The 57,671-nt window shown below is 39.3% G+C and carries 53 protein-coding genes (1 of these 53 only partly in view); 35 read left to right on the top strand and 18 right to left on the bottom strand.

Features of this window, described 5'->3' with window-relative positions; genetic code table 11:
• Nucleotides 1-232: the 5' end (the start) of an inositol-1-monophosphatase gene (gene suhB / locus BTO23_RS08930; RefSeq protein ID WP_105063385.1), read on the bottom strand. Its footprint begins 572 nt before the window's first position; 232 of the gene's 804 nt are visible here — the first part of the coding sequence; its start codon is at nt 230-232; the stop codon falls past the left edge of the window.
• A gap of 209 nt (nt 233-441) precedes the next feature.
• Here suhB and trmJ point away from each other — a divergent pair, with 209 nt between their 5' ends.
• The 21 genes from trmJ to BTO23_RS08825 all read left to right on the top strand — a co-directional run bounded on the left by trmJ (nt 442) and on the right by BTO23_RS08825 (nt 19,463).
• Nucleotides 442-1,164, top strand: coding sequence for a tRNA (cytosine(32)/uridine(32)-2'-O)-methyltransferase TrmJ (gene trmJ, locus BTO23_RS08925; protein ID WP_105063384.1), 723 nt, complete (start codon nt 442-444; stop codon nt 1,162-1,164).
• A gap of 110 nt (nt 1,165-1,274) precedes the next feature.
• Nucleotides 1,275-1,781: a Fe-S cluster assembly transcriptional regulator IscR gene (iscR, locus tag BTO23_RS08920; RefSeq protein WP_060993659.1), complete on the top strand. Its 507-nt coding sequence runs from the start codon at nt 1,275-1,277 to the stop codon at nt 1,779-1,781.
• Nucleotides 1,782-1,812: 31 nt separating this feature from the next.
• Nucleotides 1,813-3,027, top strand: a complete 1,215-nt coding sequence (locus BTO23_RS08915) for an IscS subfamily cysteine desulfurase (protein WP_060993658.1) — start codon at nt 1,813-1,815, stop codon at nt 3,025-3,027.
• 32 nt (nt 3,028-3,059) lie between these two features.
• On the top strand, nt 3,060-3,437 hold the full coding sequence (gene iscU, locus BTO23_RS08910; protein ID WP_045101377.1) for a Fe-S cluster assembly scaffold IscU: 378 nt from the start codon (nt 3,060-3,062) through the stop codon (nt 3,435-3,437).
• Between the two features lie 128 nt (nt 3,438-3,565).
• Entirely contained in the window at nt 3,566-3,889 is a 324-nt protein-coding gene (iscA, locus tag BTO23_RS08905; RefSeq protein WP_045101378.1) for an iron-sulfur cluster assembly protein IscA, read from the top strand.
• 15 nt (nt 3,890-3,904) lie between these two features.
• The gene (gene hscB / locus BTO23_RS08900; protein ID WP_105063383.1) at nt 3,905-4,420 is read left to right on the top strand and encodes a co-chaperone HscB; all 516 of its coding nucleotides are present in this window, start codon (nt 3,905-3,907) and stop codon (nt 4,418-4,420) included.
• Nucleotides 4,421-4,455: 35 nt separating this feature from the next.
• Entirely contained in the window at nt 4,456-6,309 is a 1,854-nt protein-coding gene (hscA, locus tag BTO23_RS08895) for a Fe-S protein assembly chaperone HscA (RefSeq protein WP_105063382.1), read from the top strand.
• Between the two features lie 2 nt (nt 6,310-6,311).
• A complete protein-coding gene (fdx, locus tag BTO23_RS08890) occupies nt 6,312-6,650 on the top strand; it encodes an ISC system 2Fe-2S type ferredoxin (protein ID WP_045101381.1) in 339 nt (112 codons plus the stop codon).
• Between the two features lie 125 nt (nt 6,651-6,775).
• Nucleotides 6,776-6,976, top strand: a complete 201-nt coding sequence (gene iscX / locus BTO23_RS08885) for a Fe-S cluster assembly protein IscX (RefSeq protein WP_060993655.1) — start codon at nt 6,776-6,778, stop codon at nt 6,974-6,976.
• Between the two features lie 223 nt (nt 6,977-7,199).
• Nucleotides 7,200-8,486, top strand: coding sequence for an aminopeptidase PepB (pepB, locus tag BTO23_RS08880; protein ID WP_060993654.1), 1,287 nt, complete (start codon nt 7,200-7,202; stop codon nt 8,484-8,486).
• 89 nt (nt 8,487-8,575) lie between these two features.
• Complete coding sequence (ndk, locus tag BTO23_RS08875; RefSeq protein ID WP_060993653.1) at nt 8,576-9,010, top strand: nucleoside-diphosphate kinase; 435 nt, start codon at nt 8,576-8,578, stop codon at nt 9,008-9,010.
• Between the two features lie 247 nt (nt 9,011-9,257).
• Nucleotides 9,258-10,376 (top strand): dual-specificity RNA methyltransferase RlmN, encoded by a 1,119-nt coding sequence (gene rlmN / locus BTO23_RS08870; RefSeq protein ID WP_060993652.1) that lies wholly within the window; start codon nt 9,258-9,260, stop codon nt 10,374-10,376.
• Between the two features lie 30 nt (nt 10,377-10,406).
• Nucleotides 10,407-11,168 (top strand): type IV pilus biogenesis/stability protein PilW, encoded by a 762-nt coding sequence (gene pilW / locus BTO23_RS08865; RefSeq protein WP_105063381.1) that lies wholly within the window; start codon nt 10,407-10,409, stop codon nt 11,166-11,168.
• Nucleotides 11,158-12,054, top strand: a complete 897-nt coding sequence (locus tag BTO23_RS08860; protein ID WP_060993650.1) for a RodZ domain-containing protein — start codon at nt 11,158-11,160, stop codon at nt 12,052-12,054. Before pilW ends, BTO23_RS08860 begins: the two co-directional genes overlap by 11 nt.
• Nucleotides 12,055-12,066: 12 nt before the next feature.
• Nucleotides 12,067-13,185, top strand: coding sequence for a flavodoxin-dependent (E)-4-hydroxy-3-methylbut-2-enyl-diphosphate synthase (gene ispG, locus BTO23_RS08855; protein WP_060993649.1), 1,119 nt, complete (start codon nt 12,067-12,069; stop codon nt 13,183-13,185).
• A 41-nt stretch (nt 13,186-13,226) separates the two neighbouring features.
• Nucleotides 13,227-14,495, top strand: a complete 1,269-nt coding sequence (hisS, locus tag BTO23_RS08850; RefSeq protein WP_105063380.1) for a histidine--tRNA ligase — start codon at nt 13,227-13,229, stop codon at nt 14,493-14,495.
• Nucleotides 14,496-14,506: 11 nt separating this feature from the next.
• Nucleotides 14,507-15,118, top strand: coding sequence for a YfgM family protein (locus BTO23_RS08845; RefSeq protein ID WP_061005240.1), 612 nt, complete (start codon nt 14,507-14,509; stop codon nt 15,116-15,118).
• A gap of 10 nt (nt 15,119-15,128) precedes the next feature.
• Nucleotides 15,129-16,286 carry an outer membrane protein assembly factor BamB gene (bamB, locus tag BTO23_RS08840; RefSeq protein WP_060993646.1) on the top strand — a complete coding sequence of 386 codons (1,158 nt, stop codon included), beginning with the start codon at nt 15,129-15,131 and terminating at the stop codon, nt 16,284-16,286.
• A gap of 179 nt (nt 16,287-16,465) precedes the next feature.
• On the top strand, nt 16,466-17,968 hold the full coding sequence (gene der / locus BTO23_RS08835; protein WP_060993645.1) for a ribosome biogenesis GTPase Der: 1,503 nt from the start codon (nt 16,466-16,468) through the stop codon (nt 17,966-17,968).
• 75 nt (nt 17,969-18,043) lie between these two features.
• Nucleotides 18,044-18,922 carry a hypothetical protein gene (locus tag BTO23_RS08830; protein ID WP_061005238.1) on the top strand — a complete coding sequence of 293 codons (879 nt, stop codon included), beginning with the start codon at nt 18,044-18,046 and terminating at the stop codon, nt 18,920-18,922.
• Between the two features lie 307 nt (nt 18,923-19,229).
• Nucleotides 19,230-19,463, top strand: coding sequence for a zinc ribbon domain-containing protein (locus BTO23_RS08825; protein ID WP_060993643.1), 234 nt, complete (start codon nt 19,230-19,232; stop codon nt 19,461-19,463).
• A gap of 34 nt (nt 19,464-19,497) precedes the next feature.
• Here BTO23_RS08825 and xseA read toward each other — a convergent pair whose 3' ends face one another.
• Nucleotides 19,498-20,835, bottom strand: coding sequence for an exodeoxyribonuclease VII large subunit (gene xseA, locus BTO23_RS08820; protein ID WP_105063379.1), 1,338 nt, complete (start codon nt 20,833-20,835; stop codon nt 19,498-19,500).
• Nucleotides 20,836-21,043: 208 nt separating this feature from the next.
• On the opposite strand from xseA, the gene guaB reads away from it, so the two are divergent.
• The 3 genes from guaB (at nt 21,044) to BTO23_RS08805 (ending at nt 26,098) form a co-directional block, all read left to right on the top strand.
• A complete protein-coding gene (gene guaB, locus BTO23_RS08815; protein ID WP_060993641.1) occupies nt 21,044-22,507 on the top strand; it encodes an IMP dehydrogenase in 1,464 nt (487 codons plus the stop codon).
• Between the two features lie 200 nt (nt 22,508-22,707).
• Complete coding sequence (guaA, locus tag BTO23_RS08810; RefSeq protein ID WP_060993640.1) at nt 22,708-24,261, top strand: glutamine-hydrolyzing GMP synthase; 1,554 nt, start codon at nt 22,708-22,710, stop codon at nt 24,259-24,261.
• Nucleotides 24,262-24,538: 277 nt separating this feature from the next.
• A complete protein-coding gene (locus BTO23_RS08805; protein ID WP_060993639.1) occupies nt 24,539-26,098 on the top strand; it encodes an AbgT family transporter in 1,560 nt (519 codons plus the stop codon).
• A gap of 93 nt (nt 26,099-26,191) precedes the next feature.
• On the opposite strand, the gene BTO23_RS08800 is transcribed toward BTO23_RS08805, so the two are convergent.
• Genes BTO23_RS08800 through BTO23_RS08790 form a run of 3 tightly spaced genes read right to left on the bottom strand, consistent with a single transcriptional unit; the run spans nt 26,192 to nt 28,573 of the window.
• Nucleotides 26,192-26,830 carry a helix-turn-helix transcriptional regulator gene (locus tag BTO23_RS08800; RefSeq protein WP_060993638.1) on the bottom strand — a complete coding sequence of 213 codons (639 nt, stop codon included), beginning with the start codon at nt 26,828-26,830 and terminating at the stop codon, nt 26,192-26,194.
• A gap of 58 nt (nt 26,831-26,888) precedes the next feature.
• Complete coding sequence (locus BTO23_RS08795; RefSeq protein ID WP_060993637.1) at nt 26,889-28,166, bottom strand: L-cysteine desulfidase family protein; 1,278 nt, start codon at nt 28,164-28,166, stop codon at nt 26,889-26,891.
• Between the two features lie 17 nt (nt 28,167-28,183).
• The gene (locus tag BTO23_RS08790; protein WP_105063378.1) at nt 28,184-28,573 is read right to left on the bottom strand and encodes a Rid family detoxifying hydrolase; all 390 of its coding nucleotides are present in this window, start codon (nt 28,571-28,573) and stop codon (nt 28,184-28,186) included.
• A gap of 291 nt (nt 28,574-28,864) precedes the next feature.
• Here BTO23_RS08790 and BTO23_RS08785 point away from each other — a divergent pair, with 291 nt between their 5' ends.
• A complete protein-coding gene (locus BTO23_RS08785; protein ID WP_060993635.1) occupies nt 28,865-30,169 on the top strand; it encodes an SLC5/6 family protein in 1,305 nt (434 codons plus the stop codon).
• A gap of 74 nt (nt 30,170-30,243) precedes the next feature.
• Here BTO23_RS08785 and fghA read toward each other — a convergent pair whose 3' ends face one another.
• Together fghA and BTO23_RS08775 are read right to left on the bottom strand one after the other, a co-directional pair.
• Entirely contained in the window at nt 30,244-31,086 is an 843-nt protein-coding gene (gene fghA / locus BTO23_RS08780) for an S-formylglutathione hydrolase (protein ID WP_060993634.1), read from the bottom strand.
• Between the two features lie 218 nt (nt 31,087-31,304).
• Nucleotides 31,305-32,453, bottom strand: a complete 1,149-nt coding sequence (locus tag BTO23_RS08775) for an S-(hydroxymethyl)glutathione dehydrogenase/class III alcohol dehydrogenase (protein ID WP_105063377.1) — start codon at nt 32,451-32,453, stop codon at nt 31,305-31,307.
• A 190-nt stretch (nt 32,454-32,643) separates the two neighbouring features.
• Here BTO23_RS08775 and BTO23_RS08770 point away from each other — a divergent pair, with 190 nt between their 5' ends.
• A complete protein-coding gene (locus BTO23_RS08770) occupies nt 32,644-33,516 on the top strand; it encodes a LysR substrate-binding domain-containing protein (protein ID WP_060993629.1) in 873 nt (290 codons plus the stop codon).
• The gene (tadA, locus tag BTO23_RS08765) at nt 33,517-34,026 is read left to right on the top strand and encodes a tRNA adenosine(34) deaminase TadA (protein ID WP_060993628.1); all 510 of its coding nucleotides are present in this window, start codon (nt 33,517-33,519) and stop codon (nt 34,024-34,026) included.
• 84 nt (nt 34,027-34,110) lie between these two features.
• Here tadA and BTO23_RS21320 read toward each other — a convergent pair whose 3' ends face one another.
• On the bottom strand, nt 34,111-34,269 hold the full coding sequence (locus BTO23_RS21320) for a hypothetical protein (RefSeq protein WP_155643332.1): 159 nt from the start codon (nt 34,267-34,269) through the stop codon (nt 34,111-34,113).
• Between the two features lie 140 nt (nt 34,270-34,409).
• Complete coding sequence (gene mltF, locus BTO23_RS08760; protein WP_060993627.1) at nt 34,410-35,894, bottom strand: membrane-bound lytic murein transglycosylase MltF; 1,485 nt, start codon at nt 35,892-35,894, stop codon at nt 34,410-34,412.
• 363 nt (nt 35,895-36,257) lie between these two features.
• Here mltF and purL point away from each other — a divergent pair, with 363 nt between their 5' ends.
• The 3 genes from purL (at nt 36,258) to BTO23_RS08745 (ending at nt 41,402) form a co-directional block, all read left to right on the top strand.
• The gene (purL, locus tag BTO23_RS08755) at nt 36,258-40,154 is read left to right on the top strand and encodes a phosphoribosylformylglycinamidine synthase (RefSeq protein ID WP_105063376.1); all 3,897 of its coding nucleotides are present in this window, start codon (nt 36,258-36,260) and stop codon (nt 40,152-40,154) included.
• A 242-nt stretch (nt 40,155-40,396) separates the two neighbouring features.
• Entirely contained in the window at nt 40,397-40,906 is a 510-nt protein-coding gene (locus tag BTO23_RS08750; protein ID WP_060993625.1) for an RNA methyltransferase, read from the top strand.
• A gap of 169 nt (nt 40,907-41,075) precedes the next feature.
• Nucleotides 41,076-41,402 carry a DUF3622 domain-containing protein gene (locus tag BTO23_RS08745; RefSeq protein ID WP_060993624.1) on the top strand — a complete coding sequence of 109 codons (327 nt, stop codon included), beginning with the start codon at nt 41,076-41,078 and terminating at the stop codon, nt 41,400-41,402.
• 62 nt (nt 41,403-41,464) lie between these two features.
• On the opposite strand, the gene BTO23_RS08740 is transcribed toward BTO23_RS08745, so the two are convergent.
• On the bottom strand, nt 41,465-44,005 hold the full coding sequence (locus BTO23_RS08740; RefSeq protein WP_105063375.1) for an Ig-like domain-containing protein: 2,541 nt from the start codon (nt 44,003-44,005) through the stop codon (nt 41,465-41,467).
• A gap of 230 nt (nt 44,006-44,235) precedes the next feature.
• Between BTO23_RS08740 and BTO23_RS08735 the strand changes: the two genes are divergently transcribed.
• Nucleotides 44,236-44,721: a GreA/GreB family elongation factor gene (locus tag BTO23_RS08735; RefSeq protein ID WP_060993622.1), complete on the top strand. Its 486-nt coding sequence runs from the start codon at nt 44,236-44,238 to the stop codon at nt 44,719-44,721.
• Nucleotides 44,722-44,790: 69 nt separating this feature from the next.
• Here the strand turns inward: BTO23_RS08735 and BTO23_RS08730 are convergent, their stop codons facing one another.
• Genes BTO23_RS08730 through BTO23_RS08720 form a run of 3 tightly spaced genes read right to left on the bottom strand, consistent with a single transcriptional unit; the run spans nt 44,791 to nt 47,190 of the window.
• Nucleotides 44,791-45,885: a succinylglutamate desuccinylase/aspartoacylase family protein gene (locus BTO23_RS08730; protein WP_081091971.1), complete on the bottom strand. Its 1,095-nt coding sequence runs from the start codon at nt 45,883-45,885 to the stop codon at nt 44,791-44,793.
• Complete coding sequence (gene rimK / locus BTO23_RS08725) at nt 45,845-46,750, bottom strand: 30S ribosomal protein S6--L-glutamate ligase (protein WP_060993620.1); 906 nt, start codon at nt 46,748-46,750, stop codon at nt 45,845-45,847. Before rimK ends, BTO23_RS08730 begins: the two co-directional genes overlap by 41 nt.
• Nucleotides 46,750-47,190 carry an ATP-dependent zinc protease family protein gene (locus BTO23_RS08720; RefSeq protein WP_060993619.1) on the bottom strand — a complete coding sequence of 147 codons (441 nt, stop codon included), beginning with the start codon at nt 47,188-47,190 and terminating at the stop codon, nt 46,750-46,752. Before BTO23_RS08720 ends, rimK begins: the two co-directional genes overlap by 1 nt.
• 492 nt (nt 47,191-47,682) lie before the next feature.
• Here BTO23_RS08720 and BTO23_RS08715 point away from each other — a divergent pair, with 492 nt between their 5' ends.
• Entirely contained in the window at nt 47,683-49,029 is a 1,347-nt protein-coding gene (locus BTO23_RS08715; RefSeq protein ID WP_105063374.1) for a sodium-dependent transporter, read from the top strand.
• A gap of 115 nt (nt 49,030-49,144) precedes the next feature.
• Here BTO23_RS08715 and BTO23_RS08710 read toward each other — a convergent pair whose 3' ends face one another.
• From BTO23_RS08710 to BTO23_RS08695, 4 genes are all read right to left on the bottom strand, one after another.
• Entirely contained in the window at nt 49,145-51,340 is a 2,196-nt protein-coding gene (locus BTO23_RS08710; RefSeq protein ID WP_105063373.1) for an immunoglobulin-like domain-containing protein, read from the bottom strand.
• A gap of 482 nt (nt 51,341-51,822) precedes the next feature.
• Nucleotides 51,823-52,011, bottom strand: a complete 189-nt coding sequence (locus tag BTO23_RS08705) for a DUF4250 domain-containing protein (RefSeq protein ID WP_060993616.1) — start codon at nt 52,009-52,011, stop codon at nt 51,823-51,825.
• A complete protein-coding gene (locus BTO23_RS08700; RefSeq protein WP_045101423.1) occupies nt 52,011-52,217 on the bottom strand; it encodes a YaeP family protein in 207 nt (68 codons plus the stop codon). Before BTO23_RS08700 ends, BTO23_RS08705 begins: the two co-directional genes overlap by 1 nt.
• A 142-nt stretch (nt 52,218-52,359) precedes the next feature.
• Nucleotides 52,360-53,253, bottom strand: coding sequence for a dihydrodipicolinate synthase family protein (locus BTO23_RS08695; RefSeq protein WP_105063372.1), 894 nt, complete (start codon nt 53,251-53,253; stop codon nt 52,360-52,362).
• Between the two features lie 291 nt (nt 53,254-53,544).
• Between BTO23_RS08695 and BTO23_RS08690 the strand changes: the two genes are divergently transcribed.
• Entirely contained in the window at nt 53,545-54,423 is an 879-nt protein-coding gene (locus BTO23_RS08690; RefSeq protein ID WP_105063371.1) for a MurR/RpiR family transcriptional regulator, read from the top strand.
• A gap of 64 nt (nt 54,424-54,487) precedes the next feature.
• Here BTO23_RS08690 and nagA read toward each other — a convergent pair whose 3' ends face one another.
• Nucleotides 54,488-55,648: an N-acetylglucosamine-6-phosphate deacetylase gene (nagA, locus tag BTO23_RS08685; protein ID WP_105063370.1), complete on the bottom strand. Its 1,161-nt coding sequence runs from the start codon at nt 55,646-55,648 to the stop codon at nt 54,488-54,490.
• Nucleotides 55,649-55,896: 248 nt separating this feature from the next.
• Between nagA and BTO23_RS08680 the strand changes: the two genes are divergently transcribed.
• Both BTO23_RS08680 and BTO23_RS08675 read left to right on the top strand, forming a co-directional pair.
• On the top strand, nt 55,897-56,604 hold the full coding sequence (locus BTO23_RS08680; protein ID WP_105063369.1) for an N-acetylmannosamine-6-phosphate 2-epimerase: 708 nt from the start codon (nt 55,897-55,899) through the stop codon (nt 56,602-56,604).
• Nucleotides 56,601-57,476: an N-acetylmannosamine kinase gene (locus BTO23_RS08675; RefSeq protein ID WP_105063368.1), complete on the top strand. Its 876-nt coding sequence runs from the start codon at nt 56,601-56,603 to the stop codon at nt 57,474-57,476. Before BTO23_RS08680 ends, BTO23_RS08675 begins: the two co-directional genes overlap by 4 nt.
• The last annotated feature ends 195 nt before the right edge of the window (nt 57,477-57,671 follow it).

The following is a 57,671-nucleotide window of genomic DNA, read 5'->3' as shown; positions in this document are numbered from 1 at the left end:
CAGCGTCTTTGCCTTCGATTAGGCCAGACTCTTCAGAAATGATGCTGTGATCAGGGTAAGATTTCTTGATCATGTCAACAAGCATGTATTGAGCATCGTTTTCGATGTTCGTAATAAACTCGTTATTGCCTTTTTTTGTTGTTTCAATTTTGTCAGTTTGCTCAAAAGATTTAGCAACAAAGTCACCGGCTTTACGCGCAGTACGTATAGCAATATTTAGCATTGGATGCATAGTTATATCCCAAAAGATGTTAAAGAACAGAAATCGGCCGCGAGTATACATAAACTAACGTTCAAAAGGAAGCGTTTATTTTTTGTTCAGTTGGTGCCTTTATTATAAAAAAAGCGATTGTGGGTTAAAATCTCTGGTATATAAAGAAGAAAGGGATATTGCTTTATGATAGTATCCGGCGGCTCTTTTCATCATATGGAAAAATTAACATGCTAGATAGAATTCGTATTGTCCTTGTTGGTACTAGCCATTCAGGAAACATTGGGTCAGCGGCTCGTGCAATGAAAGTAATGGGCTTAACTAATATGGTATTAGTTGCTCCAGAGTGTGAAGTTGATGGTCAAGCCATCGCATTAGCGGCAGGTGCAAGTGATATTGCGAATCGAGCGCGTATTGTTAATACCTTAGATGAAGCGATTTCTGATTGTGGTTTAGTGATTGGGTCAAGTGCTCGCTCGAGAACGCTTGAATGGCCAATGCTAGAGCCTCGCGAAGCAGGGGTTAAAGCAATAGAAGAAGCACTATCTCACCCAATTGCGTTTGTATTTGGTCGAGAAAGAGTTGGGTTAACAAATGACGAATTACAAAAATGTCATTTCCATGTATGTATCCCGGCGAATCCAGAATACAGCTCATTGAATCTAGCAATGGCAGTACAAACAATCAGTTATGAAGCTCGTGTTGCTTGGTTAGATAGCCAAGCATATAAAGGGGAGTCTAAAGAAGCGGAATACCCTTTAAATCACGAATTAGAATTATTTTATGAGCACCTTGAAAAAGTCATGACAGACACAGACTTTATTAATAAGGCTCATCCAGGACAAGTGATGAATAAAATGCGCCGCATGTTTAATCGCGCTCGTCCAGAAACGCATGAATTACGTACATTACGCGGTATTTTAACTGCGGTAGAAAGAAGCATAAAAGAATAATTATCATCAAGTTATAATACTTGACCAAAATAGTAGGATAAATACTTGACCAAAATAGTCAGGTATGGGAAACTTCATTCCATACGAATAGTGTGGATATGAGGTAACTTATGAAATTAACTTCGAAGGGAAGGTATGCAGTAACAGCAATGCTTGATGTTGCCTTGCATGCACAAGAAGGCCCTGTGCCACTTGCCGATATTTCGGAGAGACAAGGGATTTCATTATCTTATCTTGAACAATTATTCTCTAGATTACGTAAAGCCGGTTTAGTTGCTAGCGTTAGAGGTCCAGGTGGTGGTTACCGCTTAGGCTTAAAACCGAATGAAATTGCGGTTGGAATGGTTATTTCAGCGGTTGATGAATCAGTTGACGCAACTAAATGTCATGGTAAAGAAGGCTGCCAAGGTGGGACGCGTTGTTTAACGCACACCTTGTGGCGTGATTTAAGTTCACGAATTAGTAGCTTCTTAGATGGTATTACTCTTGGTGAGCTTATGATTGATAATGAAGTTCAACAAGTATCAGATAGACAAAATATCGATGCAGCCTTAAATAATGGGTTAGCAACGGGTTCTAAAATAACAAATTCTGTGGGTGTTAATGTCCGCCTTTGACGGTCAAACGTCTGTATTCTCGGAGATGAAAATGAAACTGCCAATTTACTTTGATTATTCGGCGACTTGTCCTGTTGATGAGCGTGTAGCGAATAAAATGGTTCAACATATGACAATGGACGGATGCTTTGGTAACCCTGCATCACGTTCACACCGCTACGGCTGGCAGGCTGAAGAAGCAGTAGATACTGCTCGTGACAATATTGCCGCTTTATTAAATGCTGACCCACGTGAGATCGTATTTACATCAGGCGCTACAGAATCAGATAACCTTGCAATTAAAGGTGCTGCACATTTCTACCATAAGAAAGGTAAGCACGTTATTACTTGTAAAACTGAGCATAAAGCAGTTCTGGATCCATGCCGTCAACTTGAGCGCGAAGGTTACGAAGTAACGTACCTAGAGCCTGAATCAAATGGTTTAGTTGATTTAGCGAAATTAGAAGCAGCAATGCGTGAAGATACCGTTCTTGTTTCTATTATGCATGTAAATAATGAAATTGGTGTGATTCAAGACATCGCAGCAATGGGCGAGCTTTGTCGCTCACGTAAAATTATTTTCCATGTTGATGCAGCACAATCTGCAGGTAAAATTCCTCTTGATGTACAAGAAATGAAAGTAGATTTAATTTCACTTTCTGCTCATAAAATGTATGGCCCTAAAGGCATTGGTGCATTGTACGTTCGCCGTAAACCTCGTATTCGTTTAGAAGCACAAATGCACGGCGGTGGTCATGAGCGTGGTTTCCGTTCTGGTACGTTAGCAACCCACCAAATCGTTGGTATGGGTGAAGCGTGTCGTATCGCAAAAGAAGAGATGCAAAAAGATTATGATCATTGTTTAGCAATGCGTGATCGTCTTCTTGATGGCGTTAAGGATATGGAAGCTGTACACATTAATGGTGATTTAGACCAGCGTGTACCGCATAACTTGAACATCAGCTTTGAGTTTGTTGAAGGTGAGTCATTATTAATGGCACTAAAAGATCTTGCGGTTTCTTCAGGTTCAGCATGTACTTCAGCAAGTCTTGAACCATCGTATGTATTGCGTGCGTTAGGTCTGAATGATGAGCTAGCACACAGTTCAATTCGTTTCTCATTTGGTCGTTATACGACGGAAGAAGAGATTGATCATGCAATCACACAAATTAGCCAAGCAGTAAATAAACTGCGTGATATGTCTCCATTATGGGATATGTATAAAGAAGGCATCGACTTAAACACGGTTGAGTGGGCACACCACTAACACGGACGTTCCAGAATTTAGAGGTATTTATCATGGCTTATAGCGAAAAAGTAATCGATCACTACGAAAACCCACGTAATGTTGGTTCATTTGAAAAAGATGATCCATCCGTTGGTAGCGGTATGGTTGGTGCACCAGCGTGTGGTGATGTAATGAAGTTGCAAATCAAAGTATCTCCAGAAGGTATTATTGAAGACGCAAAATTTAAAACATACGGTTGTGGTTCAGCAATCGCATCAAGCTCATTAGTTACTGAGTGGGTTAAAGGTAAAACTCTAGACGAAGCAGCAGCACTTAAAAATGCTGAAATCGCTGAAGAGCTAGAATTACCACCAGTGAAAGTTCACTGTTCAATCTTGGCGGAAGATGCGATTAAAGCAGCGGTATCTGACTACCGTAATAAACACTAAGATTAAGTAACGTTATAAAGCGTCTTGTTTACGTGATATCGTGTAAATAGGCGCTTTATTGTCTAATATAGGTCGTTATTGACTAACGACACCCATGACCACAAAACAAATATAGTAAAGGTTGTAGTATGGCCATTTCAGTAACTGAAGCAGCAGCAAGCCGTGTTCAAACATTTCTTGAAAACCGAGGAAAAGGCATTGGTCTACGTTTAGGCGTAAGAACCTCTGGTTGCTCTGGTATGGCGTATATTCTTGAATTTGTTGATGAGCTAAACGAAGAAGACCAAGTGTTTGAAGAATTTGGGGTTAAGATTATCATCGATCCAAAAAGCTTAGCTTACATGGATGGAACAGAATTAGATTTTGCCAAAGAAGGTCTAAATGAAGGTTTCCAATTCAACAATCCAAACGTAAAAAGTGAATGTGGGTGTGGTGAAAGCTTCAACGTATAGAGCATAACGTTAACTATGAATCATTTTGAATTATTTGGGCTACCAAACCAGTTTGAACTGGATGGTGGCCTTCTTTCTGCTCAATTCCGTGAATTGCAGAAACGATTCCACCCTGATAACTTCGCGACTTCGTCAGAACGTGACCGTTTACTTTCCGTTCAAAAAGCGGCACAAATTAACGACGCTTATCAAACGCTAAAAAATCCAGTCTCCCGTGCAGAATACCTACTTTCAGAACAAGGTCATGACATTCGTGGTGAACAAACGACGATGCAAGACCCGATGTTTTTAATGCAACAAATGGAACTGCGAGAAGAGCTAGAAGATATCTCATCAAGTTCTGATCCTGAAAGTGCATTATTTGATTTTTCTGAAAATGTTTCCACAATGCGTAAATCACAATTGGCTGAATTGAAACAGCAATTAGACGTGGATGCATGGCAAGAGGCGGCACAAAGCGTACGTAAACTAAAGTTTATTGATAAGCTCAATCAAGAAGTCGAAAAGTTAGAAGATAAATTATTAAATTAATCTTTGTTAGATTAATTAAGTGAAGGATATTACCCATGGCATTTCTACAAATTTCTGAGCCTGGACAAAGTGCTGCACCACATCAACATAAACTAGCAGTCGGCATCGATTTAGGCACAACTAACTCATTGGTCGCTTCGGTTCGAAGTGGTGAAGCAAATACATTACCTGATACAAAAGGTAACGTAATTCTTCCGTCCGTGGTGCAATATCAAAACGATAAAATTTGTGTGGGTGCCAACGCTTATCAATCAGCCGCTTCTGATCCTCAAAATACCATTATTTCTGTAAAACGCTTAATGGGACGTTCATTGAAAGACATTCAAGCGCGTTACCCTGATCTACCTTACCAATTTACAGAAAGTGATAATGGGTTACCTGTGATTAGTACACCTCAAGGTGATGTTAATCCAGTTCAAGTATCAGCAGAGATCCTTAAATCATTATCTAACCGTGCTCAAGCAACGTTAGGTGGTGATCTTGAAGGTGTTGTAATTACAGTACCGGCTTATTTTGATGATGCTCAGCGCGCAGGAACCAAAGATGCCGCGACACTTGCAGGCTTAAACGTTTTACGCTTGTTGAATGAACCAACAGCCGCAGCGATTGCTTATGGCTTAGATTCAGGTCAGGAAGGCGTTATTGCTGTCTATGATCTTGGTGGTGGTACATTTGATATTTCAATCTTACGTTTATCAAAAGGCGTATTTGAAGTATTAGCAACAGGTGGTGATTCAGCACTGGGTGGCGATGATTTTGACCATGCATTAGCGCAATGGATTAAAGATCAAGCAGGTATTACATCAGCACTTTCTAATCAAGAACAGCGTGAGCTTTTGACATTAGCAACAGAAACTAAAGTGGCATTGTCAGATGCAGATTCAGTTACTGTTTCTTTTAAAGAATGGTCAGGCAGTATTACGGTTGATGTTTTTAATCAATTAATTCAATCATTAGTGAAGAAAACACTAATGGCTTGTCGCCGTGCGCTAAAAGATGCAGATATTACCTCAGAAGAAGTAATGGAAGTTGTTATGGTTGGCGGTTCGACAAGAACGCCTATCGTGCGCAGCTCTGTTGGTGACTATTTTGGAAAAACGCCATTAACGAGTATCGATTCAGATCAAGTGGTTGCTATTGGTGCTGCCATTCAAGCGGATATTTTAGTGGGTAATAAACCTGATGCTGAAATGTTATTGCTTGATGTTATTCCGTTGTCTTTAGGGATTGAAACCATGGGTGGCTTGGTTGAAAAAATCATTCCACGCAATACCACTATCCCTGTTGCGAAAGCACAAGAATTCACCACTTTTAAAGATGGTCAAACAGGAATGATGGTTCACGTTGTTCAAGGTGAACGTGAGATGGTAGAAGACGGACGCTCACTTGCTCGCTTCTCATTAAAAGGTATTCCACCGATGACTGCGGGTGCCGCGCATATCCGAGTGACTTACCAAGTAGATGCTGATGGACTTTTATCAGTAACAGCAATGGAAAAAAGTACGGGTGTTCAGTCCCATATCCAAGTTAAGCCTTCCTATGGTTTAAGTGATAATGAAGTCGCGAACATGCTGAAAGATTCAATGACGTTTGCTAAAGAAGACATGCAAGCTCGTGCATTAGCAGAGCAGCAAGTTGAAGCCGATCGAGTTATTGAAGGTCTTGTTGTTGCATTAAATAATGATGGCGACACCTTGTTATCAAAAGAAGAACAAGCAGAAATTTTACAAGCAATTGAAGCGTTAATCACAGTACGTCAAGGTACAGATACGCAAGCAATTGAAGATGGAATTAAACACGCTGATGAAGCAAGCCAAGAGTTTGCTGCGCGTCGAATGGATGCTTCTATTCGTGCCGCATTAGCCGGTCAATCTATTGATGAGGTATAGAAATGCCAAAGATTATTGTTCTACCACATGATGAGTTATGCCCAGAAGGTGCAGTACTTGAAGCAAATGAAGGTGATACTGTTTTAGACGTTGCTTTAAAGAACGGTATCGCAATTGAACATGCTTGTGAAAAATCATGTGCGTGTACAACGTGTCATATTGTTATTCGTGAAGGGTTTGATTCTCTAGAAGAGAGTGATGAGCTTGAAGATGACATGCTGGATAAGGCGTGGGGGCTAGAGCCTGAGTCTCGTTTAGGTTGCCAAGCAAGAATGGCAAAACAAGATTTAGTCGTAGAGATTCCAAAATATACACTAAACTTAGCATCAGAAGACCATTAATCTTACCTGATTAATTGAACTACTTTTGATAAAGGTAAGAGATGGAAGACAAGTGATAAACTTGCGTTTCAGAACTTACCTTTTTTTATATCAGTACTATATACAACGTAATTAAGGATGAAATTATGAGCATTAAATGGATAGATTCACGTGACATTGCAATTGAGCTTTCTGAGCAATATCCAGAGATTGATCCTCAAACTGTTCGTTTTACCGATTTAAGAGAATGGGTTATGGCTTTAGAGGAATTTGATGATGACCCAAATCATTCTGGTGAGAAAATATTAGAAGCGATAGTTCTTTGTTGGATGGATGAGCGAGATTAATTTAATCGTATTAATGAATAGGCTTAATAACGTATAAAATCCCATCAACCGATTGGATCCACCTCTTACATTTTGTGTAAATGCCTTGTATCGCCAAGGTAAAATAGGCAAATTAGATAAAAAAGAACGTTCTGTTCGCTTATTCCCATTTGATAGTCGCGCAATATAAATAATCATCGGTGTGTGATTGTATGGAGTTATTGCGTATTTAAAGGAGATTCACATGTCACAAAAGATGACAGTACAACTTTCAACAGAAGCCGCAGCTGCTCATTGGGGCGATAATGCTCTTATTTCATTTGCCTCTGAAGGTGCAGTTATTCATTGTACAAATGTTGATGTGTACGGTGCAATCCAACAGGCTGCTAGAAAGTTAAACGGTCAAGGCATTGTAGAGGTTGAATTAAAAGGAGCTGAATGGGATCTTGAATCCATTTGGTCTTTTATTCAGGGTTTCCGCGATTCTAAAAAGAATAATGATGTTGTTTGGACAGCATTGGCTGACACCGATGAAAAAGAATTGAATGCTCGTATTTTGACAACCAATTGGACTCGCGACATCATCAATAAAACAGCCGAAGAAGTAGCGCCTCGTCAATTGGCTACAATGGCTTCTGAGTTTATTAAATCGGTGGCACCAGTAGGAACAGTGACAACTAAAATTGTAAAAGATAAAGATCTTTTAACTGAAGGTTGGACTGGTACTTATGCTGTTGGTCGTGGTTCTGAGCGTACATCTGCGATGCTGCAATTAGATTACAATCCAACAGGTGATGCTGACGCACCAGTTTTCGCTTGTCTTGTTGGTAAAGGCATTACGTTTGATTCAGGTGGTTACAGTATTAAACCGTCTGGTGGCATGGCATCAATGAAAGCAGATATGGGTGGGTCAGCGTTAGCGACTGCTGGGCTTGCAATGTCTATTCTTCGTGGTTTAGATAAGCGTGTTAAGTTGGTTCTATGTTGCGCTGAAAATATGATCTCAGGTCGAGCATTAAAGTTAGGTGATATTATTACCTACAAAAATGGTAAAACGGTTGAGATTTTAAATACAGATGCTGAGGGACGACTAGTATTAGCTGATGGTCTTCAATTTGCTTCAGCACAAAATCCTGAATTGATTATTGATTGTGCAACTTTAACGGGTTCTGCAAAAATGGCGGTAGGAAATGACTTCCATTCTTTATTAAGTTTTGATGATGAATTGAGCCAAAAAGCGTTAATGTCAGCTCAAGAAGAAAATGAAGGCTTATGGCGTTTACCGCTAATGGAATTTCACCGTAATATGCTACCATCGAACTTTGCTGATTTGGCAAATATTGGTTCGGGTCCATATTCGCCTGGTGCAAGTACAGCTGCTGGTTTTCTTTCTTATTTTGTTGATGATTATAAGAAAGGGTGGCTACATATGGATTGCTCTGCAACGTATCGTACCGCGCCATCAGATAAATGGTCTGCCGGAGCAACCGGTGTAGGCGTAAGAACGTTAGCGAACCTACTTACTAAATAACGAATAAGAGATCGGGCCATAAACTCGGTCTTTTTTCTTATAACTATAATAGCTTCAAGAGAAGTAAAAGAAACTTAAAGGAAAGTAAAATGACAATAGAACGTACTTTTTCAATTGTAAAACCAGATGCTGTTAAGCGTAATCTTATTGGTGCTATTTACCGTCGTATTGAAAAAACAGGTATGCAAGTTGTTGCGGCTAAAATGCTGCGTTTAACTAAAGAGCAAGCTGAAGGCTTTTATGCAGAGCATGAAGGCAAAGAGTTCTTTAATGATCTAGTTGCTTATATGATGTCTGGCCCAGTAATGGTACAGGTGTTGGAAGGTGAAAATGCCGTTGTTCGTTACCGTGAGCTGATGGGAAAAACTAACCCAGCAGAAGCTGCTTGTGGTTCATTACGTGCAGATTATGCAATCAGTATGCGTTATAACTCAGTTCACGGTGCTGATAGCCCAGAATCTGCGGCTCGTGAGATTGCTTATTTCTTTGCTGAAGATGAAATATGTCCGCGCCCTGCAGAATAAAGTCATGTTAAAAAGTAAGCGAACCTAAGTTTTCTATATTAACTAGAAACTAATCGCTTCGCTCCCTATAAGAGCAGTGTAGCTTATACTGTCTGCATATCTGCTCTTATCGTTTCTAGTCACTAAGTACATATCATCTCAATTCTTTGATCCCCAGCAATACCTCTAATTACTAGTAATATCCTCTCAAAACTTGTACAATTCTGCGCCCGATATTCGCGGTGATGTTATTTATCAGAGAGGCAACATGACTACAGCTAAAATCAATCTACTGGACTTTGATCGTAAAGGACTTCGAGCATTTTTTTCTGAGGAATTAGGAGAGAAAGCATTCAGAGCCGATCAAATCATGAAGTGGATGTATCACTTTGGTTGTGATGACTTCGATCAAATGAACAACATCAACAAAAAACTTCGTGAAAAGCTAAAGCACAAGTGTGAGATCCGAGCACCTTATGTATCAGAAGCTCAACATTCTGTTGATGGCACTATTAAATGGGCTATGAAAGTAGGCGATCAAGATGTTGAAACGGTTTATATCCCTGATGGTGACCGTGCAACATTATGTGTTTCTTCTCAAGTGGGCTGTGCTCTAGAATGTAAATTCTGTTCAACGGCTCAACAAGGCTTTAATCGTAACCTTAAAGTTTCTGAAATTGTAGGCCAAATTTGGCGTGCGGCTCGTGAAATCGGCTTAGAAAAAGAAACGGGCCGTCGTCCAATTACAAATATCGTAATGATGGGTATGGGTGAGCCGCTGCTTAATATGAAAAACCTAATCCCGTCATTAGAAATTATGCTTGATGATCTGGGTTTTGGTTTATCTAAGCGCCGCGTAACGGTATCTACTTCAGGCGTTGTTTCTGGTTTGGAGCAAATGATTGGTAAAATCGATGTAGCATTAGCGATTTCTCTTCATGCTCCAACAGATGAACTACGTAGTGAGATTATGCCAATTAATGATCGTTGGAACATTGATGCATTTTTATCGTGCGTTCGTGAATACATTGCATCATCAAATGCTAACCGTGGCCGTGTAACGGTCGAGTACGTACTTTTAGATCATGTTAATGATGATATGAATCATGCAAGACAACTCGCAGAATTACTAAAAGATACCCCTGCAAAGATTAATTTGATTCCATTTAACCCATATCCTGGGTCACCATACAAGAAGCCAAGTAATTCACGTATCGATCGATTCATGAAGACGCTAATGGAATACGATTTTACAGTAACTGTACGTAAAACTCGTGGCGATGATATTGATGCCGCTTGTGGTCAATTAGTGGGTGATGTAATCGATAGAACTAAACGTACTCAAGTTAAACAGCAAGGTGAGGCTATCCCTGTTAAAACTGTTTAACCTTGATGTATAACAGCAAGGGAAGGCAGTATGAGAAAATGGAGTGCGGCACTATTAACCGTTGGGTTATTAGTTAGTGCAGGTTGTGTCACGGTAAATGAAGCTGATGACATGACCAAAGAAGAGATAATTCGAGCTGCTGAAGCTCGAATTACCCTTGGATTAAGCTACTTAAATGCGGGTAACATGATAAAAGCCCGTGAAAATTTGGAACTGGCTGTACAATACGCTCCTGACTATTACCGCTCTCAAACTTCCCTCGCCTATTATTACCAACAAGTAGAAGAAAACGAATTAGCTGAAAAGGCTTATAAACGAGCATTACGTTCTTCGTCAAAAAATGGTAATGTATTAAATAACTACGGTGTTTTTCTTTGTAAGAACGGCCGATATGAGGAAGCTCAACAGAAGTTTGTTCAAGCAATAGACCAACCTTACTATTATCTTGTTTCGGCAAGTTATGAAAATGCTGCTATGTGTGCATTAAGTAGTGGGGATAAAGTGACAGCAAAAACGTATTTTGAGCGCTCACTGGCTCATGATCCGAATCGAGTTCGTTCTACCCTTCAATTGGCAAAATTGAATATTGATGAAGGCAACTATTCAGAACCGAGAATTGCGCTGTTTAAATTTACTAAGAAGTACGGATACAAACCCGTTAGCCTAAGCTTACTCATAGAATTAGAAAAAAAAGCAGGCAATGCACATTTAGTTAAAAAATATGCAGATTTACTTGGGAAGAAATATCCGGACTCCAGAGAATATCAGAATTATTTAAATTATGACTCCTGAAAACATTGAAGAAAAAGTAGAAACACTTGTCGCTCCAGGGCAATTATTAAAAGAAGCTCGTGAAGCGTTAAATTTAACGATAGAAGATATTTCTTCTCGTTTACGTTTACGAGTAGAAGTTTTAGAGCAGATTGAAGCTGACCAATTTGATATGGGAAAACTAGCCACGTTCACACGTGGTTATTATCGTTCTTATGCCAAAGTAGTAAATGTTCCTGAAACGAAAGTTCTGAACGCATTAGATCAATTAGGTAAAGCAAAAATCGAACAGCATGATATGCAAAGCTTTTCTCGTAAGACGAAAAGAGAGAAGCATGATAATCGTATCATGAAATTAACGTGGGTAATTTTTGCTATTATTCTTGGTATGTCAGTTCTATGGTGGTGGCAAGAACAAGCTCAATTAGAGAGTCGTAATGATGCTCAATTAATCAGTGATGTTGCTACTGCAGAATCGATGGATTCAGCAGATAAAAATACAGAAGTAGAAACGAAGCCAATGTTGGATGAAGCAGAAATGCTTGAAGTTGATACTAATGTATCTGAACTAGAAACGTCTCCAGAGGCGCTTGAAAAAGAAATCGAAAAAGAGCCAGAAGCGGCTGCGGTTTCTGAAGAAAAAATTGAAGAAAAAACAGCAATAATTAGTGATGATGTAGTAATGACATTCAACAGTGATTGCTGGTTACAAGTTCAAGACGCTTCAAACAATCGTTTGTATTCTGGCGTTAAAAAAACAAATCAAACATTAAAGTTAACAGGTAAAGCACCTTATAAATTAGTTATCGGTGCTCCAAGTGCTGTAACGCTAACTTATAAAGGTAAGCCTGTTGATTTATCAGCCTATCCAGCTGGTAAAGTTGCACGATTAACCTTACCTCAATAATGAGTTGATTCCATGCATATAGAGTCCCCAATTAAACGTCGCCAATCTACTCGCATTTATGTGGGTAATGTTCCTATTGGTGATGGAGCGCCTATCGCTGTTCAGTCAATGACAAATACATTAACGACTGATGTTGCTGCGACGGTAGCCCAAATTAAAGCACTTGAAAAAGTAGGCGCTGACATTGTTCGAGTTTCAGTTCCAACAATGGATGCAGCTGAAGCGTTTAAGTTAATTAAACAACAAGTCTCAGTACCATTAGTGGCTGATATTCATTTTGATTACCGTATCGCTCTAAAAGTAGCAGAATATGGTGTCGATTGTTTACGTATTAACCCCGGCAATATTGGTAATGAACAGCGCATTCGTTCTGTTGTTGATTGTGCAAAAGATAAAAATATTCCTATTCGCATTGGTGTGAATGGAGGTTCATTAGAAAAAGATATCCAAGTAAAATACAAAGAGCCAACAGCTCAAGCATTACTTGAGTCGGCAATGCGTCATGTTGATATCTTAGAAAGAATGAACTTTGACCAATTTAAAGTGAGTGTAAAAGCCTCTGATGTATTTTTAGCGGTTGATTCTTATCGTTTATTGGCAAAACAAATTGCTCAACCGTTGCATTTAGGTATTACTGAAGCGGGTGGCGCTCGTGCTGGTTCAGTGAAATCAGCTGTAGGCTTAGGTATGTTATTGTCTGAAGGTATTGGGGATACATTACGCATTTCATTAGCCGCAGATCCTATTGAAGAGATCAAAGTTGGCTTTGATATTTTAAAATCATTACGTATTCGTTCTCGTGGTATTAATTTCATTGCTTGTCCAACGTGTTCTCGTCAAGAGTTCGATGTTATTGCTACGGTGAATGAGCTAGAGCAACGATTAGAAGATTTAATCACACCAATGGATGTTTCTCTTATTGGTTGTGTCGTAAATGGTCCAGGTGAGGCTGAAGTGTCTCATATGGGGATTGCGGGAAGTAATCGTAAAAGTGCGTTCTATGAAGACGGTATTCGTCAGAAAGAACGTTTTGATAACGACAATATCGTAGATAAGCTAGAAGCGAAGATTCGTGCGAAAGCAGCGATGTTATCAAAAGAAAACCAAATTGATATTAATCAGATTGACTGATTAATAAACCAGATATAAATAAAACCCATTGGGAAGTGAACGTGGCTAAAGCAATCCAAGCAATTCGAGGCATGAATGACTGCCTTCCAACACAATCGCCATTGTGGCACAAAGTAGAAGATGGCGTTAAACGCGTTATTAGTGCATATGGCTACAATGAAGTTCGTATGCCTATTGTTGAACAAACACATCTATTTAAGCGTGCTATCGGTGAAGTAACTGATGTTGTTGAAAAAGAGATGTACACGTTTGAAGACCGTAATGGCGATAGCTTAACGCTTCGTCCAGAAGGTACAGCGGGTTGTGTACGTGCAGGGATTGAAAATGGTTTACTTTATAACCAAGAACAACGCTTATGGTACATGGGTCCAATGTTCCGTCATGAGCGTCCTCAGAAAGGTCGTTACCGCCAATTCCACCAAGTAGGTGTTGAAGTCTTTGGCCTAAATGGTCCAGATGTTGATGCTGAACTTATCATGATGACTGCTCGTTTATGGCGTGAGCTAGGTATTGATAAACATGTACGTTTAGAACTTAATTCTATTGGTTCATTAGAGTCACGTGCTAACTACCGTGTCGCATTAGTGGCATTTTTAGAACAATACTTAGATGTGTTAGATGAAGATTGTAAACGTCGCATGCATACTAATCCAATGCGTGTTCTTGATACAAAGAATCCTGATGTACAAGCGATTTTAGGTGATGCACCTAAACTATCAGAGTACTTAGATGATGATTCAAAAGCACATTTTTCTGGATTATGTGAACTACTTGACGCTGCTGGCATCCAATATCAAGTTAATGAACGTTTAGTTCGTGGATTAGATTATTATAACCGTACTGTTTTTGAGTGGATTACAGAAAGCTTAGGCGCTCAAGGTACAGTGTGTGGTGGTGGTCGTTACGATGGTCTAGTTGAGCAATTAGGCGGAAAAACAACCCCTGCAGTTGGTTTCGCTATGGGTTTAGAGCGTTTGGTATTACTGATGGAAACATTAGAATTAACAGACGTACGTCGTTCAGTGGATGTTTACATGGTAACGTCTGGTGAAGGCACTCTAATGGCTGGAATGAAACTGGCTGAATCATTACGTGAACAAGTTCCTGGCTTACGAGTCATGTGTCACTTCGGTGGTGGTAACTTTAAAAAGCAATTTAAACGTGCTGATAACGCTGGTGCTGCAGTTGCTCTTATTTTAGGTGAGAGTGAAGTTGCTGATCAGACAGTGAACGTAAAAGATTTATGTACTGGCGAACAAGAAATGTTCGCTCAAGCCGATGTATTCGCAAAATTAGCTGAATTGATTTAAGAGGATAGGACGTGGAAGCCTACGAAACTGAAGAACAACAAGTTGAAGCCATTAAAAGTTGGTGGAAAGAAAACGGCAAGGCTGTCGTAGTTGGTGGCGTTGTTGGTATTGGTGCAATTCTAGGTTGGAAATATTACCAATCGACAAAAATTGAAGCAAAAGAAACTACTTCAATTTCTTATGAAAAAACACTAACTGCATTGCAAAACTCTGGTGCAGAAGCTGCTGAGTCTACACAAGCATTTATTACTGCTCATGCTAAAAGTGAGTACGCAGTATTAGCGGCACTTCAGTTAGCTAAAGTTCAGGTAGACGCTGGTCAGCTTGATGCTGCATTAGAGCAATTGAATTGGGTTGCAAGTAACAGTAAAGACGAATCATTGATTGCTACTGCTCAAGTTCGTTCTGCTCGTATTCAAGCTGAACAAACACAATTTAATGCTGCTTTAGCGACACTCGCTAATGTAAAACCAACAAGCTGGGCTGCACGCGTTGCTGAGCTAAAAGGTGATATTGCTCTTAGTCAAGGCGACGTAGCTACCGCTCGTACTGCTTATACTGAAGCATTACAAGCTGGGATGAATCAAGCGGTTCAAATGAAACTGGATGACTTAGCAGAGTAAGGACAACTGAATGCGTAAGGTGTTAAAAAAAGCGGCATTATGTACCTTTGGTTTCTCCATGCTTTTTGGCTGTGCGAGTGAAGAAGATACAATCGTAATGGCACCGGTTCCTGTTGTTCAGAATCAATTTGAACCAACAACGGAATGGACAAGTTCAATTGGTGATGGTGTTGGACATTATTTTTCACGTTTAACACCAGTTTATGCTTATCAAAAAGTTTATGTTGCAAGCCGTGATGGTCTTGTTAAAGCTCTTGATCCTGAAAATGGAAAAACCATTTGGGAACGAGATTTAGAACAAGATGTATCTGCTCGATTATCTGGTGGTTTAACCTTAACATACGGTAAGGTGTTCATCGGCTCTGAGAACGGAGAAATCATAACTCTTGATGCTGAAACGGGTGAAGAGCTATGGCGTAAAACGGTTGATGGTGAAGTTCTTGCGAAGCCATTAGCAGATGAAGGCTATGTTATTGTTCATAGCAGTCGTGGTGCTCTTGTGGCTTTTGATGCTGAAACCGGTGATGAGAAATGGCAAATCAATAGTGAAGTGCCTAACTTAACGCTTCGTGGTGATAGTGCTCCAGTCAGTATTTCTGGTGGTGTTTTTTGGGGAATGTCTAATGGTCGTTTAGCGGCAGCATTGATCTCTAAAGGTCAGTTACTGTGGCAACAACCAGTAGGAACACCAAAAGGTGCGACAGAGATTGATCGTTTAGTCGATGTTGATGCGTCTCCACTTATTTTAGGTGGTCGTTTATACACAATAGGCTATAACGGACAATTAATTGCACTAGATCTTCGTACTGGGCAACCTGCTTGGAAACGTAACTATTCATCAGCAATGAATATGTCATCTGATGGTAAACGTCTTTTCTTAGTAACAGAGAAAGATCATGTAGTAGCAGTTGATGCACGAAGTGGCACTGAACTTTGGAATAATGAAGAGCTAGAGTATCGTCAATTAACACCGCCAATGATTATTGATAATTATGTCGTTTTAGCTGATAGTGAAGGATATTTACATTGGTTAGATAGAGATACTGGGTTATTTGTTTCTCAACAAGAAATAGACAGCGATGGTATTGCGGTTTCGCCAATTTTAGTCGAAGACAGTTTTTTAATTGTTACTCGCGAAGGCGATATCAAAAAAATGCGAATTAAATAAGTTTTATTTGCTATAATTGTGAATTGGCTCCAAGTCCTTTTGACTTTGGGGCCTTTTATTGTTTTTAGATAGTGAAAGATAATCCAATTTGGTGATGGTTTTTATCCGTTCATATTAAAAAACTATCATCAAATTGGTATTAGCTCGCGCTATGCCTATGATTAAATTAAGAGGTATATATGATTCCTGTTGTTGCTCTGGTAGGGCGTCCAAATGTTGGTAAATCGACGCTGTTTAACCGTGTTACACGCACAAGGGATGCATTAGTTGCTGACTTTCCAGGCTTAACTCGTGACCGTAAATACGGCCGTGCTAAATTAGAAGAGCTTGAATTCATTCTTATTGATACCGGTGGTATTGATGGGACGGAAGAAGGTGTAGAAACTAAAATGGCAGAACAATCATTAGCTGCGATCGAAGAAGCTGATGTTGTGCTATTTATGGTTGATGGCCGTGCAGGTTTAACATCATCTGATGAAGCGATTGCAAAACACTTACGTTCACGTGAAAAACCAACGTTCTTAGTAGTAAATAAGATCGATGGTATTGATGCTGATGCAGCAAGTGCAGAATTCTGGCAATTAGGGATGAACAAGGTTTATCAAATTGCTGCTTCGCATGGTCGTGGTGTGACGTCTTTACTTGAATTGGCTTTAGCTCCTTTCATGGAAGAGTTAATTGAAGAATCTTTGAAAGATGAAAATGGTGAGATTATGGATCTTACTGAATTTGAAGATTTCGAAGAAGAAGAAAAAGATCGAACAGAAGAAGATGCAGAAAAAGATTTTTCACGCCTTCAAGATCAACCAATCAAATTAGCGATTATCGGCCGTCCTAACGTAGGTAAATCAACGCTAATTAACCGTATTTTAGGTGAAGAGCGTGTGGTTGTTTACGATATGCCTGGTACAACTCGTGACTCTATTTACATTCCAATGGAACGTGAAGGTCAAGAGTACGTACTTATTGATACCGCAGGTGTTCGTCGCCGTGGTCGTATCAATGAAACGGTTGAGAAATTCTCTGTAATCAAAACATTGAAAGCGGTTGAAGATGCTAACGTAGTATTGCTTGTTATCGATGCTCGTGAAAATATCTCAGATCAAGATCTAAGTTTGCTGGGCTTTGCATTGAACGCAGGTCGTTCATTAGTTATTGCTGTAAATAAGTGGGATGGTCTTGATAACGAAGTTAAAGAGAAAGTAAAGTCTGAGTTAGACCGTCGTCTAGGCTTTGTTGATTTTGCTCGTCTTCACTTTATTTCAGCTCTACATGGTACTGGTGTTGGTCATTTATATGAATCAGTACAAGAAGCGTATGTTTCTGCAACTAAGCGTGTAGGTACATCTGTTCTTACTCGTATCATGAAGATGGCTCAAGACGATCACCAACCACCAATGGTTCGTGGCCGTCGTGTGAAACTGAAATATGCACACGCAGGTGGTTACAACCCACCACTTATCGTTATTCACGGTAACCAAGTAAAAGAATTACCTTCTTCTTACAAACGTTTCTTAATGAACTACTTCCGTAAATCATTAGAAATTATGGGCACACCTATTCGTATTCAATTCCAGAATAGTGAAAACCCATTTGAAGATCGTGGTGGTAAGTTGACTCTATCTCAAGAGCGTCAACGTAAGCGTCTAGTTGGTGCAGTGAAAAGCCGTAATAAAAAATAATCTGTAATTACTTTATTTATACATATTGAATAATAAAACGCCCATCTTGTTGGGCGTTTTTTTTAGGTGAAAATCATGACTCAGTTATCAGCAACAGAGATTCTTTTTTGTCATAACACATGGCAACACACGTCAGTTGTTCAATTAATTAAAGAAACAGACCAAGGTAAATGGTTTGTGACTAAAGAAACGCCTTTTCACCCTGTAAGCCATATTTGGCCTGATCATCCAGAAGATAAAGGAACGATTCACATAAATGGCAATGACTATCCAATACTCGCTTGTCAAACAGGTGCGATTGAATTAGCTACGAGTGAATTATATATAGATAAAAAAATCCCAGTAAAACGTGGTGAAGATGGCTGGGTATTTGTCGTGACGCACTTAATATCTAAGGATGCGGATATTGCAGTAGAAAATACTGTAGAGCTAAAAGTTGATAAAGAATATCAAGACTCACTGAGTCGTGGGCATAGTGCTGGTCATATTGCTTACTTAGCCTTAAATAAAGTACTTCATGCAAGTTATTGGCGTAAAGATGCAGATCGAAAAGATGAACTGGGACATTACAATTTCAACAGTTATGCTCAAGAAACCAGTTTTGTCACAGAAGATCATTGTGAAGATGTGTATCGTTTAGGGAAAACATTACGTAAACGCGGTCTTAATAGTGCTGAAATGATGGAAAACCTTAACTCTATCGCAGAGCAAGTCAATAAGCAGATAACTGCGTGGTTGGCCTTAGAACATAAAGTTTCTATTGAGTGTGAAGGTAAAGCGTTAACCGATTCACGTTACTGGATAGCAGATTTTGGTATAGATGGTGTAGTAAAGCTTCCTTGTGGCGGTACTCATGTCTCTTCGTTTAAAGATTATCAAGAGATTCGAGTTGAACTAAAAGCAAAGGGCGAACAAGAGTTATTGATGGTTACCCATTCGAAAAAACGTATTTAAAGTTGAAATTACATGAGATGTATATCTTATTCTACATTTTGTGTAATTTCCGTTTTTTCTACTGAAATTAGTAAGCCTAATGCTGATTGATGTTCTGGATCTACTGTTTTAAAGTGACTGTTGTGAAGTTTTATATCGTTTAAAATTGAAAAACAGGATATGTAACTAATGCTTTCGGGGTGTGGTTATATAAATGTTCTTAAAGGGCATGATCGCTGATCAGATCCCTATAAGCACAAAGATCTATATTTTTTGAGATATGCAGCGTATCAGTATTTGGTCGAAATAAATTAATAAGGAATGAGTAATGCAAACAAACGAATGCCCTAAATGTCAGTCTGAATTACGTTGGAGTAGAGAAGGGTATCACTGCGATTTTTGTCAGGTAGATTTTAAAAAAGTAGCTTATTGCCCAGATTGTAACAAAGAGATGGAAAAGCTTAATGCGTGTGGGGCACCAAGCTATTTTTGTCATGATTGTAATGAATTAAAATCTAAGTCTCGAGCTAAAACTGAATTTGTTGAAGTCGAGCAGAGTTAGCAATATCTGTCTATGTAACTTGTTATTGTGTTAGCTAGTTTACAGTAACTGTCGATTTAATTTCACCATCAACAAAGCGAGTAGTAATACTATCCCCAATATTAATTTGCTTTGTTGAAGTGATTACCGATCCTTTATCATTTCGAGTAATCGAATAACCACGTTGTAAGGTGGCTAATGGGCTAACGGTATCTAGTTTTTCTGCCGCTAGAGCCAATTGATGACGTTGCATTAGCAAGTTTCTATCCATTGAATCTAATAAACGACGTTTTAGCTCTTCAATACGTAACTTATCTTGAGATATTTTTTTGCTCGGAGATAGATTATTTAAACGTAAGGTTAGGTTTTCAACGTTATATTGATTACGTTGCAATCGTTGTTGCATATGATTCATTAATCGTTGATTTAAGTCATCCAGTTTTTGACTTTGATTGTTTAACTGCATTTGTGGATGCTGTTTTTCAAGGCGGTGTTGAAGTGCTAATAATTGACGTTGCTGTCCTGCTAAATAGCGCTCCATGGCACTATTTAAACGACGTTTTTGGTGAGTAACAGTCTGTAGCTGAGAAGAGAGATCTCGGCTCACTAATTCGGCTGCTGCAGAAGGGGTTGGTGCTCGTACATCTGCAACAAAGTCAGTAATAGTTACATCAATCTCATGACCGACAGCACTGACGATAGGGATCTTACTTGCAGCAATCGTTCTTGCGACAATCTCTTCATTAAAACACCAAAGATCCTCTAATGAGCCACCGCCACGTCCAACGATCAATATATCACATTCATTACGACTGTTTGCTCGTCCAATCGCTTGTGCTATTTGTATTGCGGCACCAGAGCCTTGAACCATCGTTGGGTAAATAACGACAGGTAGGTTAGGATCTCGTCGTTTTAATACATTTAGAATATCAAAAAGTGCAGCGCCTGTTTTAGAGGTTATAACACCAATACGTTTAGGTTGTTCAGGTAAGGGCTGTTTTGCAGTTTGAGCAAAAAGACCTTCAGCAGCGAGTGACATTTTTAATTGGTCAAACTCTTGTTGAAGACGACCATCTCCTTCTGGTTGCATACTTTCAATGATTATTTGATAGTCACCACGAGGTTCATAAAGAGAGAGGCGGGCTTTAACAAGAACTTGTTTTCCGTTTTGAGGCTTAAAGGTAACTCGGCGATTATTGCCTTTAAACATGGCACACTTTACTTGGGCTTGGCTGTCTTTAAGGGTGAGATACCAGTGACCAGAAACAGGCACAGTAAGGTTAGATATTTCACCAACAAGCCAAACAATACCCATTTCATTTTCTAATAATAGGCGGACTTCAGAGTTGAGACGCGAGACTGTAAAGATGCGAGGATTAGAATCGAGAGACATCAGAATGCCTTAGACATGAGTATAGGAATTAGCGGCAATATAATACATATCAAGGGGGTAAATGCAAATTAAAAATAAATAAATGTGTAGCCAAGCGATTGCGCAGTGCGTATAATCCGTCTGCAATATCAAATCCAAAACACTTTATTATGCGAAACGATAAAGTGGGATTTATTCCTTTAAACACTTATGTTGTGAGATATTGCAAATGCTACGAATCGCAAAAGAAGCTTTAACCTTCGATGACGTTTTACTCGTCCCAGCACACTCCACAGTTCTTCCTAACACCGCTGATCTTCGCACTCAGTTAACGAAGACGATCTCTCTAAATATCCCAATGATTTCAGCATCAATGGATACAGTGACAGAAGCGCGCCTTGCTATCGCATTAGCGCAAGAGGGTGGCATCGGTTTTATCCACAAAAACATGTCTATTGAACAGCAAGCTGAACAAGTTCGCTTAGTAAAAATCTTTGAGGCAGGCGTTGTATCTGCTCCAGTAACCGTTCGTCCTGACGCAACTATCCAAGATGTGAAAGAATTGACTGAAAAACACGGTTTTGCTGGCTTCCCTGTAGTAACTGAAACTAACGAACTTGTTGGTATCATTACTGGTCGTGATGTTCGCTTCGTAACAGACTTATCTAAGAAAGTTGACGTTGTAATGACGCCGAAAGCACGCTTAGCTTCTGTAGAAGAAGGAGCAACTCGCGAAGAAGTTCAAGAGAAAATGCATGAAGCCCGTGTTGAGAAAGTGTTGGTTGTGAATGATGAGTTCCAACTAACCGGTATGATCACAGCAAAAGATTTCCATAAAGCAGAACGTAAACCAAATGCATGTAAAGACGAACGTGGTCGTCTACGTGTAGGTGCTGCTGTTGGTGCAGGCGCTGGTAATGAAGAACGTGTTGCTGCACTTGTTGAAGCGGGCGTTGATGTTTTACTTATCGATTCATCTCACGGTCATTCAGAAGGCGTTTTACAACGTATTCGTGAAACTCGTGCTTCTTTCCCAGACCTACAAATTATCGGCGGCAACGTAGCAACAGGTGCTGGTGCTAAAGCATTAATTGATGCTGGTGTAAGTGCTGTTAAGGTTGGTATCGGCCCAGGTTCAATTTGTACAACTCGTATCGTTACGGGTGTGGGTGTTCCTCAAATTACAGCTATTTCAGATGCAGCAGAAGTTGCAACAGCTCATGGTATTCCAGTTATCGCTGATGGCGGTATTCGTTACTCTGGCGATATTTGTAAAGCAATTGCAGCAGGCGCATCGTGTGTGATGGTTGGTTCAATGTTTGCTGGTACAGAAGAAGCTCCAGGTGAAGTAATCCTTTATCAAGGCCGTTCATACAAATCTTACCGTGGTATGGGGTCTCTTGGGGCAATGTCTCAAGGTTCTTCTGATCGTTACTTCCAATCAGATAATGCAGCAGATAAGCTTGTTCCTGAAGGTATTGAAGGTCGTATCGCTTATAAAGGACGCCTAAAAGAAATCGTTCATCAACAAATGGGTGGCTTGCGTTCAAGCATGGGCCTAACAGGTTCAGCTACGATTGAAGATATGCGAACTAAAGCAGAATTTGTACGAATTTCAGGTGCGGGTATGAAAGAATCACACGTGCATGATGTTCAGATCACGAAAGAAGCACCAAACTATCGCCTAGGCTAATTTTTCTTAATTTTCTTTGCAGAATCTTCCGATTTCGTTGTCAAAGGTACTCATTTACACTTGTAAACTCCGTGCCTTTTCCTAGAACTCGAATGATTCTGCTGTGAAATATAAAGAAAAAACTTTGTACCAAATTCAATTTTAAGCGTGTGGTTTTATAGTGAAGCCACACTAAATAAATGACTTTTTGAGAAAGACTAATGACGACTAATATCCACGATCAACGCATTCTTATTTTAGATTTTGGTTCTCAATACACGCAGCTTGTTGCGCGTCGTATCCGTGAGATTGGTGTTTACTGTGAGCTTTGGAGTTGGGATGTAGAAGAATCGGACATCCGTGATTTTAATCCAGATGGCATCATCTTATCTGGTGGTCCAGAAAGTGTTACTGAAGCAAATTCACCACGAGCACCTCAATATGTTTTTGATTCTGGTGTTCCTGTATTTGGCGTATGTTACGGCATGCAAACAATGGCAGAGCAACTTGGTGGTAAAGTAGCAACATCTACTGAGCGTGAATTTGGTTATGCTGCAGTTCAAGTTACTGGCGAATCGGCGTTGTTTAAAGATCTTGAAGCAACTCAAGATGTTTGGATGAGCCACGGTGATAAAGTGGTAGAAATTCCATCTGATTTTGTAAAAATTGCAGAGACAGAAACCTGTCCTTACGCTGCTATGGCAAATGAAGAGAAGAAATATTACGGTGTTCAATTCCACCCAGAAGTAACTCATACTAAAAACGGTCTAAAAATGCTTGAGAACTTTGTTCTTAATGTATGTGGTTGTGAAGGTCTGTGGACGTCAGCATCAATCATCGAAGATGCCGTTGCTCGTATTAAAGAGCAAGTAGGTGATGATGAAGTGATTCTTGGTTTATCTGGTGGTGTTGATTCATCAGTTGTTGCTATGCTTGCACACCGTGCAATTGGTGACAAACTAACGTGTGTATTTGTCGATAATGGTTTACTTCGCTTAAATGAAGCAGACCAAGTAATGGAAATGTTTGGCGATAAGTTTGGTCTTAAGATCATTCATGTTGAAGCTGAAAAACGTTTCTTAGAAGCTCTTGAAGGTGAATCAGATCCTGAAGCTAAACGTAAAATCATCGGTCATGTATTTGTAGATATCTTTGATGAAGAATCAAAGAAACTATCAAATGCAAAATGGTTAGCTCAAGGTACTATCTACCCTGATGTTATCGAATCAGCTGCATCTAAAACTGGTAAAGCACACGTTATTAAATCTCACCACAATGTTGGTGGTCTTCCTGATGACATGGAGATGGGTCTTGTTGAGCCATTACGTGAACTGTTTAAAGATGAAGTTCGTAAGATTGGTTTAGAATTAGGTCTTCCATACAACATGCTTTATCGCCACCCGTTCCCTGGACCAGGTCTAGGTGTACGTGTTCTTGGTGAGATTAAGAAAGAGTACTGTGATCTACTTCGTCGTGCAGATGCTATTTTCATTGAAGAATTACACAATGCTGATCTTTACAACAAAGTATCTCAAGCATTTACTGTATTCTTACCAGTACGTTCTGTTGGCGTAATGGGCGATGGTCGTAAATATGATTGGGTTGTTTCTTTACGTGCAGTAGAAACGATTGATTTCATGACGGCGCATTGGGCACATTTACCATACGACTTCTTAGGTAAAGTATCTAATCGTATTATTAATGAAGTAAGTGGCATTTCTCGTGTTGTTTACGATATTTCTGGTAAGCCACCAGCGACGATTGAATGGGAGTAATTTTCACTTAGTGAGTTAGTTTGTATTAGATAAATAGAAAGCGCCGAAAGGCGCTTTTTTTGTTTCTATTGTAATGTAAATATTAATATTGTTAGTCGTATGTTTCATTGAAACATTGGTTTACAAATTAAACATTTGCATAGCGCTGAAAATGCAATGTATTAAGCTTTTCTTGGCAATATCTGGTTTACACTGATTTAGCAAGGGAATAGATAAAGAATAAAAAAAATCAAATCTCTTTATCTTTAAATACAACATTAAATAAATGGAGTTACGAATGAGTAACCAAGTAGTAGAGAAAGCATCTAAGCCTAGCGGCATGGATCGTTTTCTAAATACAATCGAACGAGTAGGTAACAAGATCCCAGATCCTGCACTACTGTTTTTCTGGGGCCTATTAATTGTTTGGGGTCTTTCAGCGCTATTATCACAAGTACAATTTGACTTGATTCATCCTGTTACTCAAGATGCAGTTCAAGTGAAAAACCTTTTAACGGGTGATTCTTTAGCAAACTTTTTAGCAACTATGGTAACTAATTTTACCAGTTTTGCTCCACTAGGCATCGTATTAGTTGCAATGCTAGGTGTTGGTGTTGCGGATTCTTCAGGTTTCATTCAAACTGGCCTTAAGAAAATGCTGAACTTCACTCCAGCTAAATTACTAACGCCAATGCTTATTCTTGTTGCTATCGTGTCACACACAGCAGCAGATGCCGGTTATGTATTAGTTATCCCATTAGGTGGTATCATTTTCCACGCGGCGGGTCGTCATCCGTTAGCGGGTATTGCAGCAGCATTTGCCGGTGTATCTGGTGGTTTCTCTGCTAACTTTATCCCATCAGGCATTGATCCATTACTTGCTGGCTTCACGCAAACAGCAGCACAAGTATTAGATACGTCTTATATCGTTAATCCACTAGCAAATATCTATTTTACTGGTCTTTCATCAGTACTTATTGTTGTTATTGGTTGGTATGTAACAGAGAAAATCATTGAACCGCGTTTAGCGAAAACACCAGTAGATAAAGATGCAGAAACGGCACCTGATCTAGGTTCATTTACTGAGATTGAGTCAAAAGCATTTAAATTTGCTGGTTGGGCAATGGTTGCGGGTATCGCATTACTTATCGCGCTTATTTACCCTGAAGATTCAGCTCTGCGTTCACCTGACGGTGAAATTACCTCGTTCTCTGCGCCTTTGATGAAGTCTATCGTTCCACTTATCTTCATTTTATTTATTATACCAGGTATCGTTTTTGGACGAGTTTCTGGTACGTTTAAAAGCAGTAATGATGTAATCAAAGCAATGTCAGAGACGATGGGTACAATGGGTGCATACATGGTTATGTCATTCTTCTGTGCACAGTTCTTAGTTGCGTTCAGCCAATCGAATATCGGTACAATCTTAGCGATGTACGGTGCTGATGTGCTTAAAGCTATGGAGCTTCCTGGCCAGCTAACCATTATTGGTATGATTTTGCTGACGGCATTTGTAAACCTACTAATTGGTTCTGCATCTGCTAAATGGGCATTAATTGGTCCTGTATTAGTTCCAATGCTTATGGGTGTAGGTATTTCTCCTGAGCTATCTCAAGCTGCATACCGTGTAGGTGATTCAGTATCTAATATCATCTCTCCTCTAATGGTATTCTTCCCGCTGGTTGTGGTTTATTGCCAACGTTATGTTAAGTCTACTGGTATCGGTACTTTAGCCTCTCTAATGATGCCATTCTCTATCGCAATGCTAATTGGTTGGACTATTTTCTTACTAGCGTATTGGGCTCTAGGTATTCCTTTGGGTATCCAAGCGCCATATACATACCAATTACCTGGTTAATATAAGCACTTCGTTTTATTAAATAGCTTATAAAATAAAAGCCCTGAGAATGATAAGTTCTCAGGGCTTTTTTGTATTAAGTTATTTTCTTTTTTATAACTTAAATTTTCTTAAATAACGATAAACTGAGTCTTTAGATACATTGAGAATATTGGCGGTGATCTGAGTCGCATCCTTTATATTAAATGCGCCTTGATGATGTAAACGTTCAACAATGGTTCTTACTCTTCGAGAAACAGCAATGCTTTCATCTTCTAACACTTCGCTTTGTATTCTAGCTATCGAGTCTGTCAGCATTTCAATACTGTCTTTTGCAAAAGTTTCTGGTGATGCTGCTAACTGGTTAGCTTGTGGGAATAGGTCCATAAAGAAGCTATTCATTGGTACATCAAGATTAGAGTTAATGCAAAGTAAAGCGATAGGCACTCCTGCCTCGTTTCGAATCATTGAAGTTACAGAGCGCATTAACTCACCTTTATCTGTTCGTGTGAAATAAGGAGTTGATACATCTGAACCTGCTTTTAGCTTTTCTAACGCTAAGTTGGTTATTGGAGCACCAATTCCACGGCCAGTAACATGCCCATTTGCGATTTTAATAATAGATGGGTTATCGGAATCTAAAGAGTGCAATACGACTTCGACATGTTTCCCAAACATAGCAGCAATACCATCAACGATACTAAAGGTTGATTGAAGAATTAGCTTATCGGCTGTAGATAGTTTATGTAGCATACGTACTCTATATGTTAGTGGAAAAGTGATGTCACTAGCGAATAGTGACATCTTTTCATTATGACGCCATTATTTCAATGATTTCATGGTCAATATTCGGCATGCCTGTTGTTATCATTCTTCCGATGTTTTTAATCGTTTTCTCTACATCTTCGGCAATAACACCTTGTTTTGTTACGCAGTGATCATTTAAAGCAAGTAAAGAAGACTTCATTGCAGATTGAGCACTACTTCCTACTTTCATTGCACAAGTCGATTTAGCCCCATCGCAGATCATACCGCTGGTATCACTGATGGTATTTTGTATTGCTGAACAAGATTGCTCGAACGTCCCACCCGCTAAATATACCATTGCCATTGCCGCCGCCGCAGAGGTTACTGCATTTCCACAAAAAGCAGATAGTGGTGGATAATGAGATTTTATATAAATGGCACCAAGGTGACTCATGATGAATGCTCTTGCTAATGTTTCTTCATCGGCGTTATAAAAGTCAGCCATTTTAACCACGGGAATCGTTGCTGCAATTCCTTGGTTACCACTGCCATAATTAGACATCGCAGGTAAAGTTGCTCCACCCATTCGAGCATCAGATGCAGCTGAAGTATAAATTAAAATGTCGCTGTCTAAGCTTTTTGAAAGTAAACCCGTTTCTATATTTTTTTGGTAAGTTCGGCCCACTTCTAAGCCATATGGATTATTTAATCCTTCCTGAGCTAGGGCTATATTGAGTTCTTTAGCTTCTAGAATAAATTTAATATCGTCAAATTCAGCTTTAGTAGCAAAGTCATAAATGGATGAAATAGTGATATCTACGCCATCACAAATAGAAGCTGTAGAGGCTTTTGGTAATGAAGAATCAAGGGAAAAAATGACATTACCATCAAGTCGTTTTTCAACGATTAATGTATGACCTCCACTGATAGTGACTTCTGCGTGATGTTGCGAGCTTTTAAGGACAACGCGGCAATAAATGAACTCTTCTGTAGTTTCTCGTTTTACTTGAATTCGACCAGCGTCAATAAGCTGTTGAGCTTCACTTACTTGAGATTCTGTCAATTTTGCAAGAACTTCTAATCCTGCGTCAGGGTTTCCACCTGTAGCCCCAGTTGCTGCGGCAATAGCAAGTCCAACTCTACCTGTTCTTGGAACAAAAACACCCATACTATTTTTATACAAATTATCAGAGACGAAAACATCAATAGTCTCTGGTTTTTCTCCTAGCATTTGCGTTGCCACACTTGTTGCATAGGCAGCACAAATAGGTTCAGTACAGCCAAGGGCTGGCTTCACGACATTTTTTAAAATAGTGATGTATTGCTTCCAGGTAGAGTTCATTTTTTTCACCTTTTTAGTTATACCGTTGTTTTCTTGTGAGCAATAGCTTCGACTTCAACTAATACGCCAAGTGGAAGATCTTTTACCGCAAAGCAAGATCGTGCAGGGCAGTCGGTATGGAAAACAGTTTTATATACTTCGTTAAATGTAGAAAAATCAGTGATATTTGCAAGGTAACATGTCGTTTTTAGTACCGTATTTACATCGCCGTCAGCAGCTTCGATAACAGATATTAGGTTTTTAAGAGACATTTCAGATTGAGCAGTGATACCACCTTCAACAACTGAGCCTGTTGAACCATCAACCGGTAATTGACCAGATGTAAAAATAAGGCCACCAAAAGCGGTACCATGAGAGTAAGGGCCAATCGCTTCAGGCGCTGATTTTGCTACAATGATTTGTTTCATATAGGCATCCTTTATTTTGCAACTATTGTTGATTTTATTTTAAGTTTGTATTTTATGCAAAAAAAATTGCATTTATTTGATTGAGTTGAATTTATGCTCATTTATAAGCTAATGCAAGTACTTTGTTGCTCTGTATTGTTTATTTTACGAACTGAGATCTTGTTATCATTTCAAATAAAATTGCATTGTTATTTTTAAATTAGAGAGTAAATTCTTCAAAAGTTGCAATGTGTGGCGTTTAGGCGCTTTAAAATTATAAAAATAATGTTCCCTACAAAGATGGAGTTTTATATGAACACAGCTACATTGGCGAATTCTGGTCATGGTAAAAGTGATATGACTGATTCTGAATGGAAAAAAGCCACTAAATTCGATAGTGTTGATATTGGGTGGATTGTTATCAGCATTGGTATGGCTATAGGGGCAGGGATCGTATTTTTACCTGTTCAAGTCGGTATCATGGGGATCTGGGTTTTTCTTCTTTCTTCAATTATTGGTTACCCAGCCATGTATTTGTTTCAAAAACTTTTCATCAATACTCTTGCCGAAGCAAAAACATGCACAGATTACCCAGGCGTGATTACTGGTTACTTAGGTAAAAACTGGGGCGTAGCTTTAGGGGCTCTTTATTTCATCATGCTTGTTATTTGGGTATTGGTATATTCACTTGCTGTAACCAATGACAGCTCTTCATATTTACATTCATTTGGCGTTACTGAAGGGCATTTAAATGATAATGTTTTTTATGGCTTAGGCTTAATTTGTATTCTTGCTTTTATTGGGTCTAAAGGTGAGAAGTTACTATTTAAACTGTCTGGATTTATGGCGGTGACGGTGCTTTCATTAGTTGCTGTTATGGGGTTATTATTAGTTTCTCGTTGGGATTTTGCTAATGTACCTGCTATTGGTTCTTTTGGCCCAATGCTAAAAGATGCAATTATCACGCTTCCATTTACATTAACCTCAATTCTTTTTATTCAATCTCTTAGCCCTATGGTTATTTCATATCGTTCACGTGAAAAATCAATTGAAGTCGCACGCTATAAATCACTAAGAGCAATGAACATTGCTTTTTCTATCCTATTTGTGGTTGTTTTCTTCTTTGCTGTGTCATTTACCTTTGCGATAAGCCAAGAGCAAGCTGCAGAAGCGATGAATAAAAATATTTCAGCATTAGCGATCATTGCCCATTACTTCCCTGGTAGTTGGGCGACTATTACTGGCATCGTGATTAATATTTTTGCTGTAGTAACCTCATTTTTTGGTGTGTTTATGGCATTCCAAGAGGCGTGTCGTGGTTTAGCAATGAATGTGTTATTAAGACGTATGGATGAGTCGGCAATTAATAAAGAGTTAGTTAATAAACTAATTACGGTATTTATTGTTTTACTGGCTTGGTCTGCAGTTGCATTAAATGCACCTATCTTATCTTTCACATCAATTTGTAGCCCTGTATTTGGTTTGGTTGGGTGTTTAATCCCTGCTTACCTTGTTCATAAGGTGCCAACACTTCATAAGTATAAGGGTTTATCAACTAACCTAATTATTGTAACGGGTATACTTCTTTGTATCTCTCCAGTGTTAGCGTTCATCTAATAATATTGAATTAGTCGACATAAAAAAGCCCAGAGAAGGAGAACCTTTTCTGGGCTTTTGTTCTTTGTATACTTTTATTTATTTAAATGAATGGCATGAAACTCTAAATGCTCATCAATAAATGTTGAAATAAAGAAGTAGCTATGGTCATAACCCGGTTGCATCCTTACTTCCAAATTAGCGCCAGATTGTTCTGCTGAAGAAAGAAGATATTCAGGTTTTAATTGTTCCTCTAAGAAGCCATCAGCTTCACCTTGGTCAACTAAAATTGGTAACTTAGAGCCTTTTTTCAGAAGCTCAGAGCTATCGTATTCTTTCCAAGTCTCTTTATTATCACCAAGATATAGGCCTAATGCTTTTTGACCCCAAGGACAATTGATTGGGCTAGAAATAGGGCTAAATGCAGAGATTGACTGATATGCATCTTGATTTTTTAATCCAATAGTAATTGCACCGTGACCACCCATACTATGACCAGAAATTGATTTTTTATCTGATACAGGGAAGTGTTCTTCAATAAGAGATGGCAGCTCTTTTGTTACGTAGTCATACATATGGTAATGACGATTCCATGGTGCTTGAGTTGCGTTTAAATAGAACCCTGCACCTAGACCAAAATCGTAAGCAGCTTCTGCATCATCAGCAACGTCTTCGCCGCGAGGGCTCGTATCCATGGCAACAATGGCAATGCCTAATTCAGCCGCTTTTTTGAATGCGCCTGCTTTTTGCATAAAATTTTCATCAGTACAAGTTAAGCCTGATAGCCAGTATAAAACAGGAACTGGATTACTTTCAGAAGCGTTCGCTGGTAGGAAGATAGCAAAGCGCATATCGCAATTTAGTGTAGATGATGTATGTATATATTGTTTGTGCCAACCACCGGCAACTTTTGCTTGGCTGATATTTTCGATTGTCATGATGAGCCCTTTTATATTTTGATTCATATCAGCAAGATCACTGTATTGAATAGAAATCTACTGGTTGATTTTGAAGTGCTTTAAAATAAAGAATGAAACACTCAGTAAGCTTATCTATAAATTACGCCACCCACGCAGATAAACCCGCAGTCTTGATATAAAGCACTTAGAGATCAAAAGTAGAATAGGGGCTAGAGTATCTAACCCCTTATTTTTACTTATTTATCCATATGTAGAACAGTACGGATAGATTTACCTTCGTGCATTAGATCGAACGCTGCATTTACATCTGCAAGACCCATAGTGTGAGTGATGAAGTCATCAAGAGCGAACTCACCTTGCATGTAACGGTCAACGATGCCTGGAAGTTCAGTACGACCTTTAACGCCACCGAATGCAGAGCCACGCCATACACGACCAGTCACAAGTTGGAACGGACGAGTTGAGATCTCTTGGCCAGCACCAGCAACACCAATGATAATTGATTCACCCCAACCTTTGTGACAACACTCAAGTGCCGCACGCATCACGTTCACGTTACCGATACACTCAAAAGAGTAATCCACGCCTCCATCAGTCATTTCAACAATCACTTCTTGAATTGGCTTGTCGAAATTTGTTGGGTTGATGCAATCAGTCGCACCTAATTTTTTAGCAAGTTCGTATTTGCTTTCGTTCAAGTCAACACCGATGATGCGGCTTGCCCCTGCCATTTTCGCGCCGATGATAGCTGAAAGACCAATACCGCCAAGACCGAATACAGCAACTGTATCGCCTTTTTCAACTTTAGCCGTGTTAAGAACCGCGCCCATACCCGTAGTTACACCACAACCTAGAAGACAAACTTCTTCAAGTGGTGCTTCTTTAGATACTTTCGCTAATGAAATCTCAGGAAGAACTGTGAATTCAGAGAACGTAGAGCAACCCATGTAATGGAAAATAGTTTCACCATTAATAGAGAAGCGGCTAGTGCCATCGGGCATAAGGCCTTGACCTTGAGTTTCACGAACCGCTTGGCAAAGGTTGGTTTTACCAGATTTACAGAACTTACATTCACCACATTCGGCAGTGTAAAGAGGAATAACGTGGTCGCCAACTTCAACACTTGTCACGCCTTCGCCGATCATCTCAACAATACCGCCACCTTCATGGCCTAAGATAGATGGGAAGATACCTTCTGGATCATCACCAGATAGAGTAAATAAGTCAGTGTGACAAACACCAGTTGCAACGATACGAACTAACACTTCGCCCGCTTTAGGAAGTTGAACGTCCACTTCTTCCATTTTAAGAGGTTCGCCAGCAGCCCAAGCTACCATTGCTTTAGATTTGATGTGAGTTTGACCAGTTTTAATATCAAGAGCCATTGGGTTTTCCTTATTGGGATAATTTAATTGACGACATTAATTAGCAGTTTCATTTTAAGCGTAGTGCTATTTTTTGTTTGTGCTCGTCGTCTTGTTGGTTGCCATTATAAGTATTTCTCATCAATTGATAATACGGTAGAATGGTAAATAATTTTTACGAATATGTAATAATACTAATGGGGAATTGCCAGTGATTGATTGGGAAGGAGTAACTGAATTTGTTGCCGTTGCTGAAGCGCAAAGCTTTACAGGAGCAGCCAGAGCTCTTGATACATCAGTGGCTCAAATTAGTCGTAAAGTCGCGGCGTTAGAAGATCGCCTTTCAATAAAGTTATTGATCAGAACAACGCGTAAGGTATCGGTAACTGAAGCAGGGCAAACCTATTATCAGCATTGTCGCCATTTAGTTGAAGGGTTAAAGCAAGCAGATAGAGCGATCACTGAGCTTAATGCAACACCTCAGGGCCGTTTAAAGATCACGTCATCAGTAACTTATGGTGAGCAGCTTATTGCGCCACTGCTTAGTGATTTTATGCTGATGTATCCACAACTTGAGCTTGAACTCGTTTTATCAAATCAAACTCTGGATCTTGTTGAGCAAGATTTCGATTTAGCGATTCGATTAGGTCGTCTGACTGACTCAACAATGATGGCAAAGCGCTTATCTAGCAGGCAAGTTCGAGTATGTGCATCACCCAGTTATATTGAAAAACACGGTGAACCTCATACCTTATCTGAGCTTTCTCAGCATAATTGCCTAATTGGTAGCTTGCCTATTTGGCGTTTCATCGAAAATAAAAAAGAAAAAAGCGTAAGAGTGAAAGGATCTGTTCACTGTAATAGCGGTGCTGCTTTAACGAATGCGGCATTAAAAGGGTTAGGCATCGTTCAACTGCCTGATTTTTACGTTCAAGAATCAATGGATAAAGGTGAGCTTGTTGAAATCTTAGTCCCGTATCGTGAGCCAAAAGAGGGGATCTGGGCGGTGTATCCAAATAATCGTCATCTTTCAACCAAGGTTCGTTTACTTGTTGAATTCCTAGCACAAGAGTTAGCTGAATAAATGATAAACCAAGATTCAAATATCTATATGAAACGAGCTATGGAGTTGGCAGCCACTGCTGAAAGTGAAGGAGAGGTTCCTGTTGGTGCGGTCATCGTTTTAAATGATGAGATTATTGGCGAAGGGTGGAATCGATCTATTGGCGCTCATGATGCAACTGCTCATGCTGAGATGATGGCAATTAAGCAAGCAGGACAGAAGGTAGAAAACTACCGACTTATTGATGCCACTTTATACGTTACTCTAGAACCTTGCCCTATGTGTGCAGGGGCTATTGTTCATAGCAGAATTAAAAAAGTTATTTTTGGTGCTTCTGACATGAAGACAGGAGCGTCAGGGAGTGTAATTAATTTATTTACCTCGGCCACCGCATTTCATTTTGTGGAGTGTGAATCAGGATTAATGGAAGAGGCGTGCAGAGAGCAGCTACAAGCTTTTTTTAAGCGCAGACGTAAAGAGAAAAAAGAAGAGCGGAAACTGCAGCGAGCAGAAGAATTTAAGAATGAATAGATAATCTATCTTAGATGAAAAAGGCAAATTGAACGTCAATTTGCCTTTTTTAATACGTGTTAATAAAAGTTTGGGGAAGGGATATTAACGACAAGAGAATGCTTCGCCTTCATCAAACAGTGATAATGAATAAAGACGTTGGCGATGAAGTACTTTTTTATGATTATTTAATAGCTTACGTCGGCGTTGAGTACTTCCTTTTAAAGACGTTTGTGTTTTAAGTTTTCTTCTATTAGAGAGCATAAACTCCCCCTTGTGATTTAATAAATAAAAAATAAGGCTAAGATATTTAGCCTTATTTCGAATAATACGATGAGCGAATTCATTTAGAATATGAGCTCATTGTTACGATTATATGAACTTACTTAATTGTAGTTTTCGTACTATTGGCTTGAAACTGCATTACTAGTGGTAGAAGCAGCAGATGATAAAGGAACATCAATCACCGTTAAACCATCTACCGTAATCTCTTCTTGGATCAACTTATTTGCTTGTTCTTGTTCATAGCCAATAATACTTTGGTAATAACGACGAATGTTCTCTACATAATTTTGAGCTTCATCGCCACGAGCAAAACCATAACGAAGATATTTGTAATAACGTTTTTGGCGTAATAACGGTAAATTATCTTTCACGTCAGTCCATGAATCAGGATCTCCACCTAGGCGTTGTGTTAAACGACGAGCGTCCATCATGTGACCAAAGCCAATATTGTAAGAGGCCAGTGCAAACCAAATTTTTTCATGTTCGGTGATTGAGTCAGGCACTCGTTTAACTATTCGACGTAAATACTCAGCACCACCACGGATGCTTTGTTCTGGACTAAGGCGATTTTTTACACCAACAGATTGAGCGGTTGGTAGTGTTAGCATCATCATTCCACGCACACCAGTCGGTGATTTAGCCAATGGGTTCCAATGAGATTCCTGATAAGAGAGTGCCGCTAAGAAGCGCCAATCGAAATCTCCTGCGTACTTTTTAAATAGAGGTTCCCACTTAGGCAATTTGCTTTCTAATGCACGAATAAAAGCACGAGTATCAACGTAATCAAAAGATTCAACATGACCAAAGTATTTCTCTTCTAAAAGAGCTAATTGGCCACTTTCTTTTAGCTCACCAAAAAACTCAATTAATAACGCTTGTAAGCTATCATCTTCTGTTTTTTGTAAGAACCAAGCGACAGGTTGATCTTCGGTTAATTCAAAGGCAACTGCCAAATCAGGATGAATACGTTGAGTTAATGACAATTCAACCGAATCAGCTAGTGTGTAATGTATTTCGCCGTTGGCTACTTTTTTTAATAATTCGCTAACGTCGGTATCTGGTTCTGTTTTCCAATCCAGATCCGAGTGTTTCTCTTTTAGCTTTATTAATGTTCCTTCAAAACTAGAATCTTTTACTATCGTTAAATTTTCATCAAGTTCAGTTAGATTTTGAATGTTCCGAGGACGCCAATTCCCTTTTTTATAGACAACTTGCTGGCTGACATAATAGTACACAGGTCCGGGGTTAAACTGCATTAAGCGTTCAGGTGTAATGGTCATATTAGCAGCTACAATATCGACTTCATTACGGTTAAGAGCCGGAAATAAGCCTGAATAAGTGTATGCCGGAGTGATTTCTAGCTTAACTTCTAGTTTTTCAGCAAAAGCTTTAGCTAGATCGTAATCTAATCCTGTTGGTCCATCTGAACCTATGTAATAAGAGAGTTGGTTGTTTAGCGTGCTGACTCGTAAAATACCGCGTTCTCTTACTTGCTCTAATTTGTTCTTTGGCTCTGATTCTACTTGGCAGCCAGTTAAGGTAAGAACAAAAGTAAAAACAACCAAACAAGATGGTAAAAAGCGATAATATCGGATGCGGCTCAAGTCAGAATGCTCTTTTAAATAAGTAAGGCGTAGTTATATCAAATGGGAGAATAAGAGGCAAAAGCACGGTAACAAATTAGAACAATTATTAGAGATTGAGACAGAATAAATGCTTCATTGTATATTTATCACGCAAAACAATGAAAATTTAAGTTCATTTACTCTTTTTTTTAAAAAAATACGCAAACGGTTGCTTTTGGTGTTACTTCACAAAACAAAATCCTTTATAATGCGCTCGCAATACCAGAGGTAACATCGGCATAGTCACTATGTGTTATGAATAATTAATAGAGTTAGCTATTTATAACAACATGAAACTATTCCAATATTACCTTTAATTCATTGCCGAAGAGACCTAAGTACATGAGAATTTTGCGTGGTTCACCTGCTTTATCTGAATTTCGTGTTAACAAGCTACTTGAGCTTTGTTGCGAGCTAAATTTACCTGTTACTGGTATTTATGCTGAGTTTGCTCACTTTGCTGACGTAATCTCAGATCTTGATGCATCTGAAATTGTAAAGTTAGAAAAGTTACTAACTTACGGCCCAACGATAGAAGAACATAAGCCTGAAGGTTTATTGCTTCTTTCTGCACCTCGTCCAGGTACTATCTCTCCTTGGTCTTCAAAATCTACTGATATTGCTCATAACTGTGGTTTAGCTAAAATCGCACGTTTAGAGCGTGGTACTGCGTATTATGTAGAAACATCTGAAACTCTTTCTGAACTTCAATTGGTTGAATTAAAAGCAATCCTTCATGATCGCATGATGGAAGTTGTTTTCACTGATTTTGAATCAGCAGCAGCATTATTTACTGTTGCTGAACCTGCACCATATGCAGAGGTCGATCTACTTGTTGGTGGTCGTAAAGCGTTAGAAAACGCAAACGTTACCCTAGGTCTTGCATTAGCAGAAGATGAGATTGATTACCTATTAGAAAGCTTTACTGAAAAGCTAGGTCGCAACCCTACTGATATTGAATTAATGATGTTTGCACAAGCGAACTCAGAGCATTGTCGTCACAAGATCTTCAATGCGGATTGGACTATCGATGGAGTTAAGCAAGATAAATCATTATTCAAAATGATCAAAAATACCTTCGAAGTAACCCCTGAAAACGTACTGTCTGCTTATAAAGATAATGCAGCCGTAATGACGGGTTCTACTGTCGGTCGCTTCTTCCCAGACCCTGAAACTCGTGGCTATGGTTACCATCAAGAGAAGACACACATCTTGATGAAAGTAGAAACGCATAACCACCCAACTGCTATCTCTCCTTGGCCGGGTGCATCAACAGGTTCTGGTGGTGAAATCCGTGATGAAGGCGCAACAGGTATCGGTGGTAAACCAAAAGCTGGTTTAGTTGGTTTCTCTGTATCTAACCTAAAAATTCCTAATTTTGTTCAACCGTGGGAAACGGATTTTGGTAAGCCAAGCCGTATCGTTACTGCGCTTGATATTATGCTTGAAGGCCCTCTAGGTGGCGCGGCATTTAACAATGAATTTGGCCGTCCAAACCTGTTAGGTTACTTCCGTACTTACGAAGAAAAAGTAAACTCTCATAATGGTGAAGAAGTACGTGGTTATCACAAGCCAATTATGCTTGCTGGTGGTCTAGGAAATATTCGTGATGATCATGTTCAGAAAAAAGAGATCCCAGTAGGCGCAAGCTTAATCGTGCTTGGTGGTCCAGCGATGAACATCGGCCTTGGCGGCGGTGCAGCATCTTCAATGGACTCAGGTTCTTCTTCTGAAGATCTTGATTTTGCTTCAGTACAACGTGAAAACCCAGAAATGGAGCGTCGTTGTCAGGAAGTTATCGACCGTTGTTGGCAGCTTGGTGATGCAAACCCAATTGCATTTATCCATGATGTAGGCGCAGGCGGTATTTCAAACGCATTACCTGAGCTTGTTGATGATGGTGAGCGTGGTGGTATCTTCAATTTACGTGATGTTCCAAATGATGAGCCGGGCATGAGTCCACTTGAGATCTGGTGTAACGAATCTCAAGAGCGCTATGTAATGGCGGTTGCGGATAAAGATTTAGCAACATTTGAGGCAATTTGTAAGCGTGAGCGTGCACCATATGCTGTCGTTGGTAAAGCAACTGAAGAGCGTAACCTTAAACTAGAAGATTCTCATTTCGACAATACGCCAATTGACATGCCAATGAACATCCTTTTAGGTAAAACGCCTAAGATGCACCGTGATGCGAAAACACTAAAAGCGAATAACCCAGCAATTGATCGTTCAGGCATTGAAATGAATGATGCTATTGAGCGTGTTCTTCGTCTACCAACAGTAGCTGAGAAAACATTCTTAATCACGATAGGTGACCGTTCGGTGACAGGTCTTGTGGCTCGTGATCAAATGGTTGGTCCTTGGCAAGTACCAGTAGCGAACTGCGCGGTAACTGCAGCAAGTTACGACACTTACCACGGTGAAGCTATGTCTCTTGGTGAGCGTACACCAGTAGCTCTATTGGATTTTGGTGCATCTGCTCGTCTAGCCGTTGGTGAAGCAATTACCAACATTGCCGCGACAAATATTGGCGATATTAAGAATATTAAATTATCAGCAAACTGGATGTCTCCTGCGGGTCACCCTGGTGAAGATGCGGGTCTTTATGAAGCAGTTAAAGCTGTAGGTGAAGAACTTTGTCCTGCACTTGGTCTAACTATCCCTGTGGGCAAAGATTCAATGTCTATGAAGACTAAGTGGGAAGAGAACGGCGAACAAAAAGAAGTAACGTCTCCGTTGTCTCTTGTTATTACAGCATTTGCCCGTATTGAAGATGTTCGTAAAACAATTACTCCTCAACTCCGCACAGATAAAGGCAATACAAGCTTAGTTCTTATCGATTTAGGTAACGGTAAAAACCGTATGGGGGCGACAGCACTAGCACAAGTTTACAAGCAACTTGGTGACAAGCCAGCAGACGTAGATAACGCAGCGCAACTAAAAGGTTTCTATGAGGGGATTCAAACTCTTGTAGCTAACGACCAAGTTGTGGCTTACCACGATAAAGGCGATGGCGGTCTATTCGTAACGTTAGCTGAAATGGCATTCGCAGGTCACTGTGGTGTTAATGCTGATATTGCAGCGCTAGGCGAAGACACGCTAGCAGCACTATTTAATGAAGAGTTAGGTGCGGTAATCCAAGTTCGTAACGACGATTTAGATGCAGTGCTTTCTACTCTCGCAGCAAATAGCCTAGAAGCATGTTCACACGTAATCGGTTCTGTTGAAGATTCAAACGAACTAGTAATTAAGTCTGGAGAGCAAGTTATAGTAGAACGTAACCGTACTGAACTACGTACTATCTGGGCTGAAACTACGTATAAGATGCAAGGTTTACGTGATAACCCAGCATGTGCAGATCAAGAGCACGAAGCGAAGAAAGACAATTCAGACCCAGGTCTAAATGTAAGTCTAAGCTTTGATGTAAATGAAGATATTGCTGCACCATACATAAACAAAGGCGCTAAGCCTAAAATGGCAATTCTACGTGAGCAAGGTGTTAACTCTCATGTTGAAATGGCAGCAGCATTTGATCGCGCAGGGTTTGAAGCAACGGATATTCACATGAGTGACATTCTTACTGGTTCTGCTGTACTAGAAGAGTATAACGGTCTTGTTGCGTGTGGTGGTTTCTCTTACGGTGATGTATTGGGTGCTGGTGAAGGCTGGGCTAAATCAGTTCTATTTAACGAAGATGCTCGTAATCAATTTGAAGGCTTCTTTAAGCGTGAAGATACCTTCTCTCTAGGTGTATGTAATGGTTGTCAGATGCTGTCTAACTTACGTGAACTGATCCCTGGTGCAGAATACTGGCCTCGTTTTGTACGTAATGAATCGGAGCGTTTTGAAGCTCGTTTTAGCTTAGTAGAAGTTCAGAAATCAGATTCTGTATTCTTTAATGGCATGGAAGGTTCTCGTATGCCAATTGCTGTTTCACACGGTGAAGGTCGCGTAGAAGTACGTAATAATGAACACCTAAACGCGATTGAAAACTCAGGTACAGTAGCATTACGTTATGTTGATAATAACGGTAACCAAACGCAGCAATACCCGAACAACCCGAATGGTTCGCCAAACGCTATCACAGGTTTAACAACTACTGATGGCCGTGTGACTATCATGATGCCACACCCAGAGCGTGTGTTCCGTACGGTTGCAAACTCTTGGGCTCCAGAGACGTGGGGTGAAAATGGTGCTTGGATGCGTATGTTCCAAAACGCACGTAAGAACCTTGGTTAAATTAGGGCATACTTTGATTGATGCTTATTTAAGTATTAATCAATAGCTTTAATTTAATAATCAATTATTTATCATGATTTTTTGAAAGTGTGATAAAAATCTGAAAATTAAATTAACAGTCTGTTCTATAATAAATAAAAGGGTTGGGTAAAGACGGCTCTTTTAGATAAAACCGCTGAAGTTTAGGCTTCAGCGGTTTTTTTGTTAGAATAGCGCTTTAATTTTATCTGTTGGAAGAAACAATGAAAAATACGCACGTTACGATTGGTTTGAGTAATCCGAAAAGCCCAACCAATGTTGGTGCAGTCATGCGTGCTGCAGGGTGTTATCAGGTTGATGATGTTCGTTATACTGGTGAACGATATGATCGTGCTGCAAAGTTTCAAACGGATACAAAAAAAGTAGCCAATAAAATTCCACTAACTAGCGTCGATAATCTATTGGATGGTCTGCCCGAAGACATGAAAGTCGTGTGTGTTGAACTTGCCGAGGGTGCAACGTCGCTTCCTGAGTTTCAACATCCAGAAAAAGCAATTTATGTTTTTGGTCCTGAAGATGGTTCGATTACTCAACAAGTTGCTGATCGTGCGGACCATGTGGTGTATGTTCCAACCGTTGGCTGTATGAATTTGGCGGCGACAGTGAATGTTCTTTTATATGATCGATTAGCTAAATCTGTGGATATAGTGAAAGGTGATGAACTGATCCGCAGTAGCAGAGATAACCGCAATCATTTAGTGGTCAAAAAATAAGATTAACTTCTCCTTTAAAGCATGAGTTGATTGACATCTTTTTGGTGCATTTTTGGCTGAATGTGTTCTAATAGCGGGCATTAAAGGGAATGCAGTTATTATACTGCAGTTATAGATGGATTTTTTAGCAATGATCTATCCCTTAACTATCGAATTCTAGGAAATAAAAATGGCAAAATTTGATTACCGTATTGTAGAAAAACGTAACGCTTGGGCTGCTGAAATTACGCGCCAAGTAACTTCTCGCAGAACGGTTGTATCTAAGCGTCAACTTGGTTTTGAAAGCGAAGCTGAAGCAGTTGAATGGGCAGAGAAAGAGCTTGTTGAATTTGCAAAAACGCAAGCGGTTCGTAATGATCGTAAAGCGGAACAACGCACTGAAAAAGAAGAAATGATTGCTCGTAAAAAAGAGAAATCAGCAGCACAAAAAGCGGAATATGAAGCCGCTCGTGATGCAGAAAATGATGAAGACGACTACGATTACGACGAAGAGTAATCTTCTCGAATAATTCAAAATGAAAAAGGCGCTTATTTGAGCGCCTTTTTTGTACCTGCTATTTATTGATTGTTCATTTGCGTGAGTTTGTCACCAATAGGTTGTGAGAAATTAAATCCGTCATGTCTATCCCAGTTGATTGACCATGTCATGACTCCGCCAAAATTTGGATACAGTTTATTTGGTACAACAGTGCTACATGCCGATCCATAAGTGACACAATCTAAAGCATCAATAATATTTTGAGTTGGTGCTTGACCTGAGTTTGCAGAGCTTGGGCCAGATGGCAAGCCAATTGCGATTTGATCATCTCTAAGTGGGGCAAAGAATGACCCATCGGCTAACTCAAAACCCTCGACCAACATTTTTACAGAGGCAACCATCATATCAACAGAGCCTTCTGGTGCTGCTCCTGGCATGTATGGATTTGCTAATCCACCATTGTTATATAGCTGAACATGAAGAAGATCTAAGGTATCTCGAACTTGGTCGATGACTGGGATATAAGCACCCCAAATGCCACTGTAAGCAACCATTCCACCTTGCACATAAGGATGTTCAGGAGCCATAGTTAAATACATATCTCCTCCCATGTTTGCTTCGATTTTCTTTAACGCGGTAGGCAAACGAGCTTGGATTTGTGTACCGTGAAGCAAGTTAGACCCACTTTCTAAATCAATGTCTAATCCATCAAAGCCCCAATCAGCAATAATAGCGGTTAGGCTACTAATAAAGTTTGCTTCGTCTTCTGCTGTATTTAAGGTAATTGTACCTTCAGCACCACCGAGGGATAAGACGAATATTTTTCCTTTTGCTTGTAATGCTGCCATATCTTGTTTGAACTGTGTTGGATCTAGTGCGGCACAGCTACTGTGTATGTCGCCAGAATAAAGATTGAAGTGTACCGTTCCGTTACTGTTTCTATCATTATCAGCAAAGGCAATATCGATGACGTCCCAAGCATCTGACATTTCAGATAATCGAGTAGGGCAACCAGAACCATTAACAAAGTTATGCCAATAACCTATTAATTTATGTTTGGCTTGGCTTTGTTCTAACACCGTAACACTAGACGCTGTAGATAGGGCTGTATTACCTTGAGCGTCAGTTGCTTCTACAGAAATAGAATAAGCACCAATGGCGCTTGGCGTCCAGTTTGTATTATATGGTGTCGTAGTATCTGAACCAACAATAACGCCATTAACTAAGAAATCGACGTGGCTGATTGAACTCGTTAATGAGGTTGCTATTGCACTTAATTGAGTCTCTTTACCTAGAGCAAGGCTACTGCCTGATTGTGGTGATGTGAGGCTTGTTACTACGTTTTGATCGCTAACGGTAACAAGAATGCTACTGTCTGAATTATTACCCTCGTTGTCAGTTGCAACTGCTTTTAATGTATTAGAACCAATTAGGGTTGCATCCCAATTCATTGAGTAAGGAGCCTGCGTGTCAGCTCCTAATGTTACGTTATTAGCAAAAAACTCAACGCCGACAATGCTTCCATCATTATCATTTGCCGTTGCATTAATAATAATGGATGAGCCTGCGAAAATGACACTATTGTCGCTAGGTGAGGTAATGCTAACTTGTGGTGGTGTACTGCAAACGCCTAATCCTGTCCATGCATCTTGCCAGTTTGATCCCGTTCCTGGAGCGTAAGCCCAATCAGAGGATGATGAACACCAACCACCTATCTCGCAACGGTATTTTTGGTTAAGGTTTTGAACTTCATCACCAGTCGTATAATTAGTTCCCGCTTGATACTGAGGCAATCCTGTACATCCGCCGCTAGACGGTTCAGAAACAATGAGTGTGACTTCTTTACTAATGGTTGATTGACTATCGTTATCTGTCGCTTTGGCTTTAAAGCTATGAGAACCGCTTATTGCTGTCCACAAATGCTCAAACGGAGCATTGGTATCGGTGAATACTAACTGACTATCAACATAAAACTCGACTTGACTAACTTCGCCATCACTGTCCATTGCCGTTGCTGAGATAAGAAGTGAATCACCGATAGATAAGTTTTCAGTTCCATTCGGAGAAATGAGTTCGATTGTTGGTGGTATTAATTCTCCAGCGGATTGAACATTAATAGCTACAGATTCAGTTGTTGTACTGCCTTCATTATCGGTTGCAATAACTGAAATATTTGTTGTATTTTTCACGGCAACCCAAGGAGTGCTGTAAGGTGATTTTGTTATTGTTGCTATAGATTGGTTGTTAGAGAAAAATTCAACTTGAGCAATGGAACCATCACTGTCATTAGCGTTTGCTTGTAATGTAATTTCACTACCTTCTGTAATTATTGCATTATTTAATGGTGAGGTTATTGATAATGTAGGAGCAATATTTCCCCCTCCATTAGTGCATTCTCCTAGACTTTTCCATTCTTGCCATTCTCCTGAATGAGTTTCTGGAGAATTTCCTTGTGACCACCACTGTGCTTGATAAGCTGTATTATTTTGTTGGACTTCAGTACCACCACCATAGGCTTCAGAACTTTGCCAAAATGGGAGTGAGCTACAATCAAATGCACTTGCACCGTATGAAATAAAGAGAGCAGAAGCAATAGCACTTCTAATAAAAATCCTTTTCATTTATTTACCCTTAATTTAGTGAGTGTTATAGACACTTAATTACTAGTATAAAATAGGGTAATTACTTTTATTTTGGTTCTGATTTAACAGAGGATCACAGAGAATATTTTAATTCTCATTAAGTTACGACTGTTTTTAGAAAGACTTCACATTAAGAAAATGATTGGAAATATAAATGTGAATCTTAATTTTTGCTATTATAACCCGCTAGATTTTATGGATTATGTAAGATGATAGAAAAAGAAGCATTATTAGAATCAATTATCCAAGCGTTGCGTGATGTTCATCAAATGGCGGTAGAAGCAACGCAGCGAGCGATTGATCAAGCGACAGATAAAGAAGCGATTGCTCGTAGTAAGTATGAAACCTTTGGCTTAGAAGCCTCTTATTTAGCTCATGGACAAGCATTACGAGTTGCAGAGTGTGAGGCTGATATTCTTGCTTATCGTAAATTACCGCGTTTAGAATATAGCGAAGAGAGTGCAATTAACCAATGTGCTTTAGTGACGCTTGTAAATCAAGATGATGTCGAGAGTCTGTTTTTTATAGGCCCGTCAGCAGGGGGCGTAAAAGTAACTCATAACAATATAACATTTTCACTAATAACACCGTCAGCTCCGCTAGGGAAAGCCATGATAGGGCAGCAACTTGGTGATGAGTTTGAATTGGATTTAGCTGGCAAGAAGCAGCAATATGAAATTATAGGTGTGCAGTAATATTAAGTAATTATCTATAAAATAAGAGAGGCGAACCTCTCTTATTTTTAAACCACTTCAGTTAATAGACTAAAGTGTTGATGTTGTGATTTGACCATTAGTTAATTGGTCAGTATCGGCTTCAATGATTTCATCGATATAGGTTTCAACCGTTTGACCAACCATTTCATCATCTTCAGTAAAATAAGCAAGATGGAAAACTGCATCGCCTTCATTAACTAAAGGTAATGTTTGTTGGCCAATTACGATCCCGCCTTTATGAGCACGAAGTTCGATTTCACTGTGACCTAATGGTGCGCTGATATAAGCCAGTACTTGGCCTTTTTCAACTTGCTCACCCAGAGTCACAACAGTACGTAAAATCCCGTCACTTTCTGCACGTAACCAACTTGTCGATTTAGCAATAACAGCTTCTGGTAAACGTTTTCTGCTTGCTTTAAGCATGCCAATGGCTTGCATCACACGTTGTACACCCACATAACCTGCATTAATCGCAATTGGCTCGAAGCGTAATGCTTCGCCTGCTTCATACGTTAATACCGGGATCTCACATTTTTCAGCTTCACTACGAAGAGAGCCATCTCGAAGAGGTGAATCTACAATCACAGGAGTACCAAAAGCGTGTGCGATACGTAATGTTTCAGGGTTACTTAGGTCAGCACGAAGTTGAGGTAAATTCGTTCTGTGAATAGCACCAGTGTGTAAATCAACGATGTAATCACAACGCTTTGCTATTTGGGTGAAGAAGGTATGTGCCATGCGAGATGCCAACGAACCTTTTTCAGAACCAGGGAAGCAACGGTTTAAATCACGACGGTCTGGAAGATAGCGTGATTTATGAATGAAACCAAAGACATTAACAATAGGTACTGCAATAAGAGTCCCTTTTAATTTCTTTGGATCAACGTTGTTAATTAACTGTCGAACAATTTCAACACCATTAAGTTCATCACCATGAATGGCAGCATTTACCATCAGGATTGGGCCAGCATGCTGGCCGTTTATGATCTCAACAGGGATCGATAGAGGTGAGTGTGTATAAAGCTTAGCGGCTTCAATCTCAATTACCTTTCTTTCACCAGGTGCAACCGAGTGCGTTAGTATTTCAAACGCTTGATTTTTTTTAGCCTTTGCCACGAGTTTTAGTCCTTTTAGTCGCTGCATTTTTCTCAATAAAATCAATAATTAGGCCCGCAACATCTTTACCTGTCGCTGCTTCAATGCCTTCTAAGCCCGGAGATGAGTTCACTTCCATAACAAGTGGACCACGATCAGAGCGAAGTAAATCTACACCTGCTACATTTAAGCCCATGATATTTGCCGCAGCTACTGCTGTCTTACGCTCTTCAGGAGTTAGTTTAACTAGTGACGCTGAACCACCACGGTGTAAGTTAGAACGGAATTCACCTTCTGCACCTTGACGTTTCATTGCTGCAATCACTTTGCCACCAATCACGAAACAACGGATATCTGCACCGCCAGCTTCTTTGATGAACTCTTGAACCATGATGTTTGCTTTTAAGCCCATGAATGCTTCAACAACACTTTCTGCTGCTTTACGCGTTTCTGCAAGAACAACACCAATACCTTGAGTGCCTTCTAAGAGCTTGATCACAACTGGCGCGCCGCCAACCATGTCTAATAAATCTTTAACATCATCAGGCTTGCTTGCAAAGCCAGTGATCGGCATACCGATGCCTTTACGAGAAAGTAATTGCATAGAACGAAGCTTGTCACGAGAACGAGTGATCGCAACGGATTCGTTTACAGGGTATACACCCATCATTTCAAACTGACGTAATACAGCAGTTCCGTAGAACGTTACTGATGCACCAATACGAGGAATGATTGCATCGTAATCAACAAGCTCTTCACCTTTAAAGTGGATCTGAGGTTTTTCTGAATTGATATTCATATAACAACGTAACGCATCAATCACTTTTACTTCGTGTCCACGACTCTCAGCGGCTTCAATTAGACGGCTTGTAGAGTAAAGAGATTGGTTACGCGATAAAATACCGATTTTCATTATAAATTTTCCTCAAAATCAACTAGGTAAGACGATGATGGATCAACAACAATGCGATCTTGCATTGATGTTCTGCCAAGTAACATACGAAACACCATTGTTTCTCGGTTACTTAATGTTATTTGTACTGGCCACTCTTGGCCTGCTAGTCGGATCATTGTTTTGATGACATAACGCATCTCTTCTTGTCCGCTTGAACTTTTTACTGAGCGCTGATCGAAAATTTTAGCTTCACATATTTGTACGAAGTCATTATTTCTTTTTTCTGGATGAATCCAGAAGCGTACCCAGTCTTCACCATCCTTTGTGAAGGGCTCTACTTTAAAAGCATGTAAACAAGAAGTTTTGGCGCCAGTGTCAACTTTTGCCTTAATTAATTTAATACCAAGTTCTGGAAGGCTTAATGATTCGCGCCATCCGACAATGATTTTATCTGTCATTAATTTGTCTCAAATAGAAAAAATCCACACTAAGTATAGTTAATACTTGGTGGATATCTAACCCATTTGGCTACCATCTAATTGTCTGAGTGTGTAACTCAGTAGTCTGGAGTTTGGTGGAATACGTAGAGAGGTGTTATAGGATGTGTACACCGTGACTCAATGACGGCGAATTTATCAGTAGTTTTTAATTTCGTCAAATAAAAAATAGATTATAATTTTGACGCTTTTGTCATTAGTTTTTCTAATGCTATTTGGTTGTGAATAGATAATATAAAATTATTCATATTGTTTAAAAAAAGAACACTATAATGCTATTTTTTTTGACAAATAATGAATGGATATAATGTTGCCTTTTAGCTCTATTGAAGTGAGAAGCTCTGGGCTCTTATTTGTTATGTAAATAAATGAGTTAATTAGAGATTTAAAACTGGTGTTTAATTATGAGTGAAGTTATCATGCTTGCATTGTACTAGTGTGGTGATACAGAGAATGACCAATAACAGAGAAAGTTTTAGTTCACGTATAGGGTTTATATTAGCAGCGGCTGGTGCGGCTGTTGGATTAGGTAATATTTGGGGGTTTCCAACTCAAGCTGCTAGTAATGGTGGTGGGGCTTTCTTATTGGTTTATCTTATCATGATACTTGTGGTGGCTTTTCCGATGCTTGTTGTTGAAATGGCGATAGGTCGCCATGGTCAAGCAAACCCGGTCGATAGTATGCGTTCATTGACATCTAATCCAATTGGTAAGCGCGTAGGTGCTTTTGTTGGTTGGATTGGTTTGAGTGTTCCTAGCGCAGTATTGATGTTTTATAGCATTGTTGGTGGCTGGTTAATCTGTTTCTTATTTGGCGCAATGGCAAATTTAGTTGGGCTACATGATCTTGCTGAATGGTTCAAAGGGTTTAGTATTGAGCGTAATTTACTGGGTACGATAATCTTTTATGTATTAACTATTCTAATCGTACAGGGTGGAATTAAAGACGGTATAGAGAAATGGTCAACTCGTTTAATGCCTGCTTTGTTTGTTTTATTTGGCTTATTGTTTGTTTATATCATGATGCAACAAGGTGCGGTTGAAGGATTAAAGCATTATCTTATCCCTGATTTTGAAAAGGTAATGGATAAAAAATTGATATTGGCAGCGATGGGACAGGGCTTTTTCTCGTTAACCATAGGTGGCTGTTCAATGCTTATTTATGGTTCATACCTAAGTAAAAAAGAAAATCTTCCTAAGATGGCAATGAACGTAACTTTAGTCGATACCGCAGTGGCATTTATTGCTGGATTAGTAGTAATGCCTGCGATGTTTGTTGCGATGGAGAAGGGCGTTCAAATTTATGCAGAAGACGGTTCTTTAATCAGTTCTGATACTCTTGTATTTACTGTATTGCCAATGATGTTTGATAGCTTGGGTTTATTCGGTGATTTGTTCGCTATTGTGTTCTTTTTATTGTTAACGATTGCGGCATTAACTTCTTCAATCTCAATGCTTGAATGTTCAGTCTCTTTAGTAAGTGAGCGATTCAAAACAAAGAGAACGCCAACAAGTTGGATTCTAGGTGCTCTTATTGCGGCATTTAGCGTGGTTATTGTATTTAACTTTGGTGAGTTATTTGGTTTAGTTGCAATGATTGCAACTCAATATTTACAACCTGTTGCGGCATTATTGTTCTGTGTATTTGGTGGTTGGGTATGGAGTCGTAATTCAAAAATCAAAGAGCTTGAGCAAGGCTATCCAGAATTCCAACAGGGTTTCTTTGGTAAGATTTGGCCTCTGTATGTGAAGTTCGTTTGTCCTCTCTTAGTGATTACGGTTCTATGGGCATCATTTTAATATTGGTTATTGTGTTAACAAAATGAATTAACGATAAAAGCCAGCATTGATATGCTGGCTTTTTTATTGTCTGTCCTGAACTATATATTAAGACTTTATATAATGAGTCAAACCGCTATAACTTATCCCAAGCGTCAGCCCAATGTTGGCTTTCGGCTGGAGCGTAAGAAGCGCTTGAGCACCATGGTGTGTATGGCCAAGGTTTGCATTGATAAATGTTACCATCAGAACCTAGAACTTGTTCACCATCTGCGTAGGTTTTACCTACTTCATATGCTGGCACATCTGTTGGTGGTGTTGTATCGTCAGCTACAAGATTAAAACTATAACGCTCATCTACAGAGTCATCTGCGTTTGATGCTAATAAACGCATTGAGTAATACCCAACGTCAACGTTGTCCAATGTTAAAGAGACAGCTTGAGTACCAGTTATTGATGCTGAATGTGAGGCAACGTTGTTACCTAAGCGATCAATGATATCAACGGTTACAGAAGCGGTGTCATTTGTCGTAATTGAAAAAGTAACGTTAGTCGTAGAGTTCACCACTGAATATTCATTGCTAAGACCAGTGATCTTTGCTGTTAATTCAATGCCTGGTTCAGGAGTTACACCACCACAATCATTATCACCAATTTGTTTCCAAACTCCCCATTCACCAGTGGTTCCCGGCTCATCACCTTGAGTCCACCAACCTGCTTGCCATGTTTTTCCGTTATGACTTACTGTTTCGTCAGTTAAGTAAACTTGGTCTGCTTTCCATGGATTAACACAGATTTGTGAACCATCACTTACTGTAATGATACGTTCTGCTGTTGTGGTTTGGTTTGCGCTGTCTTTTACTGAGTAAGTTAATGTGTACTTACCAGTAAGAGAAGTATCTACAGAGCCTTCAATAGAGATTTGAGACGTTAAATCCCCATCTTCTGCATCTGTTGCTTTTACGCCAGAGAGTGCGTCAAAGTTTGATCCTATTTTGATGGTTGTGTTTGCAACCCCGGTCAATTCAGGAAGCGCACTATAAACTTCAACATTACGAGCTTGCTTTGTTTCGTTACCATCAGAGTCAGTTACGCTATAAGCAAGTACATTGTCACCAAGAACTTGTGTATTTACAGAGCCTTCAACTGTAATTGATGATGTTAGATTGCCATCTTCTTTATCCATTGCGGTTACTCCCGCTAATGAATCAAATACAGTGCCGTGCTGAACTCGTGTATCTGTTAAGCCCGTAAATACAGGTTTACCAACCACTGGTGGCGGTGGTGTTTGACCGTGAATATATGGACCATAAGCATTAATAAAGCTGCTGTTGTATGGAGTGCCTGCAGAATCAGTACCAATATCCCAGTTAATCGACCAAGTCATTACGCCACGTAAAGGCTGGCCTTGTTGTTTCAAGGCGTCAAATGCGTTGTAAAGATCTTGAGGTTCTTTAACAAAACCTGTCGCAGCTGCATCGTTGTTGGTTGGAATACCAAAAACAAGTTTGTCGTGAGGGATTTTGTGAAAGCCACGAGTACCGTTGATCAATGAATCAGAGATGTAGAAGATAAATTTTTCTTTCATTGCATCGCTGTTTTGTGTGATCCAAGCATTTTCTTCCTCGACCCAAATACCATCGCCGCCTTGGTTGTAGAACTGTGGGTTAATCCAGTCGTAATACCCTTCTAAGCGTTCAAGGTAAGGAACGTATTTGTCACCAGATTTAAGGTAAGGGAATTCAGGAGCCATAGTAATCAGGAAATTTTTTCCTTGTGCTCGATAATGATCTTTCACTATTTTTAATGCTTCAGGAATAACCCATTGGTTATCTGCTGCTGTTACTGCTGCTTGCTCTAAATCAATATCTAAACCATCAAAGCCATATACTTCAACAAGGCGAATAATTTCTTCTGCAAATGGGGTTTCATCGCCACGTTTTAATTCGATATGAGCGTCTGCACCGCCAAGAGCAATTAATACTGAGCGACCTTGAGTATTTAATTCTTTAATTTGTTCGATAAATTCGGCTTCACTTAAGCCTACTGTTGGATCAAGGCGAAAAGTTGGAATGCGGCCTTCAGTTGTGTCGTAAACTTTCATGAAAGACACATCAACCACGTTATACATTGGATTTGTTTCTTTCAGGGTCATGCAAGGCGCATTACCAGCTTGATAACCACGACCATCACACCAGTTATGCCAATAACCAACAACAATACCGCCATCAGGGTTTGTCATATCATTTGCGTGAGATTGAACAGAGAAACCTGCTCCTAATAATGCTAATGCAATAGTGTTTAGCTTCATTTTATTTTTTAGTAATGCCATACATAATTCACTTTTAATTGGTGGGTAATCTATTAATTAAATGGTTGAGTGACACTTAATTAACGGTGCGTATAAAGAAAATGAAATTATCATGGATATTTAAAAGTACTGATTTTATAAATGTAACAAAGTGTTTCTATGCTTTATTTGTTATATTAAATATGAAAAATATTGACGTTTTATTGTAATTAAATTGTGGCTTTTAATTTTAACTTATTGTTTTTTATGGTTTTGAAATTGGTTCGGTTCTTATTTTTAAAGTGGAATAAATATCACTGTTCCGATGTGTTTAAATAAGCTAAAAAGTATTTTTTTATAAAAATAGGATGGGACCAATGTCTCTTTTTATATTATGTTGTGTTTTTTATTTATTAATAATGAATATTATTTTTTAAATTGTTTATTTACAGAGAGAAGGTTTGTTAGAAATTATTACCGGGATAAAAATAAGAGGGAAATATATTTCCCTCTTATTTTATTTTTTATCTAAATTGTTTTGCGTCTTCTAAATATTCAAAGCCCGCTTCAGCTAATCGTTTAACTAATACATCCTGATCTAGTTCATAGAACCTCACTAAGCAATGAAGGTCTCCAAATTCATCGCGGATTTTCATGTTAACGATACTCATCAACATAATTGGATCCATCGTAGCTACTTTTTCAGGTGTCATTACTCATCCTCAAAATCAGAAATTAATAAATTTGCAGCGGCAAATGCGGCTTTTTCACGAGTTGCTTTTGGAAGCGCTTCGTCAGCGGCAATATCATTTAGTGATTTAACAGCACAAGTAATCGCTTGAGGGATGTAGCCCTGATCGCCACTACCAATTAATGAATACAACTCACGAACCATCTCACAACAATCATATACTTTCATTAGACTTTCCATTTTAAAATGATAACTATCATGAAGTTTACACGTTGAAAAAGGGAAAACCTAGATCAAAAAAAGCTGAAAAACTTAGGGGGGAGTTTTTCAGCTTAGGAGCTAAATGATGAGTGTGTTGTTAACTTATTTCTTATTTAAGGAAATTCGCAGCACGCATTCTTTCTACTACAGTTGCTTTTTGTTCTGGACTTAATGGCATTAACGGTAAACGAGGGTCTCCAGCATTAATATCATGAAGCTCCATCGCAACTTTACCTGCAGCTACACCACCGAAATCAACTAAGACACGAATAAGCTCAATAACATTTGTCATCTTATTAAATACCGCTTCTTGATCACCACGATTAAACGCATCGATGATTGAATTGAAGTGAGGAGCGGCGTAGTTATAAGTACTGCCTACTGCGCTTTTTGCGCCAACGGCTAATGCACCTGGTAGATGTTCATCAACACCAAATGGAACATCAAATTTACCATCGCAAGCACGAAGACAACGTTGGTATTCGTACAAATCACCACTGTTAAATTTAAGACCTGATAAATTAGGAATACGTTTATCAGCTTGGATTAAAAACTCTTCCATATTTAAATTCACACCAGACATACCAGAGTGATAGTAGTAGAAGCCTTTTGATGGTGCTGCAGCAGCAATCGTTGCACAATATTCAACTAAGTCAGCAACGCTACCTGGTTTGAAGAAACATGGACCAATTGCAGATGTCGCTAAAATATCTAGTGTATCTGCATGGCGTGTAAGCTCTAGCGTATCAACAATGCTTAATGCGCCTGTATGTACAATGATATCTAATTGATTATTAGAAGCGCTTACCCAACGCTCAGCGATGGCTTTACGCTCTTCAACACTGCAGTGAATGCCTTCACCCGTTGTACCACATACATAAATGCCTTTTACGCCATCTTTGATTAAGTGCTTGGCGATTTTATCAATCTCTTCAAAATTTACGTTATTTGAAGAATCAAAAGGTGTATGTGGGGCAGCAATTAAACCGGTTAACTTTTTCATTTAAGCCTCGTTAGTTTACTTTTATGAAGTTATACTTCATTTAAGTATCAATATTGGAGTTAAACTAATCTTATGGAGTAAAGTTTCATTTAGCAATATGAAAATCATACTTCGATGCCGTAAATGTGATCTGTAAGGGGAAAATTAGATCGAAATAATTTTATATGCGCCGATTTTATCCTTTTTAGTGTGGATAAAGAGGAATAATAATTATGGAGTTACACTTCACAAAATAAGAGTGGCGTGACAGAATGGAATGAGTAGAGTGTTTTATTCAAGGATTATTAACTGATGTCCAACCACAATATTCAAATAAAAGCGGGCAACATCATCGATACTATAGGCAGTCTTTATAATAGTCTAACTCCGTCTTCAAAACGTATTGCTGATTATGTTATGTCTAATGCTACTCAAGTGAGTAAGCATTCAATTGCGGAATTATCACAGATCGTTAATGCCGGTGATGCGACCATTATTCGTTTTTGTCGTACATTAGGCTTTAAAGGCTATCAAGATTTCAAAATGGAACTGGCGATTGAGGTCTCTAATCTTCAGGGCAGAGAGAAGGAGATTTTTGATACTGATGTAACCGCAGAAGATAATGCAGAAGTGATAGGGCATAAGCTTCAGTCAACCATTGAAAGCGTGTTGTCTGAAACCATGAACCTTCTTAATTTTCAATCTTTGGAATCGGTGTCTGAAGCGTTAAAAGATGCGAAAGCAATTTACTTTTTTGGTGTGGGTTCATCTGGCTTAACAGCCGAAAGTGCAAAGCATAAATTTATGCGAATTGGTTTGAATGTGGATGCATTTACTAATAACCATTTTATGTATATTAAATCATCGTTAATGCAGCCTGGAGATTTTGCGGTAGGTCTTAGCCATTCTGGTAACTCCGTGGAAACAACTAAAGCATTACGCTTAGCAAAAGAGAATGGGGCGACAACAATCGCAATCACTCATAATCCTCGCTCAGATATCACTAAGTTTTCTGATTATGTATTAGTAAATGGAAATAGGCAGGGGCAGCTTCAAGGTGACTCGATTGGCACTAAGATCTCTCAACTATTTGTATTGGATTTGATTTATACGTTATTGGTCAAACGTGATATCAGTGGATCGAAAGCCAATAAGTTAAAAACAACGGAAGCGCTTTCTAACCAGTCATAATTGATAATTGGCTTTCAAATAACAAATTAGGCAGTGAATATAAAGCATATTCACTGCCTATTTTTTATTTTTGATACGCTACTTTACCCATTTGGATTGTAGCCGTAACGTCATTATTTTTATCAAGCAGCGTAATGTTAGCTTTATAGTTTTCTTTTAATTGACCATATTCATTATCTATTTTTAACGCTTGAGCAGGATACAAACTTGCCATTCTTAACGCTTCTTCTCTTGATAATCCCACATGATTAATGAGATTTTTTACCCCATCAATCATGGTGATGGCAGCACCAGCAATTGTGCCATCTTCATAATGACATTTACCATCAGTAACAAAAGCTTGTGTTCCTGCCATATCAAATTCAGTTAAATCGGTTCCTGCTGGAGTAACCGCATCCGTCACTAAAAAGAGTTTTTCTTTTAGCTGTTGATGAGCAATTCGAACAGATGGATAAGATGCATGAATACCATCAACAATGATCCCTGCATGAGGCTTTTGATCGAAAATATAGCCAACTACACCGGGCTCTCTTGATCCAAGAGGGGTCATTGCATTGTATAGATGCGTTGCCATTGTAAGACCTGACTTTGTATTAACTTCTTCATAGGTAGCATTGGTATGTCCAATAGAAACGGTAATGTCAGCATCCGTTAAACAATCTAAAACCTCTTGAGAAATATGTTCAGGTGCAATTGTAATTACCTTTATAGAGGCGCTATTTTTAGCAAGTAGTTGGGCGGTTTCTAAATCTAATTCTCGAATATATTGAGCTTGATGTGCGCCTTTTTTTTCTATGCTAATGAAAGGACCTTCAAGGTGTAGTCCTAGAATGCCTTTTTGCTCCGCTTCTTTAAAATCAGCCATCATCATTAATGTGTTGTGCAAATCTTTCTCTGTACTGGTGATTAACGTCGGAAGGTATTGAGTCGTACCATACATTAGATTTGTTTTATTCATTGTGGCTAAGGTAGAAAGAGAAATATCGGTATTTAATAATACTCCGCCACAACCGTTTAATTGAATATCAATAAAGCCAGATGTTGCTAAGGCACCATTACCGTCAATGGTCTGGAGAGATAAATTACATGCTTCGTCCATTGAAATAACGGATGAAATAGTATCGTTCTTTATAATAATTGCTTGTTTTTCTTCTATTTTTTGACCGTTAAAAAGATTAACGTTAGTAATCATATAATGATTATCGTGAGTATTTTCTCTGTTCATTATTTTACCTATGCAATCAATTTGTAGTTATAACTTGGAGTTAAGCTCCGAATTTATATTGATTGAAAATACAGTAATGTTGTTTTTCAATCAATATAAACCAAGGGTTTTGTTCTTATTGGTTGGTGTTGTTTGCTTTTTTAGTAGATCTAGATCTCCATTTTTACATCTTGTTATTGAAGTATAACTCCATAAATATATATTGGAGCAATACTATTGTACTGTTGTGAAATTTGGAGTTTGGCTTTATGGGAAGCAATATCAACAAAACACTGAATGCATTATCGCAAGGTTTCGTTTCATCATGTCAACCTGTTGATGATGGACCTATGGATACTCCTGAAATCATTGCTGCAATGGCAATGGCAAGTGTTGAAGGCGGTGCTGTTGGTTTAAGAATTGAAGGCATTGATAATTTAAAAGCGGTGAGGCCTCATGTCTCTGTGCCTATTATTGGTATTGTTAAACGAGATTTAATTGATTCAGAGGTACGAATTACCCCTTTTATAGAAGATGTTATCGCATTAAAAGAAGCGGGGGCTGACATTATTGCTATTGATGCAACTCATCGACCTCGTCCTATATCCGTAGAAGAGTTAGTTAGAAAAATACACAGCTTAGGTTGTTTAGTTATGGCGGATTCTTCAACTTATGAGGAAGGTATGTTTTGTCATGATCTTGGCGTAGAGATTATAGGAACAACATTATCTGGATATACAACTCCAATTACTCCCACAGAACCGGACTTTCCATTCATTCAACAGCTTGCAAGCCAAGGGTGTTTTGTTATGGCGGAAGGGCGTTTTAATTCCCCTCGACTGGCTCGAGAAGCAATTGAAGCAGGTGCATCTTGTGTCACTGTTGGTTCTGCGATTACTCGGATTGAACATATTTGTGATTGGTTTAAAGCAGAAGTTGAACTTGGTAAACAAAATACCATTAAGGACATCGCATGAGTTCTTGTTTAGCGGTCGATATTGGTGGAACTAAGATAGCAGCAGCGGTTGTTGAATCTGGAAAAGTGCTACGTCGCCATCAAATATCTACCCCATCATCGACTAACCCTAAAGAGATGGATAGCGCATTAAAACAACTGCTGACTCCATTCTTAAATGAGGTATCAACAGTTGCTGTGGCATCTACAGGGATCATTAATGACGGGATACTTACTGCGTTAAATCCACGTAATCTTGGAGGGTTAAATAATTACCCACTTCGTTCTGTGATTGAAGCTATCTCTAAAAAACCAACAACAGTGATTAACGATGCACAAGCTGCGGCGTGGGCAGAGTACCAAACTCTTGAGTTAAATAGAGTCAATATGGCTTTTATTACCGTATCTACGGGAGTCGGGGCAGGCGTTGTTATTAATAATGATTTGCTTATTGGCGCTAATGGCATCGCTGGTCATGCAGGGCACACGCTTGCAGATCCTAATGGGCCAATATGTGGCTGTGGGCGAAGAGGTTGTGTTGAAAGCATTGCTTCAGGAACAGCAATAGGACAAGCCGGAAAAACATTTTTTGGGGATGACTGTACAGGTGAAATAGTCTTTAAATATTTCTCTCAAAATGATCCAAATGCAATAGATATCGTTAATCGCTCCGCAAGGGCTATCGCTCATTTAATTGCCGATTTAAAAATGGTTCTAGACATTGAATTGGTTACTTTAGGTGGCAGCGTTGGTCTTGCTCCTCATTATTTAGATCGCGTACAGCATTATTTAGCGCAACAACCTTCTCCTTATCAAACTAAGGTTCAGTCTGCTCGTTGTGGCGCTGATGCTGGATTGATTGGCGTTGCTCATTGGGCTAGCACAACAAATTGAATAAGAATTTATAAGAAACAGAAACTTAACCCTACAAAAATTATACAAGGTATATTCGAATGGAAGCACAATCATTTGGTACATTAAATTACATCGCTCTTTTTGTCTATTTAGCGGCAATTATGGCGGTGGGTGTTTACTTTGCACGCCGCCAAAAATCAGCGGATGACTATTTTAAAGCAGGAGGAAGGATCC

This window comes from Aliivibrio sifiae, from assembly GCF_002954715.1.
GTDB classification, from domain to species: domain Bacteria; phylum Pseudomonadota; class Gammaproteobacteria; order Enterobacterales; family Vibrionaceae; genus Aliivibrio; species Aliivibrio sifiae.
This window is presented reverse-complemented; position numbering and strand designations above follow the sequence as displayed.

Coding starts and splice junctions, on each gene's coding strand:
- rimK (WP_060993620.1), bottom strand. CDS start 46,750: ATGAAAATCGGTATTTTATCGCGTAACCAATCTCTTTACTCTACAAGC.
- ispG (WP_060993649.1), top strand. CDS start 12,067: ATGCATATAGAGTCCCCAATTAAACGTCGCCAATCTACTCGCATTTAT.
- BTO23_RS08790 (WP_105063378.1), bottom strand. CDS start 28,573: ATGAAACAAATCATTGTAGCAAAATCAGCGCCTGAAGCGATTGGCCCT.
- bamB (WP_060993646.1), top strand. CDS start 15,129: ATGCGTAAGGTGTTAAAAAAAGCGGCATTATGTACCTTTGGTTTCTCC.
- BTO23_RS08720 (WP_060993619.1), bottom strand. CDS start 47,190: ATGACAGATAAAATCATTGTCGGATGGCGCGAATCATTAAGCCTTCCA.
- hscA (WP_105063382.1), top strand. CDS start 4,456: ATGGCATTTCTACAAATTTCTGAGCCTGGACAAAGTGCTGCACCACAT.
- rlmN (WP_060993652.1), top strand. CDS start 9,258: ATGACTACAGCTAAAATCAATCTACTGGACTTTGATCGTAAAGGACTT.
- BTO23_RS08715 (WP_105063374.1), top strand. CDS start 47,683: ATGACCAATAACAGAGAAAGTTTTAGTTCACGTATAGGGTTTATATTA.
- pilW (WP_105063381.1), top strand. CDS start 10,407: ATGAGAAAATGGAGTGCGGCACTATTAACCGTTGGGTTATTAGTTAGT.
- guaA (WP_060993640.1), top strand. CDS start 22,708: ATGACGACTAATATCCACGATCAACGCATTCTTATTTTAGATTTTGGT.
- BTO23_RS21320 (WP_155643332.1), bottom strand. CDS start 34,269: ATGCTCTCTAATAGAAGAAAACTTAAAACACAAACGTCTTTAAAAGGA.
- BTO23_RS08675 (WP_105063368.1), top strand. CDS start 56,601: ATGAGTTCTTGTTTAGCGGTCGATATTGGTGGAACTAAGATAGCAGCA.
- trmJ (WP_105063384.1), top strand. CDS start 442: ATGCTAGATAGAATTCGTATTGTCCTTGTTGGTACTAGCCATTCAGGA.
- iscR (WP_060993659.1), top strand. CDS start 1,275: ATGAAATTAACTTCGAAGGGAAGGTATGCAGTAACAGCAATGCTTGAT.
- BTO23_RS08690 (WP_105063371.1), top strand. CDS start 53,545: ATGTCCAACCACAATATTCAAATAAAAGCGGGCAACATCATCGATACT.
- hscB (WP_105063383.1), top strand. CDS start 3,905: ATGAATCATTTTGAATTATTTGGGCTACCAAACCAGTTTGAACTGGAT.
- BTO23_RS08750 (WP_060993625.1), top strand. CDS start 40,397: ATGAAAAATACGCACGTTACGATTGGTTTGAGTAATCCGAAAAGCCCA.
- nagA (WP_105063370.1), bottom strand. CDS start 55,648: ATGAACAGAGAAAATACTCACGATAATCATTATATGATTACTAACGTT.
- ndk (WP_060993653.1), top strand. CDS start 8,576: ATGACAATAGAACGTACTTTTTCAATTGTAAAACCAGATGCTGTTAAG.
- BTO23_RS08700 (WP_045101423.1), bottom strand. CDS start 52,217: ATGAAAGTATATGATTGTTGTGAGATGGTTCGTGAGTTGTATTCATTA.
- purL (WP_105063376.1), top strand. CDS start 36,258: ATGAGAATTTTGCGTGGTTCACCTGCTTTATCTGAATTTCGTGTTAAC.
- BTO23_RS08800 (WP_060993638.1), bottom strand. CDS start 26,830: ATGCTACATAAACTATCTACAGCCGATAAGCTAATTCTTCAATCAACC.
- der (WP_060993645.1), top strand. CDS start 16,466: ATGATTCCTGTTGTTGCTCTGGTAGGGCGTCCAAATGTTGGTAAATCG.
- BTO23_RS08785 (WP_060993635.1), top strand. CDS start 28,865: ATGAACACAGCTACATTGGCGAATTCTGGTCATGGTAAAAGTGATATG.
- BTO23_RS08695 (WP_105063372.1), bottom strand. CDS start 53,253: ATGAAAAAGTTAACCGGTTTAATTGCTGCCCCACATACACCTTTTGAT.
- BTO23_RS08825 (WP_060993643.1), top strand. CDS start 19,230: ATGCAAACAAACGAATGCCCTAAATGTCAGTCTGAATTACGTTGGAGT.
- fghA (WP_060993634.1), bottom strand. CDS start 31,086: ATGACAATCGAAAATATCAGCCAAGCAAAAGTTGCCGGTGGTTGGCAC.
- BTO23_RS08680 (WP_105063369.1), top strand. CDS start 55,897: ATGGGAAGCAATATCAACAAAACACTGAATGCATTATCGCAAGGTTTC.
- BTO23_RS08730 (WP_081091971.1), bottom strand. CDS start 45,885: ATGCAGCGACTAAAAGGACTAAAACTCGTGGCAAAGGCTAAAAAAAAT.
- BTO23_RS08775 (WP_105063377.1), bottom strand. CDS start 32,453: ATGGCTCTTGATATTAAAACTGGTCAAACTCACATCAAATCTAAAGCA.
- iscU (WP_045101377.1), top strand. CDS start 3,060: ATGGCTTATAGCGAAAAAGTAATCGATCACTACGAAAACCCACGTAAT.
- iscX (WP_060993655.1), top strand. CDS start 6,776: ATGAGCATTAAATGGATAGATTCACGTGACATTGCAATTGAGCTTTCT.
- BTO23_RS08710 (WP_105063373.1), bottom strand. CDS start 51,340: ATGGCATTACTAAAAAATAAAATGAAGCTAAACACTATTGCATTAGCA.
- BTO23_RS08795 (WP_060993637.1), bottom strand. CDS start 28,166: ATGAACTCTACCTGGAAGCAATACATCACTATTTTAAAAAATGTCGTG.
- xseA (WP_105063379.1), bottom strand. CDS start 20,835: ATGTCTCTCGATTCTAATCCTCGCATCTTTACAGTCTCGCGTCTCAAC.
- BTO23_RS08735 (WP_060993622.1), top strand. CDS start 44,236: ATGATAGAAAAAGAAGCATTATTAGAATCAATTATCCAAGCGTTGCGT.
- pepB (WP_060993654.1), top strand. CDS start 7,200: ATGTCACAAAAGATGACAGTACAACTTTCAACAGAAGCCGCAGCTGCT.
- fdx (WP_045101381.1), top strand. CDS start 6,312: ATGCCAAAGATTATTGTTCTACCACATGATGAGTTATGCCCAGAAGGT.
- BTO23_RS08740 (WP_105063375.1), bottom strand. CDS start 44,005: ATGAAAAGGATTTTTATTAGAAGTGCTATTGCTTCTGCTCTCTTTATT.
- BTO23_RS08805 (WP_060993639.1), top strand. CDS start 24,539: ATGAGTAACCAAGTAGTAGAGAAAGCATCTAAGCCTAGCGGCATGGAT.
- BTO23_RS08830 (WP_061005238.1), top strand. CDS start 18,044: ATGACTCAGTTATCAGCAACAGAGATTCTTTTTTGTCATAACACATGG.
- BTO23_RS08745 (WP_060993624.1), top strand. CDS start 41,076: ATGGCAAAATTTGATTACCGTATTGTAGAAAAACGTAACGCTTGGGCT.
- BTO23_RS08915 (WP_060993658.1), top strand. CDS start 1,813: ATGAAACTGCCAATTTACTTTGATTATTCGGCGACTTGTCCTGTTGAT.
- BTO23_RS08705 (WP_060993616.1), bottom strand. CDS start 52,011: ATGACACCTGAAAAAGTAGCTACGATGGATCCAATTATGTTGATGAGT.
- guaB (WP_060993641.1), top strand. CDS start 21,044: ATGCTACGAATCGCAAAAGAAGCTTTAACCTTCGATGACGTTTTACTC.
- iscA (WP_045101378.1), top strand. CDS start 3,566: ATGGCCATTTCAGTAACTGAAGCAGCAGCAAGCCGTGTTCAAACATTT.
- tadA (WP_060993628.1), top strand. CDS start 33,517: ATGATAAACCAAGATTCAAATATCTATATGAAACGAGCTATGGAGTTG.
- BTO23_RS08860 (WP_060993650.1), top strand. CDS start 11,158: ATGACTCCTGAAAACATTGAAGAAAAAGTAGAAACACTTGTCGCTCCA.